Annotated in this window: 56 protein-coding genes, 1 tRNA gene and 1 pseudogene; 32 read left to right on the top strand and 26 right to left on the bottom strand. The window is 65.8% G+C overall.

Translation table 11 applies throughout. The features are described from left to right. The first annotated feature begins 502 nt into the window (after positions 1-502). The 3 genes from AC1DVR_RS16765 (at position 503) to AC1DVR_RS16755 (ending at position 1,814) form a co-directional block, all read left to right on the top strand. Positions 503-1,276, top strand: a complete 774-nt coding sequence (locus AC1DVR_RS16765; RefSeq protein ID WP_478001747.1) for a Crp/Fnr family transcriptional regulator — start codon at positions 503-505, stop codon at positions 1,274-1,276. A gap of 262 nt (positions 1,277-1,538) precedes the next feature. Next, on the top strand, positions 1,539-1,664 hold the full coding sequence (locus AC1DVR_RS16760; RefSeq protein WP_478001746.1) for an Hsp20/alpha crystallin family protein: 126 nt from the start codon (positions 1,539-1,541) through the stop codon (positions 1,662-1,664). 15 nt (positions 1,665-1,679) lie between these two features. Further along, positions 1,680-1,814 (top strand): hypothetical protein, encoded by a 135-nt coding sequence (locus AC1DVR_RS16755; protein WP_478001745.1) that lies wholly within the window; start codon positions 1,680-1,682, stop codon positions 1,812-1,814. A 375-nt stretch (positions 1,815-2,189) separates the two neighbouring features. Here AC1DVR_RS16755 and AC1DVR_RS16750 read toward each other — a convergent pair whose 3' ends face one another. Next, positions 2,190-2,546, bottom strand: a complete 357-nt coding sequence (locus tag AC1DVR_RS16750; RefSeq protein WP_478001744.1) for a phasin family protein — start codon at positions 2,544-2,546, stop codon at positions 2,190-2,192. A 459-nt stretch (positions 2,547-3,005) separates the two neighbouring features. Between AC1DVR_RS16750 and AC1DVR_RS16745 the strand changes: the two genes are divergently transcribed. From AC1DVR_RS16745 to AC1DVR_RS16725, 5 genes are all read left to right on the top strand, one after another. Then, a complete protein-coding gene (locus AC1DVR_RS16745; RefSeq protein WP_478001743.1) occupies positions 3,006-3,431 on the top strand; it encodes a DUF2267 domain-containing protein in 426 nt (141 codons plus the stop codon). A gap of 2 nt (positions 3,432-3,433) precedes the next feature. Next, positions 3,434-3,775, top strand: coding sequence for a hypothetical protein (locus tag AC1DVR_RS16740; RefSeq protein WP_478001742.1), 342 nt, complete (start codon positions 3,434-3,436; stop codon positions 3,773-3,775). 328 nt (positions 3,776-4,103) lie between these two features. Beyond that, positions 4,104-4,460: an SPW repeat domain-containing protein gene (locus tag AC1DVR_RS16735; RefSeq protein WP_478001741.1), complete on the top strand. Its 357-nt coding sequence runs from the start codon at positions 4,104-4,106 to the stop codon at positions 4,458-4,460. 353 nt (positions 4,461-4,813) lie between these two features. Further along, the gene (locus AC1DVR_RS16730) at positions 4,814-5,233 is read left to right on the top strand and encodes a CBS domain-containing protein (RefSeq protein WP_478001740.1); all 420 of its coding nucleotides are present in this window, start codon (positions 4,814-4,816) and stop codon (positions 5,231-5,233) included. Continuing rightward, a complete protein-coding gene (locus AC1DVR_RS16725) occupies positions 5,172-5,705 on the top strand; it encodes a host attachment protein (RefSeq protein WP_478001739.1) in 534 nt (177 codons plus the stop codon). The genes AC1DVR_RS16730 and AC1DVR_RS16725 overlap by 62 nt, the downstream gene beginning before the upstream one ends. Here the strand turns inward: AC1DVR_RS16725 and AC1DVR_RS16720 are convergent. The 8 genes from AC1DVR_RS16720 to AC1DVR_RS16685 form a co-directional block, all read right to left on the bottom strand. Continuing rightward, a complete protein-coding gene (locus AC1DVR_RS16720; protein WP_478001738.1) occupies positions 5,702-6,361 on the bottom strand; it encodes a nitroreductase family protein in 660 nt (219 codons plus the stop codon). The two genes, AC1DVR_RS16725 and AC1DVR_RS16720, sit on opposite strands and share 4 nt — an antisense overlap. Before the next feature lie 112 nt (positions 6,362-6,473). Further along, on the bottom strand, positions 6,474-7,436 hold the full coding sequence (locus tag AC1DVR_RS16715; protein WP_478001737.1) for an SGNH/GDSL hydrolase family protein: 963 nt from the start codon (positions 7,434-7,436) through the stop codon (positions 6,474-6,476). Beyond that, entirely contained in the window at positions 7,423-8,763 is a 1,341-nt protein-coding gene (locus AC1DVR_RS16710; RefSeq protein WP_478001736.1) for an MBOAT family O-acyltransferase, read from the bottom strand. The genes AC1DVR_RS16715 and AC1DVR_RS16710 overlap by 14 nt, the downstream gene beginning before the upstream one ends. Before the next feature lie 8 nt (positions 8,764-8,771). Then, positions 8,772-9,320, bottom strand: a complete 549-nt coding sequence (locus AC1DVR_RS16705) for a hypothetical protein (RefSeq protein ID WP_478001735.1) — start codon at positions 9,318-9,320, stop codon at positions 8,772-8,774. A gap of 30 nt (positions 9,321-9,350) precedes the next feature. After that, complete coding sequence (locus AC1DVR_RS16700; protein ID WP_478001734.1) at positions 9,351-9,920, bottom strand: hypothetical protein; 570 nt, start codon at positions 9,918-9,920, stop codon at positions 9,351-9,353. Then, the gene (locus AC1DVR_RS16695; protein WP_478001733.1) at positions 9,917-10,225 is read right to left on the bottom strand and encodes a type II toxin-antitoxin system MqsA family antitoxin; all 309 of its coding nucleotides are present in this window, start codon (positions 10,223-10,225) and stop codon (positions 9,917-9,919) included. The genes AC1DVR_RS16700 and AC1DVR_RS16695 overlap by 4 nt, the downstream gene beginning before the upstream one ends. Positions 10,226-10,228: 3 nt before the next feature. After that, entirely contained in the window at positions 10,229-11,197 is a 969-nt protein-coding gene (locus AC1DVR_RS16690; RefSeq protein ID WP_478001732.1) for an alpha-ketoacid dehydrogenase subunit beta, read from the bottom strand. 11 nt (positions 11,198-11,208) lie between these two features. Further along, the gene (locus tag AC1DVR_RS16685; RefSeq protein ID WP_478001731.1) at positions 11,209-12,405 is read right to left on the bottom strand and encodes a thiamine pyrophosphate-dependent dehydrogenase E1 component subunit alpha; all 1,197 of its coding nucleotides are present in this window, start codon (positions 12,403-12,405) and stop codon (positions 11,209-11,211) included. 233 nt (positions 12,406-12,638) lie between these two features. On the opposite strand from AC1DVR_RS16685, the gene AC1DVR_RS16680 reads away from it, so the two are divergent. The 3 genes from AC1DVR_RS16680 (at position 12,639) to AC1DVR_RS16670 (ending at position 14,338) form a co-directional block, all read left to right on the top strand. Further along, the gene (locus AC1DVR_RS16680; protein WP_478001730.1) at positions 12,639-12,854 is read left to right on the top strand and encodes a hypothetical protein; all 216 of its coding nucleotides are present in this window, start codon (positions 12,639-12,641) and stop codon (positions 12,852-12,854) included. Between the two features lie 7 nt (positions 12,855-12,861). After that, entirely contained in the window at positions 12,862-13,512 is a 651-nt protein-coding gene (locus AC1DVR_RS16675) for a phosphoribosyltransferase (protein WP_478001729.1), read from the top strand. 112 nt (positions 13,513-13,624) lie between these two features. After that, the gene (locus AC1DVR_RS16670; RefSeq protein WP_478001728.1) at positions 13,625-14,338 is read left to right on the top strand and encodes a response regulator transcription factor; all 714 of its coding nucleotides are present in this window, start codon (positions 13,625-13,627) and stop codon (positions 14,336-14,338) included. On the opposite strand, the gene AC1DVR_RS16665 is transcribed toward AC1DVR_RS16670, so the two are convergent. Beyond that, complete coding sequence (locus AC1DVR_RS16665; RefSeq protein ID WP_478001727.1) at positions 14,313-16,262, bottom strand: hybrid sensor histidine kinase/response regulator; 1,950 nt, start codon at positions 16,260-16,262, stop codon at positions 14,313-14,315. The two genes, AC1DVR_RS16670 and AC1DVR_RS16665, sit on opposite strands and share 26 nt — an antisense overlap. A 163-nt stretch (positions 16,263-16,425) precedes the next feature. Here AC1DVR_RS16665 and AC1DVR_RS16660 point away from each other — a divergent pair, with 163 nt between their 5' ends. Further along, entirely contained in the window at positions 16,426-17,274 is an 849-nt protein-coding gene (locus tag AC1DVR_RS16660) for a Crp/Fnr family transcriptional regulator (protein WP_478001726.1), read from the top strand. Between the two features lie 27 nt (positions 17,275-17,301). Here AC1DVR_RS16660 and AC1DVR_RS16655 read toward each other — a convergent pair whose 3' ends face one another. The 13 genes from AC1DVR_RS16655 to AC1DVR_RS16595 all read right to left on the bottom strand — a co-directional run bounded on the left by AC1DVR_RS16655 (position 17,302) and on the right by AC1DVR_RS16595 (position 30,783). Then, positions 17,302-18,720: a chloride channel protein gene (locus tag AC1DVR_RS16655; protein WP_478001725.1), complete on the bottom strand. Its 1,419-nt coding sequence runs from the start codon at positions 18,718-18,720 to the stop codon at positions 17,302-17,304. Then, on the bottom strand, positions 18,717-19,202 hold the full coding sequence (locus tag AC1DVR_RS16650; protein WP_478001724.1) for a MarR family winged helix-turn-helix transcriptional regulator: 486 nt from the start codon (positions 19,200-19,202) through the stop codon (positions 18,717-18,719). Before AC1DVR_RS16650 ends, AC1DVR_RS16655 begins: the two co-directional genes overlap by 4 nt. Before the next feature lie 135 nt (positions 19,203-19,337). Further along, the gene (locus tag AC1DVR_RS16645) at positions 19,338-19,997 is read right to left on the bottom strand and encodes a 5-formyltetrahydrofolate cyclo-ligase (RefSeq protein WP_478001723.1); all 660 of its coding nucleotides are present in this window, start codon (positions 19,995-19,997) and stop codon (positions 19,338-19,340) included. After that, the gene (locus AC1DVR_RS16640) at positions 19,994-21,010 is read right to left on the bottom strand and encodes an NAD(P)H-dependent flavin oxidoreductase (RefSeq protein ID WP_478001722.1); all 1,017 of its coding nucleotides are present in this window, start codon (positions 21,008-21,010) and stop codon (positions 19,994-19,996) included. The genes AC1DVR_RS16645 and AC1DVR_RS16640 overlap by 4 nt, the downstream gene beginning before the upstream one ends. A gap of 26 nt (positions 21,011-21,036) precedes the next feature. Next, complete coding sequence (locus tag AC1DVR_RS16635) at positions 21,037-21,486, bottom strand: group III truncated hemoglobin (protein WP_478001721.1); 450 nt, start codon at positions 21,484-21,486, stop codon at positions 21,037-21,039. Positions 21,487-21,636: 150 nt separating this feature from the next. Next, positions 21,637-22,044, bottom strand: coding sequence for a c-type cytochrome (locus AC1DVR_RS16630; RefSeq protein WP_478001720.1), 408 nt, complete (start codon positions 22,042-22,044; stop codon positions 21,637-21,639). Between the two features lie 88 nt (positions 22,045-22,132). Further along, the gene (locus AC1DVR_RS16625) at positions 22,133-23,074 is read right to left on the bottom strand and encodes an FAD:protein FMN transferase (protein WP_478001719.1); all 942 of its coding nucleotides are present in this window, start codon (positions 23,072-23,074) and stop codon (positions 22,133-22,135) included. 1 nt (position 23,075) lies between these two features. Next, on the bottom strand, positions 23,076-23,627 hold the full coding sequence (locus AC1DVR_RS16620; RefSeq protein ID WP_478001718.1) for a nitrous oxide reductase accessory protein NosL: 552 nt from the start codon (positions 23,625-23,627) through the stop codon (positions 23,076-23,078). Then, the gene (locus tag AC1DVR_RS16615; protein ID WP_478001717.1) at positions 23,624-24,445 is read right to left on the bottom strand and encodes an ABC transporter permease; all 822 of its coding nucleotides are present in this window, start codon (positions 24,443-24,445) and stop codon (positions 23,624-23,626) included. Before AC1DVR_RS16615 ends, AC1DVR_RS16620 begins: the two co-directional genes overlap by 4 nt. Further along, a complete protein-coding gene (locus tag AC1DVR_RS16610; protein ID WP_478001716.1) occupies positions 24,442-25,338 on the bottom strand; it encodes an ABC transporter ATP-binding protein in 897 nt (298 codons plus the stop codon). The genes AC1DVR_RS16615 and AC1DVR_RS16610 overlap by 4 nt, the downstream gene beginning before the upstream one ends. Then, complete coding sequence (locus AC1DVR_RS16605; protein WP_478001715.1) at positions 25,304-26,635, bottom strand: nitrous oxide reductase family maturation protein NosD; 1,332 nt, start codon at positions 26,633-26,635, stop codon at positions 25,304-25,306. The genes AC1DVR_RS16610 and AC1DVR_RS16605 overlap by 35 nt, the downstream gene beginning before the upstream one ends. A 1-nt stretch (position 26,636) precedes the next feature. After that, positions 26,637-28,574 (bottom strand): TAT-dependent nitrous-oxide reductase, encoded by a 1,938-nt coding sequence (nosZ, locus tag AC1DVR_RS16600; protein ID WP_478001714.1) that lies wholly within the window; start codon positions 28,572-28,574, stop codon positions 26,637-26,639. After that, positions 28,567-30,783: a 4Fe-4S binding protein gene (locus AC1DVR_RS16595; protein ID WP_478001713.1), complete on the bottom strand. Its 2,217-nt coding sequence runs from the start codon at positions 30,781-30,783 to the stop codon at positions 28,567-28,569. The genes nosZ and AC1DVR_RS16595 overlap by 8 nt, the downstream gene beginning before the upstream one ends. Before the next feature lie 179 nt (positions 30,784-30,962). On the opposite strand from AC1DVR_RS16595, the gene AC1DVR_RS16590 reads away from it, so the two are divergent. The 8 genes from AC1DVR_RS16590 (at position 30,963) to AC1DVR_RS16555 (ending at position 39,405) form a co-directional block, all read left to right on the top strand. After that, the gene (locus AC1DVR_RS16590; RefSeq protein WP_478001712.1) at positions 30,963-31,433 is read left to right on the top strand and encodes an RrF2 family transcriptional regulator; all 471 of its coding nucleotides are present in this window, start codon (positions 30,963-30,965) and stop codon (positions 31,431-31,433) included. A gap of 401 nt (positions 31,434-31,834) precedes the next feature. Beyond that, complete coding sequence (locus AC1DVR_RS16585) at positions 31,835-34,387, top strand: calcium-binding protein (protein ID WP_478001711.1); 2,553 nt, start codon at positions 31,835-31,837, stop codon at positions 34,385-34,387. A 180-nt stretch (positions 34,388-34,567) separates the two neighbouring features. Then, the gene (locus AC1DVR_RS16580; protein WP_478001710.1) at positions 34,568-35,395 is read left to right on the top strand and encodes a LysR family transcriptional regulator; all 828 of its coding nucleotides are present in this window, start codon (positions 34,568-34,570) and stop codon (positions 35,393-35,395) included. 440 nt (positions 35,396-35,835) lie between these two features. Continuing rightward, positions 35,836-36,873: an SH3 domain-containing protein gene (locus AC1DVR_RS16575; protein WP_478001709.1), complete on the top strand. Its 1,038-nt coding sequence runs from the start codon at positions 35,836-35,838 to the stop codon at positions 36,871-36,873. Between the two features lie 44 nt (positions 36,874-36,917). Further along, the gene (locus tag AC1DVR_RS16570) at positions 36,918-37,226 is read left to right on the top strand and encodes a hypothetical protein (protein ID WP_478001708.1); all 309 of its coding nucleotides are present in this window, start codon (positions 36,918-36,920) and stop codon (positions 37,224-37,226) included. Between the two features lie 164 nt (positions 37,227-37,390). Further along, a complete protein-coding gene (locus AC1DVR_RS16565; RefSeq protein WP_478001707.1) occupies positions 37,391-38,083 on the top strand; it encodes a hypothetical protein in 693 nt (230 codons plus the stop codon). A 142-nt stretch (positions 38,084-38,225) separates the two neighbouring features. Continuing rightward, a complete protein-coding gene (locus AC1DVR_RS16560) occupies positions 38,226-39,149 on the top strand; it encodes a ligand-gated ion channel (protein WP_478001706.1) in 924 nt (307 codons plus the stop codon). Positions 39,150-39,237: 88 nt separating this feature from the next. Then, positions 39,238-39,405 (top strand): hypothetical protein, encoded by a 168-nt coding sequence (locus AC1DVR_RS16555; protein WP_478001705.1) that lies wholly within the window; start codon positions 39,238-39,240, stop codon positions 39,403-39,405. Positions 39,406-39,639: 234 nt separating this feature from the next. On the opposite strand, the gene AC1DVR_RS16550 is transcribed toward AC1DVR_RS16555, so the two are convergent. Then, positions 39,640-40,533 (bottom strand): Crp/Fnr family transcriptional regulator, encoded by an 894-nt coding sequence (locus tag AC1DVR_RS16550; protein ID WP_478001704.1) that lies wholly within the window; start codon positions 40,531-40,533, stop codon positions 39,640-39,642. A gap of 678 nt (positions 40,534-41,211) precedes the next feature. On the opposite strand from AC1DVR_RS16550, the gene AC1DVR_RS16545 reads away from it, so the two are divergent. Together AC1DVR_RS16545 and AC1DVR_RS16540 are read left to right on the top strand one after the other, a co-directional pair. Then, entirely contained in the window at positions 41,212-45,507 is a 4,296-nt protein-coding gene (locus AC1DVR_RS16545; RefSeq protein WP_478001703.1) for a chemotaxis protein CheB, read from the top strand. A 305-nt stretch (positions 45,508-45,812) separates the two neighbouring features. Further along, complete coding sequence (locus tag AC1DVR_RS16540) at positions 45,813-46,265, top strand: HdeA/HdeB family chaperone (protein ID WP_478001702.1); 453 nt, start codon at positions 45,813-45,815, stop codon at positions 46,263-46,265. Positions 46,266-46,628: 363 nt separating this feature from the next. Here the strand turns inward: AC1DVR_RS16540 and AC1DVR_RS16535 are convergent. Next, positions 46,629-46,718, bottom strand: a tRNA-Ser gene (locus tag AC1DVR_RS16535). A gap of 305 nt (positions 46,719-47,023) precedes the next feature. Between AC1DVR_RS16535 and rplU the strand changes: the two genes are divergently transcribed. The 4 genes from rplU (at position 47,024) to AC1DVR_RS16515 (ending at position 49,429) form a co-directional block, all read left to right on the top strand. Continuing rightward, positions 47,024-47,479: a 50S ribosomal protein L21 gene (gene rplU, locus AC1DVR_RS16530; RefSeq protein ID WP_478001701.1), complete on the top strand. Its 456-nt coding sequence runs from the start codon at positions 47,024-47,026 to the stop codon at positions 47,477-47,479. Between the two features lie 6 nt (positions 47,480-47,485). Further along, positions 47,486-47,755, top strand: a complete 270-nt coding sequence (gene rpmA / locus AC1DVR_RS16525; protein ID WP_478001700.1) for a 50S ribosomal protein L27 — start codon at positions 47,486-47,488, stop codon at positions 47,753-47,755. A 122-nt stretch (positions 47,756-47,877) separates the two neighbouring features. Further along, a complete protein-coding gene (locus tag AC1DVR_RS16520; protein WP_478001699.1) occupies positions 47,878-48,438 on the top strand; it encodes a GNAT family N-acetyltransferase in 561 nt (186 codons plus the stop codon). A gap of 1 nt (position 48,439) precedes the next feature. Next, positions 48,440-49,429 (top strand): GNAT family N-acetyltransferase, encoded by a 990-nt coding sequence (locus tag AC1DVR_RS16515; protein ID WP_478001698.1) that lies wholly within the window; start codon positions 48,440-48,442, stop codon positions 49,427-49,429. Between the two features lie 195 nt (positions 49,430-49,624). On the opposite strand, the gene AC1DVR_RS16510 is transcribed toward AC1DVR_RS16515, so the two are convergent. Then, complete coding sequence (locus AC1DVR_RS16510; RefSeq protein ID WP_478001697.1) at positions 49,625-50,266, bottom strand: TetR/AcrR family transcriptional regulator; 642 nt, start codon at positions 50,264-50,266, stop codon at positions 49,625-49,627. 102 nt (positions 50,267-50,368) lie between these two features. Here AC1DVR_RS16510 and AC1DVR_RS16505 point away from each other — a divergent pair, with 102 nt between their 5' ends. The 6 genes and pseudogenes from AC1DVR_RS16505 to AC1DVR_RS16480 all read left to right on the top strand — a co-directional run. Beyond that, positions 50,369-51,415 (top strand): polyamine ABC transporter substrate-binding protein, encoded by a 1,047-nt coding sequence (locus AC1DVR_RS16505; RefSeq protein WP_478001696.1) that lies wholly within the window; start codon positions 50,369-50,371, stop codon positions 51,413-51,415. Further along, positions 51,412-52,266, top strand: a complete 855-nt coding sequence (locus AC1DVR_RS16500) for an ABC transporter permease (protein WP_478001695.1) — start codon at positions 51,412-51,414, stop codon at positions 52,264-52,266. The genes AC1DVR_RS16505 and AC1DVR_RS16500 overlap by 4 nt, the downstream gene beginning before the upstream one ends. Next, on the top strand, positions 52,263-53,030 hold the full coding sequence (locus tag AC1DVR_RS16495; protein WP_478001694.1) for an ABC transporter permease: 768 nt from the start codon (positions 52,263-52,265) through the stop codon (positions 53,028-53,030). Before AC1DVR_RS16500 ends, AC1DVR_RS16495 begins: the two co-directional genes overlap by 4 nt. Continuing rightward, the gene (locus tag AC1DVR_RS16490; RefSeq protein WP_478001693.1) at positions 53,027-54,022 is read left to right on the top strand and encodes an ABC transporter ATP-binding protein; all 996 of its coding nucleotides are present in this window, start codon (positions 53,027-53,029) and stop codon (positions 54,020-54,022) included. Before AC1DVR_RS16495 ends, AC1DVR_RS16490 begins: the two co-directional genes overlap by 4 nt. Beyond that, the gene (locus AC1DVR_RS16485) at positions 54,022-54,750 is read left to right on the top strand and encodes an MBL fold metallo-hydrolase (protein WP_478001692.1); all 729 of its coding nucleotides are present in this window, start codon (positions 54,022-54,024) and stop codon (positions 54,748-54,750) included. The genes AC1DVR_RS16490 and AC1DVR_RS16485 overlap by 1 nt, the downstream gene beginning before the upstream one ends. Before the next feature lie 74 nt (positions 54,751-54,824). Beyond that, positions 54,825-55,021 (top strand): annotated as a pseudogene (locus AC1DVR_RS16480) (IS1595-like element ISTne1 family transposase); the annotation flags it as partial.

Below are 55,021 nucleotides of genomic sequence, written 5' to 3'. Positions count from 1 at the left end.
AAGCGTTGGGCCAAGATTGCCGGCGCGGCGCCAATTCCGCTGCGCCCGGGAACTGTTGCGGAAGGCAGGTCGCCCCGCATTGACTGCTGTCAATGACGGCCAATCCGGTTTCCGCCAGACCCCGTGAAGGGTTATCGTCAGGCATCCCAGGGGGGAATTGAGGGTGGGGCAGGAGTGCCATGCAGGCGAATGCCAGCGGCACAGGGCACTGACACTCTTATTGCCACGGGGCTGCAAAGCCGACCCGCCATCCGCACGGCTCCCTCAATTCAATTGAACGGGATATCAACGCCAAACCGGACGGAAAGACAGATCCGGCCGCAGCCGCATGTTATTCAAAGCCTGCGCGAATTGCTTTTTGTTTTCTGACCATCGGGAAAGGAGCATTGCCATGACTGTCACCTCCCCCTCAAAGTGCAGCAATTGTATCATTGCCCGAGAGGGGATCTGTTCAAGGATCGCGCCCCGCACTCGGGCCATTCTGGCCAGTCAGACGGCGATTTTGCAGTACAAGGCGAACCAGATCATCTGGGACGGCGAGGATCCTCCGCGCTTTGTCGGCATCGTGATGTCCGGCTGTCTGCGCATGCAGCGCTATGGGATTCAGGGCAGGCGCCAGATCGTCGGCCTGTTCCGTCTGGGTGACGTGATCGGCGGATTGGCCCGCGCCCCGCGCGACCACAGCATCGCGGCCGCGACGGATGCCAGCTTTTGCCGGGTGGACCGCCATGTCTTTCAACGGCTGATCGAGCAGGACCGCGGCCTGCAGCGTGCCGTATATGACCAGCAGGCGGCCAAGCTTGAGGAGTTGCGCCGGCTCACCGGGTCGCTTGGCGGGTTGACCGCGGCAGAGCGGCTGACGGCGTTCCTCGCCTCGGCCACCACCTGCATGCCCTGCCAGCCGCAGGCCGACAGCAGCCTGATCCTGACGGTCGATCTGCCGCGCGCCGACATTGCGGATCTCTTGGGCACCTCGGTTGAGACCATCAGCCGGATCAGCCGGCGGCTGGAGGCGGAGGGTGTGATCGAGATCATCAGCCCGCGCCATTTCCGGATCGCCGACCTGATGTCGCTGGTCAGGCTCGGCTGTCTGGAGCGCAGCTTTGACCGGATGCCCGGCGCGCTGCCGCCGCAGATGACCAAGCCGCGGATGCCGGACCAGATAAGCCCGGCACACAGGCCCGGGCTTGCGCCAGAGCGGGCCGCGCCAGCCCGCCCGGCCCGGCTGCCGGCGGCCCGCTTTCCGGCGGCGGCGGGTGTTGCGATGCGGCAATGAAGGCCCGCGCGGCGCAAGAATGGCGATCCGCCGGGCGCGCGATGACCCGTGCTGCGCGTCACCAGTGACACAGCTCTCCCCGCCAGACCTGCGCCCCGGTCGGCACTACGCCGGGAAATCGCTCGGCTCTTCGATGTTGTCGCGCTGCCGGATCGGAACATTCCGCTGATCAGCCGCCTCGCGGCTCTGGACCGATGCTTGGGCGGCCCCTCCTGCGACGGATCTTCTGGTGCGGGGCAACGCATAAGAGGTGCAGGCCGAATTGTCTGGCCTTGACCCTGCGAACTTCGAGGTCGGGCTGAGCGACGGTCTGCTGGCAGTCAAGGGCGAGAAGGTCACGGAGCGCGCGGAAGAGGCGGACGATTTCCATCTGCGCGAGCGCGACTAAGGCGCGTTCCAGCCCATGTTCCGCCCGCTGCATGTCGTTGATGCGCCGGCGATCTCGGCTTGGTTCGGAAACGGCGTGCTTTTGGTGCACATGCCCAGGACGGCCGAGGTGAGGGAAACGGAACGCAAGGTCGAGGTCACCGCAACCTGACGTCGAAAGCGCCCGGCGCAGGCCGGGCACCGCGGGACTGCCTCAGATCCTCATTTGCCGCCGCGCGCCTTTCGGGCTGGCGCGGATCACTCTTGTCGGCAGATCAGCGCCGCAGCCCTGCGCGCGAAGCCCCCGGAAGGGAGAGCGTTGGTGAAGGCGCACTATGGGGGGACAGGGACAGAACCTTCACCAACGCAGCCCTCCAAGTTCTTGACCGCTGCCGTGTCTTCGCGCCGGGGAGGGATATCCCTCCGGGCGACAGCCACAGCCACACGGTCAATGCGTCGGCGGGATGCCTCATCCAAGCGCCCGGCCCGCCCTGCCGCATTGACACCGCGCAATGGCCGGGATCCTGGTCCCCAAGGCCATCGCCCGTCACAAGGGCACGTCGTCATAGCGCCGCGCCGCCGCCGAGGCGGACAGCACCTCCGCCGCCGCCTGACCCATCAGGCCCAGCACATTGTTGGTTTCGGCGGCATATTGGTCCCGCGCGGCGGTCAGGAAGGCGGCGTGGATCTTGCGCAACTCCTCCAGGCTGGTGCAGCCCAGCATCTCGTGCTGGGTCTTGATATCCTGTTGCAGCCGGTCGCGGGCGAAGCGGACCGCTTCGGCGCCCATCTCCGTCCAGGTCCGGGCGGCCACCGTGCCAACCGCAAGCGGATGGCTGATCCAGGACAATCCGGAGGGCCGGGGGCTGGTCGAGGGTGCGGGTTCGGGCTTTTTCGCGGTCATCGGGTCTTTCTCCTTTTGGTGTTGCGACCGGCAGGCTTGCCTGGTCCTTGGGGCTGCGCCGTGCCGGAGCCGGACGTCACGGCAGCAGAACTGGTCCCGAGCGGGGTGGCCCGGCGGCTCGGACGGGGGAATCACGGGGCGGACGGATCGCTTGCTCGACCGCGGGCTCGCGCGCGCACCCGGCGCGGCCCTTTCCGGACGGTTTTCGCCCTCGGTATGGCATGGGGGAGCCTTGTCGCGGGCGCCAAGTGCCTGCGACGCGAAGGATGCGGGGTAAGGTCGGATATCTGCATGATGGGCAAAATCACGGATTCGGGGCGGCGGATCATTGACGGCTGTTAATGATCCGCCAGCCGACGCGGGAAAGAATGCAAGAGGTGGTGCCGCTGCTCCTTTCAGGGCAGCCGGCGCGACCGATCCTGCGCCACTTGCCGGCGCGATAACCGAGAGGGCCGCGAGATGAAGACGACCGGGATCACGACAATCGATCACGCGCCACAGGTCGTGGCCGAATGGCTGAACCTGCTGCAGGAGGATCTTGGCTGGCCCGACCGTTCCAGAGCCTACTTTCTGCTGCGCGAGACCCTCCATGCCGTCCGCGATTTCCTGACCGTGGACGAGGCGGCGGACCTTGCCGCGCAGCTGCCGCTCCTGATCCGCGGCATCTTTTTCGACGGCTGGGTTCCGGCGAAGACACCCGCCAGACTGCGCACGGTCGATGACTTTCTGGCCCGTGTGATGAAGGGCTTCAAGGATGACCCGCCGGTGGCGCCTGATCGCGCGGTGGCGGCGGTGTTTTCGCTGCTGCGCCGGCAGATCAGCCAGGGAGAGTATCACCAGGTCGCCTGGGCCATGCGCAAACCCCTGCGTGATCTGTGGCTGTGACGATGGCTGTGACGATGGCTGCGACGGGTAGCCGGGAGACGGTTGCGCTGGGCGACGAGGTGGCTTTCCTGACTGAAATGCCGGGCGTCGTTCGGGTCGTCGAGACGCCTATGGCCTTTGTCTTCCTGACCGTTGATCTTGCCTTCAAGCTGAAGAGAACCGGTCAGTGTGGGGTATTTCGCCAGCCGCGCCCCGGCCTCTTCACCTCGACCTGCGCCTGCGCGCAGGATGTCACCCGGGCTCTGGTCGCCGTCTGGAGGGGGTCGGCAAGGACGGCGAGCGTCTGCGCGACGTCCGGCAGAACGCTTGCCGTGTTGCCAATGCCGAAAGTTACTACCGGGTGAAGCAGCACGGCTCGCACGCCTCGTGGAACCTGCGTGACGGGCATAGGCTCGCGAGGCCGCCGACCGTGATGATGCATCATGGTCCGACGGCCGTGGCCATGGTCTAGGGCCCACAACTCCGACATCGGCGACGCCAGCGCGACCGGGATGGCGCGGCGCGGGTCTTGCGTCTTGCGTCGCGTCGGCGAGAGCGCGGCAACGCCTGTAGCGCCGGTCCGAGGGTTAGGCGTGCGGCCCTTCATTGCTGGCCGACAATGCAAGGCGCGCCGGATCGCCATAAACTCTGCGTGGCGGTGACGTGCCGTCGGTTGGAAGGGAATGTTCAATCATGGAAATGACGCATTGGAAGGATGCCGTCGCCTTTCTCATCGGCCTGGGCTTGGTGACGGTGGTCTTTGTCACCAAGGCCACGCCGCCGGAGGGCGTCTCGGTTGCCGCGGCGAACTGGAACTTCGTGCTGGTCGGGCTTGCGGTCCTGGTGGTCGCGGGCTCGGCGATCTACGCCTATCAGCAATGGGAGGAATGGGTGCTCTTGCTGCTCGGGGTCTGGCTGGCGATTTCGCCCTGGGTGCTGGGCTACAGCGAGGTGACCACCTATCTGACCACGGCCCTGATTGCGGGGCTGATCGTCGCCTTGCTTGCCGGGGCCACGGTCTTGTGGACGGGCGGGTCGACGCGGGGCTGAGGCCACCGATGGGGCGAGGGGCGGCTGGGGCCGCCCCTTTCGCCTGCCGCCGCAATCCTGTGCCGACAGCACTCATCAAGGCGGATGGGCAACCCCTCAATGGCAGGTGACAATGGCAGGTGGCTCCGAAGGGCGACACGGGCGGGCAGCCGCTCACGACAAGACTTGTCTTGCGACGCGACCCCGGGCCCTTCCGGCTGCGGCTTCGCCTGTCGATCCTTTGATCGTCGGCGATTCCCCCTTGCCGGGCATTGACGCGCGTCAACGGCGGCCGGGGCGGAAAATGACAGTGGTCAATGCCGCCCGGCCGCCCCTGCGGCATCCTTGCCGCACATTCAGCCAAGGAGGGCGCCATGAAGGTGAACGAGGTAATGCATTCCCCTGCCGAATGGGTCGGGGCCGAGACGCTTGTCAGCGAGGTCGCAGCGCGGATGGCCAAGGCGGATATCGGGGCCATTCCGGTCGGACGCAATGACCGCCTGATCGGGATGATCACCGACCGCGATCTGGCGCTGCGCGTGATCGCCGAGAAGCGCGATCCGCAGACCACCCGCGCCGAAGAGGTGATGTCGCCGGGCATCATCTTCTGCAACACCGAGGAGACGGTCGAGGATGCGATCCACCTGATGGACCAGAAGAAGATCCGCCGCCTGCCGGTCCTGAACGACAAGAAGCGCCTGGTGGGCATGCTCAGCCTTGGCGACGTGGCGCATGGCACCGGGCTGCAGCTGGCAGGCGAACTCGCGCGCGCCGTCGCTGGCCATCATCGGTGATCCGAAGGGGAGCATCGCGATGCATGGCGAACGCATCTGGTATCTGGTGATGAATTCCAATCGGGCCCGCATCCTGCGCGGTCTGCCGGCCCCGCATGAGAATTCGGTGGCCGAATTGTCGTTGCACTCGGGCCACCACCGGCTGCGCGACCATCTGGAGGACCGGCCGACGCGGAGCTTTTCGCCCGCCTCCCCGGGGCGGCGGTCGGGGGTCGAGCCGGGCACGGACCCGGTGCGCGAGGACACGCTGCGCTTTCTGCAGGAGGTGCGGGCCTTTCTCCTCGCCGAATGCGAGGCGAAGGCGTTTGACGAACTGGTTGTCGTCTCGCCGCCCGAGACGCTGGGCCTGTGGCGCGACGTTCTGGCCGAGCCGCTGAAATCGGCGGTCCGCGCCGAAGTGCCCAAGAACCTCGTGCGCCTGCCGACGCACGAGCTGATCGACAGCCTGCGCCAGATCGGCAACGGCGATTAGGCCGGCCAGCCGATCGGCTGCACGAAGGTGGGGTAAAGCCGGGGGGCGAGGCCAAGCGTGTGGCCGATCGCCGCGCGGTCGAGCCCGCCTATCAGACAGGTGCCAAGCCCATGCGCCGCCGCAAAGAGGTAGACGTTCTCGGCGGCCATCGCCGCGTCGACCGTGGCCCAGAACCGCTTGTCTTCCTCGGTCTTCGCGGCTTCAAGCTTGTCGAGGTCCGAGACGAAGATCAGGCAGGCCGGGGCGGTGGCGACGAAGGGTTCGGGCGACAGGACTTTGCGGATATCCTCGGCCTTGGCAGAGCTCGCGCTGTTAGAGGCCGGATCATAGGACATGACCCCCTCGGCGGTTGCCACATGAACGCTGACATCGGCGGAGCCGTGCCAGGAGGGCGCGGTGTGCAGCCCGCTGTCCGGCCGGTTGACGCCAAAGGCCGCCCAGAGGACCTGCGCCATCAGGGCGGGGTCGATGGCGCGGGTGGCAAAGGCGCGGGTCGATCGGCGGCTGCGCAGCGCCTCGGTGACGACAAGTTCGGCCGGCGTGTCGGCCCGGGCGGGAATGGCCGGACCTAGAAGGGCGGGACCCAGAAGCGCGGGGGCCGAACTTGCAGCGGCCAGAAACTTGCGGCGCGAGAAGCGATGCGGGGAAGCGGGCATGGCGGAACTCCAGTTTGAAGGCCCGGCTGTCAGGGCGGGCGAAAGGCCAGCGAAGGTCCGGTGAAAGACCAATTAAATCCTGGTGAAAGGCTGGGCGCGCGCCGGCTTTGCGTCATTGACCGCCGTCATCCCGGCCCGTCAAAAGGCCGGCAAGCCCCAGGTCAAGCCAGGCCAGCACGCCGGTCCGGTTCAGGTGATCGCTGTCAAAGTAGTTGCGGGCCGACGGCAAGGCCGCGGCAAAGTCCGCCACGGGAAGGCCAAGCCGCTGCGAGAGGTCGGCAAGGCGCTCTTCGAACCCCGGAAGCTCGGGCAGCGCCGTGCGGAAGGCATCGGGCAGGGGCGGGCGGACGATGACCACGCGGGCGCCATGGGACCGGGCCAGCACGATCAGGGCCTCCAGATCGGCGAAGCCGCGATCAATGGCCTGCGGATCGGGTGCGGCGGGATACAGAAAGGCGATGCGGGCCTTGGTGGCGGCGGCATTGGGGCGCGGGGCGGTGTCGAACTTGGCCTCGGCCTCCCAGAGGTCGGGGGCAAAGCGGGTGCGGTCGTTGATCCGGGCAAAGCCCGTAACCTGGGCGAGGCAGGTCTGCCAATTCAGTCCGCGCCCGACGGCGCGGGCCAGGATGGTTGCCGTCAGGCGGTCGGCCGGAATCTTCGGCAGGATGTCGCTATCGGCCAGCCGGGCCTCGTTCCAGCGGCGGTCGGCAAAGCCGAAGGCGTCGAGGACGATCAGCACGCCGGTCGCACGGTGGTCGGCGAACCAGCGCTCGCCGATCAGCCGCATCAGGACGGGCCCGCCGCCGGTGACGGCCAGCGTCAGACTGCTCTGCCCTGTCCTCTCGCGCAGCACTGCGGGCATGTCGCCAAACCCCAGGGGCAGCGCGTGCGAGGCGCCGAGGATGATCCAGTCCACCTGTTCGGGCGCGCCGGCGATGCGCAGGAAAGGATTCTGCTGGCCGTGCCGGCGCAGGATCGCGTCGGACCACAGGAAAAGCCCGGCATAAAGCACAAGGCCAAGGGCCAGGAAGGCCGCGATGCGGCGCGGGCGCCAGATCTCCTCAGAACCCGGCATAGATGAACCCCGTGTCTTGCCAGCGGCCCATCAGCAGCAAAAGCGCCAGCGCCGCGTAGAACCCCGACCAGCGCAGCGCGAGTGGGGCCGCCGCCAGACGCTCGGCCGCGGGACGGGTGCCGCTGACAATCTCGATCAGAAGAAGCGCCGCGATGAGAAGAACGCCGGTCTTGTGGTCGGCTGAGAAGGGGTAGCCCGCGACCAGCCCGGGAAGGGAGGTCAGGTTTGCGGCGAGGCGCGACAGGATGGTCAGCGCGTCAGGAAGGGTCGCGGCGCGGAAGAAGACCCAGGTGATCAGGATCAGATGGAAGGTCAAAAGCCCCCGCAGCAGCCGGGGAAGCGGGCGCTCGGGCCGGGGCAGGAAGGTCTCGCCCGCGACCATCACCCCGTTCAACAGGCCCCAGACCACGAAGCCCCAGCCCAGGCCATAGCCCAGCCCGGCATGCCAAAGCCCCGACAACAGGAACACGGCCATCAGGTTCAGAACCTGCCGCGCCCGCCCCCTGCGACTGCCGCCCAGCGGGATATAGACGAAATCGCGGAACCACTGGCCCAGGGTGATGTGCCAGCGGGCAGACCAGAACTCGGTCCCGGTGGACGCCAGATAGGGTCGGTCGAAGTTCCGCGACAGGCGCAGGCCGACGAGGGCGGACAGGCCGATGGCCAGATCGGCATAGCCCGAGAAGTCGCAATAGATCTGGAAGGCAAAGAAATAGGCCCCGATCAGCAGATCCACCGGGGCAGCATGGGCGGGGATGGCGAAGGCCGCCTGCACGGTGGGGGCGAGGCTGTCGGCGATGACGAATTTCTTGACGAGGCCGGACAGCAGGAAGGCGAAGCCCCGGGTAGCCAGCGTGGGGGCAAACGTCAGGGTCGGGATCTGCGGGATCAGGGTCTGCGGCCGCTCGATCGGGCCGGCGAGGAGTTTGGGGAACCAGACGAGATGGAGGACGGCGTCGCGCAGGGCCCAGCTCTCGTTCCGGCGCAGGCTTTCGGCCAAAAGGGCGATGGCGGTGAAGCTGTAGAAGGAAAGCCCCGGCGGGGCGCGGGGGTCCGGCAGGCCCAGGGCGTCGGGGAACTTGGCCCAGGCCAGCAGCGCGATCAGCGCAGCGATGGTGGCCTTGCGCAAAAGGATGGGGCCGGCGAGGGCGGCAAGCGACACCACCACCACGCCGCCCAGCCACAAAAGCCGCGACGGATCGGCGGCGGCATAGAACCACAGGCTGGCGGCGATCAGCCACAAAGGCCGCGCCCTCTGCGGCAGCACGCCAAGGCCCAGAAGGACAAGGCCGAGGAAAAGCCAGAAGGTGAGGTCCGCGTAAGTCATGGGCGCCCCTAGTAGGAGGCGCCTCCGGCCCGCAGCTCGGGCGGGATGGCGTCGATGGGGATGCCGGCGTTCACCGCCAGATAATCGGCCAGTTGGCCGCGCTCGGCCGGGGTCAGGGGCACGCCGACATGGCTGGGCTTGGCCATGGTGCCAAGCCAGGCCTCCCGGGCGCGGGCTTGGGTCACGACCACCGTGATGATGTGGCAGGATTGGCAACGCGCCAGCGCCATGTCGCGCCCATCGAGCGGCAGGGCGGCGGGGTCGGCCGGGGCGGCATAGGCCAGATAATCGGCCAGCGTCTGCGCCTGCCATTCGTCCAGCATCTGCACCCCCGGCAGATCGCCCTTGGTGATGGCGGCCAGCCAGTCGGGCGCCGCGTGCTTTTCGGCGAGTTTTGCCGCCAGCGCGGGGTCGGCTGCGAGAAGGCCCTGCAGGATCGTCCGCCCGCCCTCGGGAATGAAGGCGAAATAGTCCGTCCCGGCTGCCATTGCCCCGGTCATGCCGGCGGTCAGGACCGCCAGAGCCGCCAGGCCTCGCACCTTCGCCACCGCTATCATCGCCGCCTCCTTTCAGAACGCCATCACGGGTCAGAACCGCATCTCGGGCGGTACGTCCTCGATCCGCATCGGCATGTTGAGCGCCGAGTAATCGGCGAAGATCTCGCGTTCGGCCTGGGTCATCGGGATGACCTTGTGGAAGGGCGAGGCGAAGACGACGAGCCAGCCGCTCCGGTCGCGCCGCTGCATGAGGTAGCCCGAGAAAAGCGAATGGCAGGATTGGCACTGGGCAAGCGCCAGATCGTGGCCATCGGGGGGCAGGCTTGCGGCAGGGCTTTCGCCGGAGCCTTCCCCCGCCGGGCGCGGCGCGATGTGGGAGAGGTAGGCCGCAAGGGTCGCAACCTCGCGCGGGGTCAGGCCGGAGGAGGCCAGCGCGGCCTGCCAGTCCTGCGGGCTGCGGGTCCGGGTCAGGGCGTCACGCTGCGCAGCGGGGTCGGGAAAGGCGCGCAGGAACAGACCGCGCCCGCCATCCGGCATGAAGGCGAAACTGCCCCCCGGCGCCGCCGTGCCGCCCGCCAAGGCCGTGCCGACCACGACTGTGCCCAGCACGGCCAGAAGGGCCATCAGGCCGGCGGCGGTCTGGGTGCATCCCCCCTTCATCCCGTCCCGCCGAAATCGAGGATCGGGACGATGACCTCATCAATCGCGGGCAGCCCCGCGAAATCCCGGCCGCGCAGATGGTCGAGGCGGACCACCGTCCGGTCGTCGATATATTGCTCGCCGCAGTCGGGGCAGACCAGCGCGGGGATGTTGCGCACGACGACCAGACCGTCGTCCTGCCAGAAGGCGGTGCTGATCAGATCCGGGTGCAGGATGCCCGTGTTGCAACGCTCGCAACTCACGCGCAAAGCGCCGGGCATCAGGTCGACCGGGCCGGTTTCGGGGGTGTTTGTCTGTCCGTGCATGGCTTACCCCATTGCCTTGGCGGCGTTCACGATGCGGTCGGCGGTGACTTTCATCCAGCCGAACATCTCGGGCGAGGCGGGGGGCGGCGCGTCGGGGAAGGCCAGCCGGCGGAAGCGGGCGCCCTCCACGTTCTCGGCGCAGCGCGCCACCACTTCGGCGGCGGGGCCAAGGGTGTAGTAGCTCTGGTCCACCGCCAAAAGCCGCTTGGTCTTGGCCACCGAAGTGACCAGCGTCTCGGTGTCCATCTGCTTGAGCACGCGCAGGTCGATCACCTCGACCGACATGCCGGCCTCGCCCAGGCGCTTGGCGGCCTCCAGCACGTCGGGCATCCCGCCGCCGGAGCCGACCAACGTCAGATCGGTGCCCTTCTGGCGCACCGCGGCCTTGTCGAGTGGGATGACATAGGGCTCGTCCGGTACCTCTTCGGACAGCATGCGCAGGCCCGCGGGGTAGAGATACACCACCGGATCGGGGCTGCGCAGGGCCGCGTGCATCAGGCCCTTGGCGTCATAGGGGGTGGAGGGGATCACGGTGCGCACGCCGGGGATATGCATGTAGACCGAGTCGATCTCGTAATCCGAATGCTGGCCGGCGAAACCCGGGGTCTGGCCGGTCATCTCCAGCACGAAAACCACCGGCATCGAAGCCTTGCCCCCGGTCATGTGGCGCAGCTTGCCCGCGTGGTTCTGGATCAGCTGAAACGGCATGCCCGCGCCCTGATAGGGAATGTAGGTCGCCGCACGAGACCCGGCGAGGCCGGCGCCCAGCACGGCCGAACACATCCAGTTTTCATCGATCCCGGTGTTGACCACGCGCTTGCGGCCAAATTCGGTCTCCAGGTTGATCACCGGCATCCCGGCGTTCGAGGCGACAGGCGGGGTCAATTCGAAAATCCAGATCATCTTCGGATCGGCCCGCATCTCGGCCGCGACGGCCTCCAGCACGGCATACATCCAGGTCTTGACGGTCATGGCGATCCTCCTCAGGCGATCTGGCGAGGGAGAACCTCGCCTTCTGCGAAGACATGTTTCAGCCCGTCCTCGGGCTTGCACAGCGGCTGTGCGGCGGCCCATGTGAAGGCTTCGGCGACCTCGGCCTTGACCTCTTCCTCCAGCTGGTCTGCGGCCTCGGCGGTCAGGACGCCCCAGTCGATCAGCGTCTTGCGGGCGATGTCGACCGGGTCGCGCTGCATCCAGTCGCGGACCTCGCGTTCGGGGCGAAAGGAGGTGATGGCCAGGGGGTCATAGCCAAAGGCGCCGAGCTTGCCGACCTCGGCCCCCGGGGCGCCCCAGTGGTTGTAGTAGCGGTAGGTCTTGGCCTCGATGAAACTGGGGCCGCCGCCGGCGCGGGCGCGGTCCACCGCCTCTTTCGCGGCGTTGAAGACCTGGAAGACGTCCTGCCCATCCACCACCCGGGCGGGAATGCCATAGGCGCGGGCGGCGTCGGCGATATCGGTATGCGGGCTGGAATAGGAATAATGGGCGTATTGGTGATAGAGGTTGTTTTCCAGCACATAGATGAAGGGCAGGTCCAGAAGGCGCGCGTTGTTCAGGGCCGAATGGAAATGCGGCGTCGCATAGGTGCCGTCGCCGCCGAAGACCACGGCGACCTGATCCGATCCGCGCGCCCGGAAGGCAAAGGCCGATCCGGTGGCGATCACATGGCCGGGGCCGATCATCCCGTCCGCCCCCATGAAGCCGACCGAGGGGTCGGAGATATGCATCTCGGCCGCATAACCGCCATTGAGGCCGGTGGCGCGAAAGTCCATCTCGGCCTGCATCAGTTTCATGTCGACGCCCTTGGCCAGCGCATGGCCCGAGGGGCGGTGCGTGGAGTAGACGAGGTCGAGCTGGTCAAACGGCCCCTCGTTGCGCAGGGCGGCGCAGACGCCGGTGGCGACCGCCTCCTGCCCGACGTAGAAGTGGTTGTAGGCGCGGTAGGTCGGGTCGCTGAGCATCTTGTCGGCCATGGTGCGTTCATGCCAGCGGATGCGCAGGATCGTGCGCAGCATGCCCTTCAGCTTGTCGTCCGGCAGGTCCATCGCATAATAGCCGATCTGGCCATCCGCCCGCGCCACCGTGGCGGAAAGGCTGGCCACGGCACCCGCGATGCCGGCCACCTGCATGAACCCGCGCCGGGTCAGTCCGCCCGCCGCAGGGTTGGAGTTCTCGGCAGACATCCTTCATCCTCCTCCTCGTGACGAGTCGAAGGTCATTCTGCCCGAGCGGCCCAACACAGCATTGTCCGCCGTCAACGCGGCCCGCACGCTGCTCCGCTAGCCTGCATCTGTTCAGTTTGCGGCCATCCGGCCCGGGCCTTGGTCCGGGCCGGATGGCAAAGCTTCCTCCCGGTGGCAGAGGGTCAGCGGGGGCATCAATCTGTTGCGAAGCATCCGCGCCCGTGAGGACGATCATGCCCAACCCAAACTCCGTTCCCGTCCGGCAGGACACCCGCCCGGGACCGCTCTTCTGGCCCGATCCTCCTTTTGCCATGCGCGGCGCCTCCACCGCACTTTTGCCGGCGATGGACCTGACCGAAAGCGCCGCCGGCTGCCGGATCAGCATCGCCCTGCCCGGGATGGGCCCGGCCAGGGCGGCGGAACGCACGATCCAGATCAGCGCGGCATAGGGGCATCATGGCATTGTTCCGCGACAGGGATGAGGCGGCGGAGGTCTTGATCCGCCATTTGCCGGCTAAAATCGGGAAGGACTGGCTGATCCTTGCCCTGCCGCGCGGCGGCGTGCCCATCGCCGCGGCCCTGGCCCGGCATCTGGGGGCGACGCTGGATCTGTTGATCGTGCGCAAGGTCGGCGTGCCGGGCGACCCCGAACTGGCGCTGGCGGCAGTCACCGGACCGGGGCCGCAGGAGATGACGGTCAACGAGGATCTGCGCGCCATCTTGGGCCTGTCGCGGGACGAGGTCGAAGATCTGGCCCGGCCTGAGGTCGAAGAGATCGCCCGCCGGCGCAAGCTTTGGGCGGCGCCGGGGCTGAGCTTGGCGGGGCGGCGGGTGCTGATCGTCGATGACGGCGCGGCCACCGGCACCACGCTGCGCGCCGCCCTCGCGGCCGCCACCCGGCAGGGCGCATGGCAGGTGGGCGTGGCCTTGCCCCTGGCGCTGGGCCATGCGCTGCGCGGTCTGCCGGGGTCCGTGACGCCCGTGATCTGCCCCCATCCCGCGGCGGCTTTCCCGAGCGTGGGTGCGGGATACCAGCATTTCCCCCAGGTCGGCGATGACGAAGTGGCCGAACTTCTGTCCACCCTGTCACCCAGCACCCGGCCTTGACCTCCCCTCCCTCCCGGGGCTGGCCTGGCCCGGATGCCCCGCGCTGTTATGTCCCGGATGCGACGGGACGTGCTTTGTGCTATGAACAGCAGGCTCATCGGTCGGGGTCGGCATGAAGGATATTTCCATTCTCGTGGTGGACGATGAGGAGGCGGTGCGCGCCGTCCTCCGCGCCGGGCTGGAGAACGAGGATTGGTCGGTCACCGAAGCCGCCGACAAGGCGCAGATGTTCGCGGCGCTGGAACGCGAAAGCTTCGATCTGGTGACGCTGGACCTCGGGCTGGGCGACGACGACGGCCTGGCGCTGGCGCGCGAGTTGCGCGGGCGCTGGAACATCCCGGTCCTGATGATCACCGGCCGGGGGCAGCCGATCGACCGTGTGAGCGGGCTGGAACACGGCGCGGACGACTATATCGTCAAGCCGTTTCACATCCGCGAGGTGATCCTGCGCATCCGCAACACGCTGGAGCGCTACCGGACGCAGCTGGAAAAGGACGGGCCGCTGGTCTACGACCACAGCGCCTTCGACTGCCGCAAGGGCACGGTCACCCACCCCGATGGCTCTGTCATCGAACTGACCGGCATCGAGCAGCGGCTGTTCGAGTTTCTGGCCCGCCACCCCGGCCGCGTTGTCAGCCGGGACGAGATCGCCCAGGCGCTGCACGGGCGCGACTGGTCGCCCTTCGACCGCTCGATCGACGGCCATGTCGCCCGTTTGCGCCGCAAGGTGGAACCGCGGGGCGAGGCGCCGGTGCTGATCCGCTCGGTGCGGGGCGTCGGCTATGTCTTTGCGGCCGAGGTCAAGCCGGCGCCCGACCCTTCCTGAGCGCCTCGGCCACCGCCTCGGCCAGCGCCTTCAGCGGATAGGGCTTGGACAGGAGGGGCACCGGGGCGTCGCCGCCGTCCTCGTCATGCAGGGTGGCCGAAACATGGCCCGAGGTCAGCAGGAGTGCGATCCCCGGGTGGCGCGCGCGCAGCTCGCGGATAAGATCGTAGCCCGACCGCGAGCCGGGCATCACCACGTCGGAAAATACCAGGTCCACCGGCTCCCCGGCGTCGATCAGCGCCAGGGCGGCGTCGGCATTGCCGGCCTCGATCACGGAATAGCCGATCGCCTCCAGCCGAAGGATCGTCGCATCGCGCACCATGGGGTCGTCCTCGACCACCAGCACCAGTTCGCCATTGCCGAAGGGGTATCCCTCGTCCGCCTGCGCCGCGTGCGGCATGGGCACATCCGCGATGGGCAGGTGGATCGACACATCGGTCCCGTCGCCGGGGATCGAGGAGACTTTCAGGAAGCCGCCCGCCCGTTCCGTCGTCATGGTGACGCTGGTCAGGCCCAGCCCGCTGCCCCGTTCGGCCGGCTTGGTGGTGAAGAAGGGCTCGCCCACCCGGGCGGCCACCTCTTTCGGCATGCCCGGCCCGTAATCGCGGACCGAGATCCGCAGATAGCGCCCGGGCCGTTTGGCGCCGCTGGCCCGGGCCGCGGCCTCGTCCAGCGTCAGGACCTCGGTCCGGATGTCGATCTGCCCGCCGCCAGGTTGCGCGTCGCGCGCGTTCATCACCAGGTTCAGGATCGCGCCATCGACCTCGGGCGGGTCGGCGATCACCACCGCTCCGCTGGCCCCGGGGTGGAAATGAAACACGATCTCGTCGCTGAGCACGCGCTGGAACACATCCCAGACCTTGGTGATATGGTCGTCGATCAAAAGGGGCTGGCCCTTGGCCTGATGACCGCCCGCCAGCGCCAGAAGCCGCTTGTTGAACCCCGCGCCCATCTCGGCCGCGTCGGCCGCGTTGCGCAAAAGGTGCTGCAGATCGTCGTCGACCGTGCGCAGGTTGGCCAGCTCCAGATTGGCGAGGATGACGGTCAGGATGTTGTTGAAGTCGTGCGCCACCATGCCGGCGAGCCGTCCCACCGTCTCCAGCCGCTGCGCGCGTGACAAGGCTTCCTGCAGGCGGCGGCTTTCGGTCTGGTCCACGATCAGCCCGACCATCCGGGCGGGTTTGCGCTCCGCCCCCTCGCCGCTGAACAGAACGCGGGCCTGCACCTCCATCACCCGTTCGACGCCCTCCACCAGGGGGCGGACCTCACAGGCGAAGCGTCCGTCGCCCCGGGGGTCGAGCGCGCGCCGCTGCGCTTCCATATAGCCTGCAAGGTCGGTCGGGCGCAAAAGCGTAGTCCAGCCGTCGGTCGTCGCGGGGATCTGGCTGCGGTCGATGTGCAAGAGATCGACATAACTGTCGGAAATCGTGGATTTTGCAGTTGCCAGGTCATGTTCGAACAGGCCGATCCCCAGCGATGTCGTGATCTGCTGCAAGCGTTCGGCGGCGCGGCGCAGTTCGGAGTCGACCAACTTGCGGGCGGTGATGTCCTCGCTGAACATCGCTATGGCCACGACCCTGCCGCCATGGTCGGTGACCGGGCGTATGCGCCAGCGCAGACAGACATCGCGGCCGTCGTCCAGCCGGCAGGGGTCCTCCTCGCAGTCGACCGCCTCGCCTGCCAGCGCCAGACGGTGGGCCTCGCGCCAGCGTTCGGGCGCGCCGGGAAAGACCTCGTAGGGGGAGCGGCCGGACAGATCCTGCGACCCCAGCGCATAGCTGCGGGCCCATTCCTGCGACCAGGCAAGGTAGCGCATGTCGCGGTCGAACATCGCCATGGCCACCGGCGCATTCGACACGAACAGCGAAAACGTCCCATCCAGCGGGGCGGTGCTTCTTTTCGGTCGCGACCTGCCCCTGCCCATCCGGCGTCCCTCCCACTCACTACAAGCGCACGCAGTAGCGCACAATTCTACACAATTTCCGGTCTGCCGTCTTGGGGAGAGTTCTGGCATCGTTAGACCACGAATTGCCCGGTTGGGGTGTCAGGCCGGGCCTTCGTGCGTCTCTGTTCAAGGGGGGAAGCCTATGTCGATCACCCAGATTCACCGAACCTCGGCGGGCGACCGCTGCCAGACCTGCCAGGTGCGTCACCTCGGCTTTTGCAGCTGGTTCGATGCCGAGGGTTCCGCGCAGATCGTCAGCAGGTCCCGACAAAGCCGCTTTGCCGCGGGGGATCCGATCCTGCGGCAGGGCGAGGCGGTCGACCGGACCGGAATCATCCTGAACGGGCTGATCAAGATCGTGCGCAATGACGAGGATGGCGAGGAGCATGTGATCCAGCTTCTGCACCCCGGAGAGATGGTGGGCGACCCCCAGGCCACGGAATCTGCGTTTTCCTGGCAGGCGGCCACCGATGCCGAGCTTTGCTGGCTGCCGCCCGCGACGCTCTCCGCTGCCATTCGCGCCTATCCGGCGGCCTATCGCTGCCATCTGGAAGCGACGATGCGGCTGGTGCGGGAGCAGCGCTTTGCCGAAGTCGCCCTGCGCGGCCGCAATTCCCTGCAGCGGGTGGCCCATTGGCTGTTTCTGCAGATCCCGCCCGAGGCCACGGCCGGGCCGATCCGGCTGCGCATCGTGCTGAGCCGGCGCGACCTCGCCTCGCTGCTGCAGATGACGGTCGAGACCCTGTGCCGCGCGCTGCACCAGATGGAGGAACGCGGGGCGATCCGGTTGGCGGAGTCTGACCTTGTGGAGCTTTGCGACCGGTCGCGGCTGAAGATGCTGGGGCGCGGGCAGGACGAACGCCTGCAGGAGACGCTGTTGCAGGACGGCTGGGAATGGGGCGCGCGGCCTGTCGGGCCACGCCCCCTGCCGCCGGCAAAGCCCACCCCGCCGCGCCTGACCGCAGTGGCCGAGGGGCGCCGGGTCGTCTGAGCGCGTTGCCGGCGGGAAGGGCCGCTTTCAGGTCCGGTGGCTGACCGCGACATATTCCGAGGGTACATGATGGCCGCGGCGCACCAGCTTTTCGGTCATGATCGTGTTGCGCATGGTCAGGGCCGAGACGACGAAGGCCGCCGTGCAGCCGACCATCAGGGGCAGGAGGCAATCGAACTGCCCGGTGATCTCCATCGCGAAAACCACAGAGGTGAACAGCGCCCGCGACGCCCCGGCGAAACTCGCGGCCATGCCGATCAGCCCCGCCATCCGCAGATCGACGCCGGCATGGGGAAACACCGCCTGCATCGCCTGACCCGTCAGCACGCCGATGCCGCCGCCGATCGTGAAGATCGGCGCCAGCGTGCCGCCCGAGGTGCCGCTGCCCAAGGCGACCGACCACGAGACGAACTTCAGTACGCAGAACACCGCAAGCGTCGTGCCGACGAACTGGCCGTTCAGCAGCATGTCGATGTTCTCGTAGCCGACGCCCATGGTCTGCGGCGCCACGAAGCCGACCAGTCCGACCACCAGCCCGCCGATGGCAGGCCACCACATCCAGTGCAGGGGCAGCTTCTCGAACGCGTCTTCGATCAGGTAGATCGAGCGCGACATGGCCACCGCCACCAGACCCATCACGGCCCCTTCGACCAGATAGGCAATCAGCGCCGTCTGCGTTGCCGGGGCCATCGTGCCGACATGGAACAGCGGGTCCGCCCCGAAGAGGAAGGGCCGCAGGACGATGGCCGTCAGCACGGCGGCGGTCACCGGGATGAAGGAGCGGGGCCGGAACTCGAACATCAGCAGCTCGATGGCCAGAAGGATGGCCGCGAAAGGCGTGCCGAAGATCGCGGTCATCCCCGCGGCGGCGCCCGCTGCCAGCAAGGTCTTGCGCTCCAGCGCCGAGACATGGACGACCTGACCCAGCCATGACCCCAGCGCCCCGCCGGTCGCAATGATCGGCCCCTCGGCCCCGAACGGCCCGCCGGTGCCGATGGCGATGGCGGCGGACAGGGGTTTGAGGAAGGTCATCCGCCGCGGGATGCGGCTTTCGTTGGTCAGGACCTGCTCCATCGCCTCGGGGATGCCGTGGCCCCGGATCGCCTTCGACCCATAGCGCGCCATCAGCCCCACGATCAGCGATCCGACCACCGGCACGACGATGACCCAAAGCCCCAGCCGGTTGGCCCAGGGCGTCGTCATCTCGGCCGAGATCCTGCCATAGAAGGCGAGGTTGGTGATCAGGCCGATCAGAAGGACCAGCATCCGGGCGACACAGGCGACCACCACCGCGATCCCGGCGCTGAGGAGGACGATCTTCATCGCCCGGCGGTCCAGGGTCATGGCATGCCGCACCACCCCCGCCTCTTCAAGCGTGGCGGCCAGACCCACGGAAATCGGCAGGCCGGGCGTGGTGGAGGCCTCTTCGACGGGATGGCGGCTCATTTCGGATCGACCTTCTGGCTGGTGTCTGGTTCGAAGAACATGACCGGCGTCTCCTCGGACAGACCGGCGGCGAGGATGAGGGCGTCAAGCCCCTGCGCCAGCTGAGCCACCAAGGGTGGCGGCAGGTCCCGCAGTGCCTGCATCAACTTCTCCTGGGCGGTCAGGACCGTGTTGCGCGCGACGGCGCTGCCCGCCTCGGTCAGATACAGCGCGCAGCGCCGGCCATCCTCCGGCGTGCGCACCCGGCGCAGCAACCCCCGGCCCTCCAGGCGGCTGACCACCTCGGACACGGTGCTTTGATGGGTGAAGGTCAGCCCGGCCAGATCGTTGACCGAAACACCGTCGCGCGCGGCGACATGTTTCAGGACAAGCGCCTGCGCCCCGGTGATCCTGGCGCTTTGCTGGTTCTGCACCGAGGACTGGCGCAGGGCCTGCACGATGCGCCTGAGCGCATCCATGATTGTTTGGGCATCGGACGTCATGCGGGCCTCTTTGGCGCTGCGAATCAATATGGGAACCCATATAAATTGCCCCTTAGCCGCCCCACCGTGCCTTGTCGAGCCTTCGTGGCGGTCTGGCGGGGATCGGGCGCGCATTGCCCCGCTGCGCGGCGCCTGTCAGGGCAGCGGCCTCGGAAGGCGAGGGCCGGTTTCGGTGATGATGAGCTGCATCGCAATGTCATGGGGCTGCGGGAAGATCGTGCGCAGCTGCGCCGCGTCGAGGCCCAGGCCCATCGCAAAGGGCCGCGGCTGCAGTGCCGCCAGCGTGCGGTCAAAATAGCCGCCGCCATAGCCCAGCCTGTAGCCCGCGGCATCCCAGCCGACCACCGGGGCCAGGGTGATGTCGGGTGTGACCTGCGGCCCCTCGGCGGGGACGGGGATGTTCCAGAAGCCGCGCTCCATCCGGGTTTCGGGCGTCCAGCGGCGGAAGATCAGCGGCGCGCCGGGGGTGATCACCAGCGGCAGGGCCGCCTGCGCCCCGCGCGCCGCAAGGCCCGCCAGCCAGTGCCGCAGGTTCAGCTCGGACCTGATCGGCCACCAGGCAGAGATCGTCAGGCCCTGCAGCGTGCCGAACCGGTCTTCCAGCACGCGGTCCAGATGGTCCGCGATGGCCTGTGCGGCGGCCTGCCGCGTCACGACCGGCAGTGCGGCGCGGCAGGCCAGCAGCCGCTGCCGTTCCGCCCTGCGCCAGACCGCAACGTCGCGGGCCTGTTCGGGGTCGACATGGGCCGGGTCGAACGCATCGGCCATGCAGGGCGGCGAGGCGGGCGGTTTCATGCGGTCATCCCCTGCAGCCTGGCGAGGGCGGTGCGCGCCTCTGACAGGATCGCCGCGATGCGGTCGGCGGCTGTCGGCAGATCGTCGATCAGTGCGGCACTTTGCCCGGCAAAGGCCGCCATCGCCTCCAGGTTGCCTGTCGTGCAGCGCAGCGGCGAGTCGGTGGCGTAGCGGTAAAGCGGGCGCCCCTCCTCCCAGGCGATCACCTCACGCGGCAGGCGGTCGGGGTGGTGGCCCATCAGGTCATGGCCCAGGGCATCGGTCACCGAATTGCGGATGACGCGCACCGGCGAGTTCGCAGGCCAGTTGATCGCGAAAGCGTCGGTGTAGACGGTATCTTCCGCCCGGGCGGCGATCACGCGCGCCTTGTGGTCGTCATGGGCATAGGATTCCCGGGTGGCCAGAAAGGCCGTGCCGCAGTGGATGCCCTGCGCGCCGAGGGCGAGGGCCGCGATCAGGCTCGCGCCGGTGGCGAAGCCGCCGGAGGCGATCAGCGGCAGGGACGTTGCGCGCGCCACCTGCTCCAGCAGAACCAGGGCCGCCACCGTGCCATGCACATGGCCGCCCGCCTCCACCCCCTGCACGATCAGCACATCGGCCCCGGCCGCCTCTGCCGCCCGCGCCGCGGCGAGCGAGCCCACCTGATGCAGCACCAGACAGCCCGCCGCCTTGGCCCTGGCCACGACCTCCGGCACCACATCCCAGAAAAAGCACATCGCGGGCACGGCGCGCTCAAGGCAGACCTGCATCTCTGCCGCAAGCAAGGCGGGATCAGTGGCCGCCGGGATCAGGTTCACCGCGAAGGGGCGCGCGGTTCGGGCCCGCACCGCGTCGATCTCTGCCGCGATCCGGGCCGGGCTTTCGCGCACCATGCCCAGCATGCCGAAGCCACCGGCTTTGGCCACCGCGGAAACCAGTTCGGAGCGCGCCACCCCGCCCATTCCGGCCAGCAGGATCGGCACCTCGCATCCCAGTAGCGCGCAGACCGGGGTCTGCAAACGGCGATCGGACATGGCGTCTCTCCTCCTTGAAAGCTGCGCTAGAAGCGTGGCGGCAGACCGGCCCGGCCATAGGCGGTACGGGCGTCCTCAATGTTCATAAGGATCGACCCGGCGATCCGCTCGGCCCGTTCGATGACCCAGGCGGCGCCGGCGGGCGAGCAGACCTCGTGTGCGGTCTGGCGGAACAGGGTGAGCCAGCGGTCGAAATGCGCGGCCTCCACCGGCAGGGGCAGATGCTTGGGGATCGGCTGGCCATGATAGCGCCCCGTCATCAGCGCCACCGACGACCAGAACGCCACCATCTGCGCCAGATGGGGGCCCCAGTCGGTGATGCGCGCGGCAAAGACCGGGCCGAGCAGCGGGTCCGACCGCACACGGTCGTAAAAGCCATGCACGAGCCGCTCCAGGACCCTGTCGTCCAGTCCGGTGCGCACCATCAGATCGGCGGTCACCGCCGGGCGCAGGCTGAAGGCTTGTGAAGTTGTCATCGGTTGCGTCTCCATCGCGCCGTCCCCGGGTCGGGACTCATCGGGTATCCTGCGCTTTAACAGGTACATCATATATCCTTTAAAGCCGGTGAGAAGGGCCCGCATGCGCCGGGCATACGGACCCTTCGACCGTGCCGGCCTGAATGCCGGTTACTTGATCGAGGCGAGGTAGGCCGCGATGTCCTCGCCCCCGGTGGCCATCTTGAAGGTCATCTTGGCCACGACCTTGTCATTGCCGGTCTGGGCCTTCAGCCAGGCGGTGGGGTCGGTGACATAGGCCGCCACCATCGCCTCGTCCCAGATCGTGCCCTTGGCGCCGACCGCCGCGATCGAGTCGCCATATTTGAAATCGGCAAGGCTCGCGACCTTGCGGCCGATCACGCCGTAAAGGTTCGGGCCGGTCTTGCCGCCCTTCTGGATCGCGGTGCCATCGGGCGCCACGATGGAATGGCACGCCTTGCAGCGCTTGAAGTCATCGGCCCCCTTGGTGGCGTCGCCGGCGGCAAGGGCCGGGGCGGCGGCGAGGGTGAGGGCGGCAATCAGGGTCAGGGTTTTCATCGTAATCTCCATGAAGGGCAGGGGGGGTGAGGGGTCGGGATGGCAGGGGGTGGTGCGGGGCCGGGGGCGCGTCTGGGGCAGGGCCAGGTCAGACCAGCGCTTCGATCCGGGTTTGCGGAAACTGGGACAGGGCCGCCAGGATCGACGCGCGATCGGGCATCAGGCAGGCGGCGGTGGACAGCGCATCCGCCAGCGCCGCCGTGGGCGCGCTGATCGAAACCRAGGTCCATGTCGGGGTYGCWGGCAGGCCGGTCACSGGGTGCAGGATATGTCCGACCTTGCCTTGCGCGTCAAAAACGGTCCCCAGCGGCGCCGAGGTCGCCAGGGCGCGCGAGGCAAGTCCCGTCTCGCCCCCGCTGGCCAGCTTGACCGGCCAGTCCCGACCGCCGGGCATTTGGCCGAGGGCGCGGAACTCTCCGGTGTTGATCAGGATATCGGTCAGCCCCGCCGCGGCGAGCATCTCGGCCACCTTGTCGGCGATGAAGCCTTGCGCCACGCCGTTGAGCGTCAGCGCCATGCCGGCGGGCATCTCTACCGCCGCACTGTCCCAGCTGATGCGGTGCAGCCCGACCTTGGGCAAGAGCGCCGCGATCTGCTCCGGGCGCGGCGCGTCCCCCGCCGCAAAGGCTGCGGCGTAAAGCTGCCAGAGGGGTTGAACCGTCGGGTCGAACCTTCCGCCCGTCGCGGCACCGACGCGCGCGCAAAGCGTCAGACACTCCAGCAATTCAAAGGGCGGCGCATCCAGCCGGCCCGCCGCGTTCAACTGCGACAGGGCGGAGTCGGCGCGGTACAGGCTGAAGATGGCCTCCAGCCGCGCGATCTCGGCCACGGCGCGGGCGATGATGGCGGGGGCGTCGGGGTGATCCAGATAGATCGCGGCCCCGGCGCCAAGGGCGGTGCCATGCCACTGGGTGATCTGCGCCGCGCGTGCCGGGAAGGACAAGGGCAGGGCGGCCACAGCCGAAAGGGTCAGAAAGCGGCGCCGGGAAAGTGGGCGAGGGGTCAGGAGGCGGGGGGGCAGGATGGGCATGTCAGCCTCCGGTCGGGGAAAGGGCGCGCAGGCGCGCGGCGATGTCGGCGTCGGTCTCGGTATCGCCGGGGGCGGTGCCGGGCGTCAGGGCGGTCTGCGGGATCTGGGCCAGCGTCATCACCTGGCCGCCATGGCTGGCGGCGAAAGCCCGGGCCTTGGCGGGGTCGCTGAAGGGCACGAACTCCGGCGCGTCCATGCCGCCCCTGGCGTCGGAGCCCACGACATAGACCGCCTTCTCCGCGGCCAGCCAGTTGGTGGCGCCGGGGGACTGCCAGCTGGGCGCCGCGCCCATGTCGCTGACATAGGTGGCGGTCACGGTGTCGATCTGCTCKGGCATCCKSAGRTAGGCCACGGCATCCTTGACCTGRCTGAAGAACAGGGGCYTGCCGGGATAGGTSGCSAGGTGGATCTGCGCCTTGGGGCCGGGATGGCCCAGCAGGTCCATCTGGCARAAATAGCCGGTCGTATCGGCGGTCATCGCCACCGGCAGCGGGACCGGCGCCTCGTCCTTGCAGGCSGCCAGCAGCAGGAGGATCAGGGCRAGGCGCTTCATGGGGTCACCCTGCGGAAGGCTGCGGTGGCAAGACCCAGCGCCGCGACCGGCCACAGGGCGATGGAGGTGAGCGAGGCCCAGACCGGGATCGTGCTCGCCGCCCCTGCCACGCCGGCCGCCGCCGCCGTCGCCTGCGAGGCGGCCAGATTGAACAGCCGGAACGCGTCGGCCGGATTGGCCAGCAGGGCGACCGGAAAGACCCTGGTGCTGAAAAGGCCGCCATTGTCGGCCACGATGGCCGCGAGCAACCCCAGATCGTAGAGTACGATCATCCCCAGCCACAGCCCGATCGCCAGCCCCGCCGCCCCGGAGGGCCTGCGGGCAAGGGCCGAGGCCGCGTAACCCATGCCAAGGAAGGTGGCCCCCAACAGAACCGATGACCACATCAGCCGCCACAGCACGGCCAGCCCGGCCACCGCCGAAGCGTCCACCGCCAGCGCGGCCAGGGCTGCGATGCCATAGCCCACGGCCACGGCAAGGGTCAGGATCGCCAGATGGGCCAGAAGCTTGCCCAGAAGGATTTCCGGGCGCGAGACGGGATAGGTCAGCAGCAGGGGCAGGGTGCCTCGCTCCACCTCGCCGGCGATCGCGTCAAAGGACATGAGGAGCGCGACGAGCGGCACCAGATAGACCGCAAGGCTGGTCAGGCTGGCCACGACGACCGACAGGCGGTCCGCCCCGATGCTGCCGGTGGCAGAGGACCCGGCGGCCGAAAGCACCAGCGAGAACAGCGCCATCATCGCGATGGACATCGCAACCCAGCGATTGCGCAGGGCGATGCGGAACTCGGTCCGGGCGGTGGCAAGGATGCGGTTCATTGCCCGGCCCTCTTGCTGAAATGGCTGTAGATGTCCTCCAGCGAAGGCGGCTGCACGTCGATATCCGCGACACTGTCTCCCAGGGCGGAGATCCGGGCCAGAAGCCCCAGCTTTTCCTCCTGCCTCCCGGTCAGGGTCAGCACCCCTGCGGCACGCGTCGCCTCCGGCAGGGCGAGGGCAACCTCGGCCTCGGCGCCCGGGCGCGGGGTGACGTGGAAGGCCACCGGCAGCGCCGCGCGCCGGCGCAGGTCGGAGAGGCTGCCCTCGGCCACCAGAACCCCGCCCGACAGGATCAGGATGCGGTCGGTGCGCGCCTCCACCTCGGTCAGSGCRTGCGAGGACAACAGGATCGAGGCGCCCTCGGCSGCCAGCCCGTCCAGCAGTTCGTAGAAATCGCGGCGCGACACCGGGTCRAGGCCRGAGGTCGGYTCGTCCAGCACCAGCAACMTGGGCTTGCCGATCAGSGTTTGCGCCAGRCCSACGCGCTGSCGCATGCCTTTGGAATAGGTGCCGATGCGGCGCCGGGCGGCAGGGCCGAGGCCGACACGTTCCAGCAAGCCAAGGGCAAGGCTCGATTTCTGTCCGCGCAGGGCAAGGTAGTGCTGCATCTGCTCCAGCCCGGTCAGGGCGGGATGGAAGGCGGCATTCTCGGGCAGATAAGCCACGCGCGCGCGGGCCAGCGCCGAGCCGGGGGCGGCGCCGGTGACCTGCAACGTGCCGGAATCGTAGGGGATCAGGCCAAGGATGATCTTCATCATGGTGGATTTGCCGGCGCCGTTATGGCCAAGCAGAGCCACCCGCTCGCCGGGGGCGATGGTCAGGGAAACCTCGGACAGGGCGCGCTGGCCACCGTAGGTCTTAGTCAGACATTGCAGCGTCAGATGAGGCGTCATGGCTTGGKTCTTTCAGCCAGCGGTCGGCCACAAGGGCCTCCATCGCGGCAATCTTGGCAGGRATTTCGAKGGCGGGGGCGGTCACCAGCGGATGGCTGTCGACSACGCCACCGGGCAGGATGGCAGGGAAGGAGGACTGGCTCCACCGGATCAGCTGCACGGCGGGCGAGCCCATCAGCAGTGCGGCGGCGGGTTGCGACCACAGGATGGAATCCATCAGGTCATTGGGGCGGAAGGGACTGTCGGCATAGCCGTCGCCGTTCAGGTCGAACACCGGATGGTCGGACCAGAAATTGCCGCGGCCCTGAAAGCTCCATTCGATCATGCGGGTGCCGACGTATTTGACCTGCGTCCGGTTGCCGATGAAGGCGTTGCCGGTCATGGCATTGCCTTCGGAGCCCGCGGTGAAGTGGATGCCGATGTCGCAACCCTCGAAGCGGTTGCCGACGAACAGGTTCTTGTTGGCGTCATAGATGAAAGTGCATTTGGCCGCCCCTTTCACCAGATTGCCCGAGAAGTCGGAATAGTTCGAAGCGTTGATCATCAGCCCGTGGTCGCGGTCGCCCAGCGACATGTTGCCGGTGACCTTCACATGGTTGGAGAACATGATGGCAAAGCCAAGATGGTTGCCGATCGAGATGTTGTCGGACACCTCGCTGTCGCGCGTGTACATGTAATGGATGGCAAAACGCAGATCGCGGAACAGGTTGCCCCGGTAGATGTCGTGGCTCGAGGTGTTCGAGAAGATCCCGTCGCGGCCCCAGCGGATGTCGTTGCCCTCCACGATCAGGCCCGGCGCGTGCCAGACATAGACCCCGTTGCCGCGCTGGTTGAGGCGATCGGTGCGGCGCCCCTCGATGACATTGTTGCGCACCACGCAGTCGATGCCGCCATGCACGTCGACGCCGTGCATGTTGTCGGTCAGAAAGTTGCCCTCGACCACGTTGCGGTCGGCCCCTTTGAGGATCCTGACGCCGGAATCGATGTCCTCGTTGCGGTCGCCAGAGCGGGTGATCGCAAGCCCTTTYAGCGTGATRTCGTCGCCGGTCAGGGTGACGACACTGCCAACCCCCTGGCCGTCGAGGATGGCGCCCGGCTGGCCCTGCACCGTCAGCGAATGGTCGATCACGAAGGGCCCGGGATAGATGCCCGCCGCCAGYAGCAGCACATCGCCGGGCTGCGAGCYGGCGATGGCGCGTTGCAGGCTGCCTGTCCCCGGCGCCACGCGCACCTCCTCGGCCGGCGCGGGCAGCGCCAGCAGAACAAGGGCAAGGCTCAGGGACAGGCGCAGGCGCATCTCAGGTCGCCTTCGGTTCGACAAGCATCCGGCCGCGCATTTCCATGTGCAGCGCATGGCAGAACCACTGGCAATAGTACCAGTGCACCCCGGGCTGGGTTGCGATGAAGGTCACCGAAGAAGTGGCTTGCGGCCCGATCTCCATCGCGATGCCGTGGTTGCCCAGGGTGAAGCCATGGGTCAGATCGTCGATGTCATCGAGGTTGGTGACACAGATCGTCACCTCGTCGCCCTGCTTCACGGTGAAGCTCTCCAGGCTGAAGTTCGGCGCCTGGGACGACATGTAGACCCGCACCTTGTTGCCGTCGCGGATCACCGAGTCCTGGTAATCGTCCAGATTGACGCCATCCGCCTCGGCCTGCTTGCGGGTTTCGGCCCACATGCGGTCCTGCCTGTCCCAGACCGACAGCGGGTTCAGCTTCGAGGCATGGACGGCGATCGCGTCATGCGGCTCGGCAAAGTTCGGGCCGTCGTGGATGACCTTCATCCTGTCGCCGGAGATATCGATCAGCTGATCGTTTTCCGGCTTGAGCGGCCCCACGTTGATGAAGCGGTCCTTGGAGAATTTGCACAGGCAGACCAGCCACTTGCCATCCGCCTCCAGCGTCTCGCCCATCGAGGTTTTCAGGTGGCCGGGCTGGTATTGCACATCCACCTTGTCCAGGATCGGATCGACCTTCTCCCCGGCATAGGCCCTGATCGCCGTGGCGATGTTCCATTTCACCACCTGGCTGTCGAGGAACAGCGAGGTGAAGGCGTTGCCCTTGCCGTCAAAGGCGGTGTGCAGCGGGCCAAGACCCAGCTCAGGCTCGGCCACGACGACCGAGCGCGGGTCGGCGTCCGAGGTGAAGAGCGTGTCCAGCCTGGTGACATCAATCACCGTGACGGTGGGCGACAGCTTGCCCGCGATGCACAGGTGAACCTTGTCGGGCGCCATGTTGCAGCCATGCGGGTTGTTGGCGACCGGGATGTAGCGGGTGTAGTTCTTGTTCGACCCCTTGCGACCGTCCAGAACCTTGCAACCGTTGTATTCGGTGAAGTCCCCCGCCGCGATGCCCTTTTCGATCTCGGCAATGTTGAAGATCACGACATGGTCCATCTCGGCCGCGGTCATGTCGGCCTGCGTCATCCCCATTTCCGAGTTGTAGGAGGTGGAGAAGGCCCATTTGCCCTCGTAATCCGCATCGGTGTTGTCGAGGTTGCCCGASACCTGGACCTGCCAGGCCACGCGGAAGCTTTCGGTGTCCACGGCGGTGAAGATGTTGGTGTAGGTCGACGCATCGTTCATCGTCGAGCCGTCGTTCTTCAGCGGCGTCTCGTCCTCGCCGTTGCAGAAGAGATAGGTCGATTTCGGCCATTTCTGAGGCCGCATGCCGTGGATGCCGCGGGCGTTCGGGATCTCCAGCACCTTGTCGGTCTTCATCACGTCGCAGCGGATGCGGGCGACGCGGGTGTTGGCCTTGTCGTTGCCGAACAGGTACTTGCCGTCATATTTGCCCTCGGTGAAGGACATGTGGACGTGGTGCAGGTCGCCGTTATCATGCACGACCTGATTGTTGGCGGCGAGGTAGGCCCTGGTCTCCTCGGTCATCGTCTCGTTCAGGATGCGGCGGCTTTCGTTGGTGCGGCCCCAGCCGGTGGCCGAGCAGCGGTTGAACACCGGCACCCGCATCAGTTCGCGCATCGAGGGGATGCCAAGGATGCGCATCTCGCCCGACTGGCCCGAGGACCAGAAGCCGTAGTATTCGTCCAGCTGGCCGGGTGCGACCTGGAAGGAAGCCTCCTCGGCCCGGGCCGCGGTTGCGGCTGCGGTCATGCCCGTGGCTCCGGCCAGCAGGGCCAGACGCGAGGCGCCAAGCCCGCCCAGCAGCGCAGCACCGCCCGCGGTGGCCCCGAATAGTCCCCGCCGGCTCAGTCCGGGTTTTTCGCTCTCAGACATTTTTCGGTCCTTTCAGATTGGGATGGTTGATAAGGTCGCCAGGCCTCCGCGCGGACATCTCGACCGCGCCCACCGCGCCGCGCCGCTTGACCTGGCGGATGACGACCGGGCATTTGGTCTTGCTTTGGTAAAGCACCTGGCAATTCAGGCAGTTSACGCATTCGTTGGGATTGATCTCTCCGGTCGGATGGATGGCCTGCACCGGGCATTCGTTGGCGCAGGTCTGACAGGGCGCGCCGCATTCGTGGTAGCGCTTGAGCCAGTCGAACATCCGCATCCGCGCCGGGATCGCCAGCGCCGCCCCCAAGGGGCAGAGGTAGCGGCAGTAGAAGCGTTCGACGAAAAGACCAGCCGCCAGAAGGGCCGCGACATAGGCCACGAAGGGCCAGGCGCGGACGAATTTCAGAACGATGGCGGTCTTGAACGGCTCGATCTCGGCATATTGCTCGGCCTGGTCGATCGACATCAGCGACACGCCGAACAGCCCGAGGAAGATCATGTATTTCAGCGGCCAGAGGCGCTCATGCAGGCCCCAGGGCAGGGTCCATTGCGGGATGTGGCAGGCACGGGCGATCTTGTTGGTGATCTCCTGCAGCGCGCCAAAGGGGCAGAGCCAGCCGCAATAGGCGCCCCGTCCCCAGAAGATCAGGGCGGCGGCCAGCGAGAACCACAGGATGAAGGTCAGCGGGTCCAGAAGGAAGGCCTGCCAGCTGAAGCCGGTCACCAGGGCGCCAAACAGCGCCATCAGGTTGACCACCGACAGCTGCGCATTGGCATACCAGCCCAGAAACACCAGGGTGACGGTCAGGAACCCCATGCGGAACCAGAAGAAGGCGCGCGCCTTGCGGGTGGCGAGGCCCTGAAAGAAGAAGACCAGCGTCAGCACGGCCAGCATCACGGCAAGGCCCGCGATCTCCCCCTTCTTGTCCAGCCAGATCTTCCGCCACAGCGCGCTTTGCGCGGCGCTTTCGTCCTGGGTCGCTGCCGCACCCTCCGCCGTTGCCGCCTGGGTCGAGGTGGCCGCCGGGGCGGCAATCGTGCGCAAATAGTGGGGCGGCAGCTGGTAGGCGAGGTCGAAGGTGATGAAATCCTTCTCGATCGCGGCGACCTGGCGCTGCACCAGAAGCTGGATGCGGAAGGGCTTGGTGGGATCGAACCCCGACGCGGCCGGAATGCGGAACAGGTCGGTTTCGCTGAATTCCGGCGCTCCACTGGCCGCAATCGCGGCCAGCCGCTTGTGGTCGCGGTCATGGAAGCGGACCGAGACGTCATCCTGCACCAGCACGATGCGGTCAAAGATGCCGCCGCGCACATAGCCCGACCCCTTGAAGGAGAAGATCCCCTTGCCCACGATCATCACGGCCTGATCGCCGGGTTGCAGCCAGGCCGTCAGGTTGGCCTGATCCTGCGCGCTTAGCAGCGCCTGGCCGATGGCAGGCACCGAAACCAGGGCCACCTGCAGTTCGATGAAGACGCTGTCGGGCGGCGCGGTCTCTGGCCTGGCGGTGGCGCGCGGGTCGTTCAGGGCGGCGAAGGCGGCGTTGACCTGGCCCACGTCCAGCGACAGGCGGCGCAGGGTGCCGTCACCCTCCAGCGCCAGCCAATCCGCCGGGGCGGTGGCGGCGGGGTCGATCTCGACCGTGGGGCCGGCCACGACCTCTGGCGTCAACCCGCCAAGCCCGAGGGCTCGCGCGACCTTCAGGCCCGATCGCAGGATGCTGTCATCCAGCACCATCACCGTGACCGTGGCGCCCGAGATGATGTTCATCTCGTGCTTGCCGCCGGTCTTGGCCATCGCAACCAGGTCCATGCCGACATAGCTCGCCGCCAGCGCCTTGACCTTGGCCTCGGGGATGCCGATCAGCACGATGGGTTCCGCGTGCTTGACCAGCTTGACGCCGGTGATCTTGCCGGTCGGGTCGACCGCGACCAGCGTGTGGATCGGCTTGCCCGAATAGCCCGTCGTCCCCACGAAATCCGAGGTCAGGAAGACCCAGCCGATCTGCTGGCCCCCCTTCAGCACCGGCGCCACCGCCAGATCGCCACGGATCGGCCCGAAGCCATCGGCGCCGGCCACCAGCTCGGCCGCGGCGACCGTCGGCAGGTATTTGGCCAGAACGCTCTCGGCCAAAACCGGCAGGGCCAGGAAGACCATGGCCACAAGGCCAAGCCAAAAGCGGGTCAGAAGCGGGTGCAGAACGTGTTTCATGCCTCTTCTATGCCTGAGAGGCTGGCAGTCGCCCTTGATTTAGGTCAACTAAAATATCCTTTTTATGTGCAACAGCTGCCCCCCACCGATTGCACAGGCTGCCATGTGATTCCGGCCATTCCCAAGCGATCCGTTTGGACAGAGAATGTGGCCCGAGACAGCAAGAGAAGGGTCTGCCCATGCACCTGACGAAATTCAGCGACTATGCGCTGCGCGTCCTGATGATCGCCGCAGCCCGCGGCGAGGCGCGTCTGACGATCGAGGACACCGCCGAGATTTTCGGGATATCGCATGGGCATCTGAAGAAAGTCGTGCTGAAGCTGACTCGGGCTGGCTTTCTGCAGGGCATCAAGGGCAGGACCGGCGGCTACCAGCTGGCGCGCAAGCCCGAGGACATCAACCTCGGCGCCGTGCTGCGGGTCACCGAAACCGACTTTGGCGTGTTCGAATGCTTTCAGGACCACAAGGCCTGCCCGATCGCCGGGCCCTGCCGCCTGCCCGCCGTGGGGCGCAAGGCAATCGCGGGGTTTCTGGCGGCCTTCGATCAGGTGACGCTGGCCGATGTGACACTGCCGATGTCATCGTTCCGCCCCGCCCCGCCCCCCGCCCCGCCTCCCGCCCCGCCTCCCGCTCAGCCCGCCGTCGTCTGACCCGGGGACAAAACCCTCCCGCAGGCCCGTCCCCGACCCGTTTGCAAGACGTCCGGGGCGTCAGTCCGGCCCTTCCGGGCAGCCCAGCAAGGGCGTCTGACAGCTCGCACCCAGATCAATGGCAAACCGCGGCGCGGCGAAAGACCCAGGACGCCGAACCGCCGGCACTCTTCGCAGGAGTTGGGGGGAAGGGGAGGTGGGATGTCCCGCCTCAGGCCTCGACCTCGCGGCGACGCTGGTCGGAGGCAGCCAGACGGTGGATCGGGCCGGATGCCATCACCACCTGCGGGCGAAAACCGTTTGCCTTTCAGGTATTTACTTCCTAACCTCACAGCATTCCCCACCATCCGGCGCAAGCGATTTCACCGAGGATTTTCGCAGAGAGCTTTTTCGGAGTTTGCATGTCTGTCCTTTACACCTACGGCGCCACGATCACCGCGAGCATCGCAGAGTTCCAAAGCTATTCCGCCATCCGCTATTCGCCCACTGACAGCACAACGCCCGTCTCCCTGGTGGTAACCGGCGCCGGCTGGATTGATCTCTCCAAAATTCTTGGCCCTCAGGCCGCCCAAATTCAGTCTGGCGAGGGCGTCTACCTGATCACTGCGGGCAGCGGCAATGACGTGATGGTGGGGTCATCAGATTATGACTACCTGCGCGGAGTTGATGGCGACGACAGGCTTTATGGCGGTGACTTTGGGGACATCTTGTCGGGCGACCTGGGCAACGACCTGCTTTACGGCGGCGCAGGCAATGACACGCTGGACGACAGGGATGGGTCCAACCGGCTGTTCGGTGGCGCGGGCAATGATGTGATAGGCGCCGGTTACGAGATCGGCCCCCTGCGCGGCACCTCGACGATCTACGGTGGAGAGGGCAATGACCGCATCCTCCTTTCGCAAAGCTATACTTCCTTGGACCACATTTTCGGCGGGATGGGTCAGGACACCCTGTCCTTCACCTCCACGCCGTTCTCGGCCCACGGTTTTGTCGTAGGGCCAGGCCACGACATCGAGGTCTTTGCGGGGGTTCTCTACGGGGCATCCGACACGGCGGCGGATGTCTATGATTTCAGCAGCGCCGTGGTCGACCATATCTACATTTCCGCCGGGGGTGGCGACGATCTGATCCGCTTTGGCCGCGGTTATGGCTCGGCCGCCGGCGGCGATGGTGACGATACGATCTATGGCGCGCGCGGCGGGGGTCAGATCGCCGGTGGAGCCGGCCGGGATCTGATCTACGGCGGCGCGGGCAACGAGACCTTCCTCATGAGCTCCGGCGATATCCTCGCAGATACGATTTACGGCGGTGGCGGCCATGACACCCTTGAAATCGCCGGCAGCGAGACCATCCTGACCGGCTTCGACTTCAGCCGGCTTGGCCCCTGGTCCGAGATCTGGATGAACGGGCGCTACCTGGGCGATGAGAACGGCAACCTGATGGATGCCTCGGCCGCGCACAGCGTAGGCGACGAGCTTTGGATTCTGGGGAATGGCGGCAATGACACCCTCACAGGCTCGCGCTATGACCATAACGCGCTGAACGGCGGTGACGGCGACGACGTGCTGACGGGGGGACGCAGCGACGATTTCTTCTGGGGCGGTTCCGGCGCCGACCGGATGGAGGGGCGCCGCGGCGAGGACATCTATTACGTGGACAATTCCCGCGACGTGATCATCGAAACGGCGACGGGCGGCTATGACTTCGTCAAGATCTCGACGCGGTTCTATCGCCTGTCGGCCAATGTCGAGGATTGGAGCGTGATCGGCGACCAGGACAGCACGCTCATCGGCAATGATGGCCGGGAATATGTCACCCTGCTGTCCGGCACCGGGTCTGACCTGATCTATCTGGACGGCGGCAACGACACCCTGATGAGCGATGCAAGGCTGGGAGACGGGTTGGTGGCCTATGGCGGGCTCGGGGATGACCGGATGCTCGCGAACCTGTCGGCGGCCACCCTTTATGGCGGTGGAGGCAACGATTCCCTGCAGGGCGGCCTGCACGACAGCCTGCTGTTCGGCGGCGATGGCGATGACACGATCAGTGGCGGCGGTGGCAACGATGTGCTGCGCGGCGGGGCCGGCAACGACTATTTCGTACCAAGCAGAGGGGATGATTTCTACTTTCTCGATGCCGGCGACATTCTCGACTTTGGCAGCTCTGGCGACCGCGGAATCGACACCGTCCAGGCCAATTTCCGCAGCTGGACGATGGTCAATGGGATCGACAAGTTCATATCGACCGCCACCGGCGCCGTCAGCATCACCGGCAACGACGAGGCCAACCGGATCGAGACCACGAAATATGCCGATACGATCATCGGCGGTTCGCATGACACGATGGTGGGCGGGGCTGGCAACGATTTCTACTTCGTCAACGGCGGCGGCATCAGGGTCATCGAAAAGGCGCATGGCGGCTACGACCATGTCGTGGTGTTCGGCCCGGGCTACAAGATGGACCCGAATGTCGAGTGGCTGACCTTCGACGACTGGGCGCGGCCCGGCCCGCGCGTCGATGTCCTGGCCGGCAATGCGCTGAGCAACCTGATCGAGATCGGGAGCAGCGGGTTCCTCATCAAGCTCGATGCCGGCGCCGGCAACGACACCATACAGAGCGGCGCGGGCGAGATCGAGATCACCGGCGGCGCGGGGGCGGATGTTTTCAGGTTTGTCGATCTCTATGCCGATCAGTTTCACGTCACCTTCCACGATTTCACCACGGGAAGCGACAAGATCGTCCTGCAGGGCAAGTACTTCGGGTTGGGCGACCGGGGCCAGCTCGAGTCCCGCCTGTTTCACCTCGGCGCCAGCACGGCGAATGGCTTCGTCTATGACAAGGAGACGGGTCTGCTGTCCTTCAACTTCCCCGGAAATGACCCGGCCTACAGTTTTTCCATCGCCTGGTTGAGCGATCACGCCACGCTGTCGGCCTCCGACTTTCTGATCGTCTGACCGGGAGGCCGCCCGGACGAAGATCGCCCGCACCCTGAAGCCGCGCGTGCCGGTTGGTGCGCATGAACTGCACCGCCTCCTTGCAAAATCCATCGGTTCTGCCGGTGGCCACGGTTCCTCTCCTGCGTTGCTGATCACGCGATCGCAGGAGCGGCGCCAAACCTTCGCAGGTCCGGCCGGATGCTGCGCCCGGTTCGCGCCGATGGGGTGCCTGCGGCGCAGCGCCCGCGATCTGGCCGGGATAAAGACTTGACAGCGGGGCCGTCGCTGCGCTCATCAATTGGCATGAACTCCGGGCGGCGCAATCCCAGGCTACTGCGAAACCTCCAGTGCTTTGAGGCGATGGCCCGGCATGGCGCGATGCTGGGCGCTTCGCGCGAACGTGGCGTCACCGCCAGCGCGGTCAGCCACCCGTTGCGCGACCTGACGCGGTCGGTGGGCGAGGATCTCTTCGGGCGCACGGGACGCAGCATCACGCTGACCGAGGCCGGGGTGGCGCTGGCGGCGAAACTCGACGGCGTCTTCGATGTGCTGAAGCTTGTGGGCAATGTGCAGGCGCGGTTGCGGATCGCGGCCTGCTCGGCCTTCGGGCCGGGCTGGATGGCGCCGCGACTGCGTGCCTTTCGGGCAGCGCATCCCCAGATCGACGTCGAGCTGCGCCTTTACGCCCAGAACCCCGAGCAGACCCAGGACTGGCAGATCTACGCGGGGCTGGATCTGGAGGCGGCGGCCCGTGGCGGCTGGGTCCGCTGCAACGATTATGTTCTGGCGCTGAGCCACGCGCGCGCCGGACTTGGCGTCGCGCTGGTCCCTGACTTTCTGGCCAAAGAGCACTTGGCCAAAGAGCATCGGGCCGAAGGCAAGCTGCGCCGCCGGCACCCCTTGGCCCCGCCGTCCTGGCGCATCTACCGGCTCTGCATCAAAAAGGCGAGGTCCGCGGAGGACCCGATCCGCCGGTTGACCGGCTGGCTGCGGCACGAGACGGTTGGCCTGCGCACCCCCGGCTGACTCAGGCCGCAACCATGAGATGAGTTTAGCTCAACTCGCGTCCCAAATATTCAGTTGCCGCCGGGGAATAGACCACTAACCTTGAATCATCCGGCCTTGAACCATCCGGGCACAAGAACCGGAACCCGAAGTCACCCTGCACGGCCGGCATGGTGGCTCCGGTAGCGGCCGGACGGTTCTGGTTCCGACCCATTGAGCCCCCGCGAAATGAGCCTTTCTTGCCGGGCAAAGGAGATTTTTTTATGGCCGACTACTGCCCTTCCAGATCCGATGACCTGATACCCCCATTTGGAGAGCCCCACTTCGGCCTGCGCGAGCATCGTTTCCTGCGCCATGTGACCCTTGAGCGTGCTGCCCCTTCGGGGTCGTGGCCGGGCGGCGGAGGCCGGGTCGCCCCTCGTCCCGGTCTCCGTCGGTTTCTTGAGGTTGCGCTGCTTGGAATGCTGTTCGCTGCAGCCTGGCTCTGCACCCTGACCCAAGCCCATGCGCAGGACGAAACCCGCGTCTTGGCCGTGCATTTCCCGCCCGGTGCCACAGGCACGACGATCAGCGCCAGCATCAAGGGACGGCAGTCCATCTCCTACACGATCGGCGCGCAGGCGGGGCAGGAGATGACCGTCCGCCTGACCTCGCCCAACGATGCCGCCTATTTCAACCTCTACGCCCCCGGGCGCGGCCCCGGCGACGAAGCCCTGGCCAACAGCGAGATGTCGGGCACCGAGATGGTCCCCGAGATCAACCGCTTTTCCGGCGTCTTGTCGGCGTCGGGCACCTATACGGTGAATGTCTACCTCAACCGCGCCGCCGCACGGCGCGGCGAGGGGGCTGCCTTCGCGCTGGAGATTTCGGTTTCGGCGCTGGGCACCCCCTCTGCCCCCGTTCAGGGCGACTTCGCCGACGGGTTGGAAGGCGGGCCCGATTATTTCGAGGTGGTGACCTCGGGCGCAGGAATGCTCAACCTGCGCAAAAGCCCCAGCGCGGCTGCGGCCACCGTGACCCGGCTGGCCGGTGGCACCCAGGTCAGGAACCTTGGCTGCCGGATGAACGAGGGGCGGCGCTGGTGCCATGTGGCGACCCTGGCCGACCCGGGAGACGAAGGCTGGGCCGCCGGGGACTTCCTGCGCGAGGGGTCCGGCGCCGCACAGCCGCCGCCCGCCGAAAACGTCGATGCCAAGGTCGCGGGCACCGATTTCAACGCCACCGGCTTCCTGCAATGCGCCCGCACCGCGGCCGCCGCCATGGGCTCCTGCGCCTTCGGCGTGAACCGCAATGGCGATGGCAGCGGCACGATCACCGTGACCTGGCCCGATGGCGCCACGCGCATCATCGGTTTTGAAAACAACCGCCCCAGCTGGTTCGACAAGAGCCAGGCCGATGCTGGCCGCGAACTCGCGGTCACGCAGGACAATGACATGTTCCTCGTCACCATTGGAGAGGAGCGTTTCCAGTTTCCCTCGGTCGTCATGGAGGGCGACTGACCCCCGAAGCCACCCCGAAACGCAACATAAGGATCGTACCCGAAATGAACCGTAAACTTCTCCCGGTCGTGATGCTTTCCGCGCTTGCCCTCGCGGGCTGCGAGATGGAGGACGACGGCGGAACCTCCGCCAGCACGGCGATGCGGACCGGCAGTGCCGCCGACGAACAGGCCTGCCTCAGCGCCGTGGCCAGAGAGACCGGCAATTCGGTCAGCGTGATGAGCTCGGAATTCTCGCAGGCCAATACCATCGTCATGGTCGGCGTCGGGGCGCAGCGGGCGCCTTGGAAGTGCCTAGTCAGCGGCGGCAAGGTCGCCGAGGTCACCTCGATGACCAACGAAGGCAGCATGTAGGACGACCCCGCCGGCGGCGCGGTGCCACCGGGGCATCCCGCCGCAGGGCGGGGTGGTGATGCCGATGCGCGTCGGTCGCTCCCTGACCGCGGTCCTCGCCTCGCCCCTGGCCCGCCGGGCCGTCGCCGCATCTGCCTCCTCCCAAGCCTGAAGAAGGAAATACCATGCTGAAATCACTCCACAGGACCGCGCTCCGCCTGGTGTCCGGCGCCGGTCTGGCCCTGGCTGTCGCTTTCGCCGCAGCCCCGATCGATGTGGCGCGGGCCGATACTGTCAAGGTCAGCTTCCCCAAGGGCAGCTCCGGCGTCACCCTCTCCGGCTCGATCAAGGGGGATGCGTCGCGCGACTTTACGCTCTCGGTCAAGGCGGGGCAGGTGATGAAGGTCTCGCTGTCCGGCTCGTCGATCGTCTACTTCAATGTCCTGCCGCCGGGCAGCAGCGGCGAGGCCATTTTCACCGGGTCGGTCGAGGGCAATGCCTTTTCCGGCACGCTGGGCGCGTCGGGCACCTACGTCATCCAGGTCTACCAGATGCGCGCCACGGCCCGGCGCGGCGAAACCGGCAGCTACAAGCTGAAGATCTCTGTGACCGGCGCCTCCGGCAGCGGCAGCAGCGGCAGCAGCGGCAGCAGTGGCGGTTCGAAGCCAAGCCTTGCCGGGATCAGGGGCATGAACTCCATCGCGGCCATCGACGAGATGTCGGCCCGCGGCTTTGCCAATGTCGACAGCTTCAGCTCGGGCAACACCCAATACGGCATCTACTATCACCGGCCAAGCCGCCTGTGCGTGCAGTTGACCATGGCGGACGGCCAGGTGCTGGATGCCCGCGATATCGTCACAAGCCCGAAATGCCGTTAGGCTGAGCCAGAACCGCGGGCCTTGGGCAGAGGCCCGCATTCTGGCGCTTGCCAAACCGGGTCGCTTTCCCGGATGATGCCGCAACCTGCCATCGACGGCTCATGCGGGAGGCTTCCCTCTGCCCAGAATCCTGCGGAATGCGATGCGCGCGCTGGCGTCCCTGATCTTCCTTCTGGCCTTCGCGGCGCGGGCCGAGGCGGCAGAGGTCAAGATCGGCATCTTCATCACTTCGCTCTCGAAAATCGATCCGGCCGACGGCAGCTTTCAGATCGCCAGTTATGTCTGGGCGCGCGGCCCGCTCGGCGACCTCGATCTGACACGAGACCTTGAAATCCTTGGCCGTTCGGCCGTGATCAAGCCCGTCGCCAGCACGACGCTGCGCAATGGCGACGGCTATCAGGCCGTTCTGGTCGAGGCGGTGATCAATCAGAGCTTTGACCTGCGGTCCTTCCCCTTCGATCGGCAGACCCTGCTGATGCAGATGGAATCGCAGCGCGGCACGTCGAAAGTGGTGTTTGTCCCCGATGCCGAGGCGTCGCGGATCGCCGATTTCGTGAACCTGCCGGGATGGCGGATCGGCGGGCTCGCGCTGTCGGGGGCCGGTTTCACCTATGACACCAATTTCGGCTACCAGACCGAAAGGCCCACCTTTTCCCGGCTGGATGTCAGGATCGAGGTCACGCGCCACCGCTCGGTCCTGATGCTGGAGAAGTTCACCGGCTTTCTCGTCGCACTGTTCCTGACGGCGCTGGTCTTCCTCGTCCCGCCGGCCGACCTCGGGATCCGGGTCGGTATCTCCACCGGTTCGATCTTCGCCGCGGTCTTCAACCGCTACCGGCTTGAGGACCAGACCGGTTTCGACGCGAGTTTCGGGCTGGTGGACCAGATCACGCTCCTGACGTTCAGCGCGATCATCCTGGTCCTGCTGATCGCCCTCTCGTCCTTTGACCGGATCGAACGGAGCGGCCCCGCCGGCGTCCTGCGCGCCGACCGTCTCCTCGGCGTCGGCGTCATGGGGCTGCATGTCGCGCTCATGGCGGTCGCGATGATGGTGGCCTTGGTCTGAGGCAATGGGCTGTGGCCGCCGGGGCGCGTGATTTTGCCGGGAACGGATCGCCGGGCACCGGGTTGAGTCTGGTGAGAAGGAGAACCAGATGACGGACGAGAGTATCGCGAGGAAACCCTTGCCGCACCAACCCGCGCAACCCACCGACGCGGGCGCGCAGCCCATCGATCCTGGCAGCGCCGGCCCGAAACGGGTGCAGAAACAGGTGGGCCAAGACCTGCATGATCCTCAGGACAAGAAGCTTGACGACACATGAGCCCGAGGTGCCGACGAAAAGCCGACAGCCTTGGCGCAGCGCCCCACAAACAAGGGTGAGGACGAGACACAGGTCCTCGCGCCCCACGTATTCAACGACATGATCCCGGCCAGTCCCGCGCTGCCGAACCAGCGGCCCGATCAGGATATCGGCCCTGCAAGATCTGACACCGTAACCTTTCGCCGCTTCATCCTGATGATTTCAGGCATGCCCAAAGGCCAGCAACGGCGCGTGTCATAAAACGGAAATCTCTTGGTCCAAATACGTCTGGTCGAAATCTGCAAAGGCCACCAGTTTTTGGAAGTCCTGAAATACGACCTGACCTTGCTGGAACGTCACCAGTCTTTCTTCACGCAGCTCGCGCAGACTGCGATTGACTTGAACGGCGCTCAGCCCCAGCGCATCGGCAAGGATATATTGCGTCAAGGGACAAGCGTAACCTGCGCTGTCGCCAAGCCCGATGAGCCGCAGGCGCGCCGCCAGTTCCAGCAAGAAATGCGCCAGACGCTCTCCGGCACTGCGCCTGCCCACGCTCACCATATTCTCGGCCACGATCGCCTCGTCGCGCGAGGCGGCCCAAAGGATCCCATTTCTGAAACGCGGTGCCTCGGCAAAGGTCTGCGTCAAGAAAGACTGCGAGACTTCCGAGGCCCGGACGGCTGTAATCGTCTCGACACTGTGGTCTGCGGCGCGAAACAACAGGGATCGCAGTCCGAGGAAGTCGCCCGCGATATGGATGCCCACGACGTGCCGGCTGCCGTTGGCGAGAATCTTGTAGGAACCGGCCCAGCCCTCTTCCAGAATGAAAGCGGTCTGGGCGGTCTGCCCCTGACGAATGATGTCGCGCCCGGCGGGGAATTTCCGGCGGCGGCGGTACAAATCAGTGATGGCGTCCAAATCTTCCGGTGAAAGGCTGGCGAAGGTCGAAATCTTCCGGGCAAACCGGCTCTCGAGCAAATTCGGGGGCGCCTTTTGCGGGCGCGGATTTAATTCTTTCGCCAGATGATCCATCGGTTTCTCGAGCAATTCGTTTTGCAGGTGCGGCTTGGCATCCTCACGAAGGAACTTCCGAACCACGTTTTTGGCGACAATAGCCCGCGCGGGACGTGCCAATTCGTCCAGGTTCATTCCGTTCTGCAGGGCGAGGGGTTTCAAAATCTGACACTCCGGTATGATACGAGGCCCGATCCCATGGATTTGCCGTCCAGACTGCCAAATCCGGCAGGCGGAAGGCTTTTGCATGGCCACGCCGTCCCCTTCCGAACGGGCTTGCGCCCTTGTTTTTCAGGCGACGACACATTTGAAAGTGTCTTTCGACACCGTGATCTTTTGAACATGAAATTCAGCGCCATTTTCAAAAGACGCATCTCCGATAACGAATGTAGAGCGTAACAAGTTCCTTGCGCATGAATCGGCGCGTGCCGAAGTCCGGCCTTGACCGCGCCTGCGACTTTTCACGCTTTATGGACGATCCACCGCAGACAGCCGGGAATGGGTCAACAGACAAGGGCCACCCCATGACTATCCGCGGTTTCAGATCAGACTGATTACTCAGGTCAAGTCGTTCATGATCTATACTTTGGGTTGTCGGCCCCGTGCAGGACCGGAATCTACCCATGATCAGAAAGCCACTTCTAAAGTCCCTTGCGCAACACGCAATATATAGCGTGGCAGAATGAAGGGTACCGCGATATCCGGTTCAGATCATCGAGACTCCCGCCACCAATTCTCTGGTCCGATCCGAGACGCAAAAAGCTTTTGCTTTGCGCATTTCATATGGCTGCTGAACGTGTCATACGAAGAACTATGTCGAAAAATGCGCAGCACGGTGTGATACCGATCATCGCCATCGGGGCTTCTGCCGGTGGACTCGAAGCCTGTCGTGCGGTGCTGAAGGACATGCCCGGTGATTGCCGGGCCGCGATCATCCTGATCATGCATCTCGATCCGACGCATGACAGCATGATTGCCAGTCTGCTGGCACTGCGCACGCGGTTGAAGGTTGTCGAAGCCACCGACAGGATGATCCTGGAGCCCGGTACGGTCCATGTCATTCCCCCGGGTGCCTTCCTGCTGGTCGAGGGGCGCGTCATTCACCTTTCCGAGCCGGATGGCGGCAAAGGCGTGCGGATGCCGTTTGACACGCTGCTGCGCTCGCTTGCCAAGGAAGCTTTGCCCGTGGTCTGCGTGGTGTTGTCGGGCACCGGCACGGATGGCAGCATCGGTCTTTCCGATGTCCACGCGGCGGGGGGGCTGGTGATCGCGCAAGACCCGAAAGAGGCTGGATATTCAGGCATGCCCGAAGCTGCGATCGCAACCGGGCTTGTGAGCCAGGTTCTGTCGAGCGGCCAGATGGTGGCGGCATTGCAGGACTATGTGTCCAACGCCCCGCAGCCTTCCGCTCAGCCGAGCGAGCCGTCACCCCGCGTGCCGGAGGCCCCCCCTGCCGATGATCTGACCATTCCGCAGTATGACGAATTGCTCGACTATGTGGCCGGCCACGCGACGCAGGATATCTCCTTGTACAAGCGTGGCACCCTCGAGCGGCGCATCGCGCGCCGGATGGCCTTGTTGGCTGTGGGTGCGGGCAACGTGGGGCGGTATCTCGACATCCTGCGGTCCGACCCCGACGAGATGGCATTGCTGACCAGCGACCTTCTGATCCATGTCACCAGCTTCTTCCGCGACACAGAGGTGTTTCAGACCCTGTACGAGAAGGCCATCCCCGACATTTTGAAGACGATCCCGGCTGACCGGCCCCTGCGGATCTGGGTCGCAGGGTGCAGCACCGGTGAAGAAGCCTACAGTCTGGCGATAATCTGTACCGAAGCAATCGAGGCGGCTGGTCTGCCCAACCGGCTGCAGATCCTCGCCTCGGATGTCGATCCCGACGCAATCGCCTCGGCGCGCGCGGGTTTCTATGCAAAGGACATCGCGGACAATGTCTCGCCCGAACGGCTTGAGCGGTTCTTTGTGGCCGATGATGGTGGCTACCGCGTGTCGTCGACGCTGCGCGACCAGATCGTGTTTACGGTCGCGGATCTGCTGTCGGACCCGCCATTTTCCAAGATCGACCTGGTGTCCTGCCGCAACGTGCTGATCTATCTGGGGCCCGATGCACAAAAGAGGGTCATCGCCGGGTGCTGTTTCGCCCTGCGCCCCGGTGGACTTCTGCTGCTGGGCGCGGCAGAGATGCCGGGCCAGAGCGACGCCTGCTTTGGCCCCTATGACAAGGCCGCGCGGCTATGGCGCCGCATCGGGCAAAGCCACGCAAACGATCTGCAATTTGCCATCGGCAAGCGCGAAATGGCGATGCCGGTGGATCAGTCGCCCGGACGCCGCACCGCGCTTGCCGATCTGTGCCGCCGTATCGTTCTGGAAACCTATGCGCCCGCAGCGGTCCTGCTGAACAGTCGGCTGGAATGCCTGTATTTTCTGGGACGGACCGAACGGTATCTGAAGGTCACGCAAGGCCATCCCGACCCCAGCATCGTCGGCATGCTGCCCAAGGCGCTGCGCGTCAGGTTCCGGACGGCGGCTGCGGCTTGCGGGCCGGCAAACCCCCTGGTGGTATTCTCGGGCGGGCGGTTGGAGGGGGCAAAAGGCTTCAACGTCGCGGTGCATGCGGTCTCCGCCGGGACCGAGCCTCTGTTGCTGGTCTGTTTCATCGACACGCCCCACCCCTCGGCCCGGGCCACGCATCCAACCGGGCAAGATCGGCCGGACCACGAAATGGAGGCCGATCTGGAGGCCGCGCGCAGCGATCTGACCGATGCCTTGCGCGATCTGGAACAAGAGGTCGAGGCGCACAGCGCCGACGCCGCAGAGGCCTTGTCGGTGAACGAGGAATTCCAGTCCACCAACGAAGAACTGCTGGCCTCGAAAGAGGAACTGCAATCGCTGAACGAAGAGTTGACCGCGCTGAACAGCCAGCTGCAGGAGACCCTGGAGCGCCACCGCACGACGGCGAATGACCTGCAGAACGTGCTTTACAGCACCGATCTTGCGACGCTGTTTCTGGATATCGACCTGAACATCCGCTTTTTCACGCCCGCGGCGCGCGCCATCTTTCGCGTCATCCCGACCGATGTCGGCCGTCCCCTTGCAGACCTTGCCGCCGTGGCGCGGGACGATGATCTGACCTCCGATGCCCGCAACGTGCTGAAGAACTTTGACCCGATCGAGCGGGAAACAGCGGGACTGGCCGGTCAGTGGTTTACCCGGCGGGTTCAGCCCTATCGCGCCGAAGGCGGCCGGGTCGAAGGCGTCGTGATCACTTACATCGACATCAGCGAACGCAAACGCGCAAACGCCGCACTTCTGGAAGCCATGGCTGAAGCCGATCGTGCCACCAATGCCAAATCGCGGTTTCTCGCCGCAGCCAGCCACGATCTGCGGCAGCCCCTGCAGTCGATGGCGATTCTGCAACGCTTGCTGAACGAGCAGGGACGGTCCGCCGAAGGGATGCGTTTGGCCCATCTGATGGATCAGACGTTGAACTCGATGACGGCGATGCTGGATTCGATCCTCGACGTCAACCGCATCAACTCCGGCACGGTGCAGCCCGACATGCGCCCGGTTTCCATCGGACCGCTGATGCATCGCCTGGCCGACGAGTTTGCGCCGCAGTGCTCTGCAAGAAACCTGAAAATGCGGTTCGTGCCCTGCGGGACCCGCATCTACACCGATCCGCAACTTCTGGAGCAGGTCCTGCGGAACTTGCTGTCGAACGCGCTGAAATACACGCCCAAGGGTGGCATTCTGGTCGGCTGCCGTCGCAGCGGCGACGCCTTGAAGATTGTGGTCTGCGACAGCGGCATCGGGATCTCGGCGGCCGAGTGCAAGTCCATCTTTGACCCCTACCGCCAGGGGGAAAAGGCGGTTGCGTTTGCCGGCCATGGTCTGGGCCTCGGCCTGTCCATCGTGCAGCGCCTCGTGCAATTGATGGACCACAAGATTTCCGTAAAGTCCACGCCCGGAAAAGGCTCCGCGTTCACGATTTCCGTGCCCATCGTCAACTCCCCACCCGAGATGGAGACCGCCGTCCAGGGGCAAGCCAACAGCGCCGTGGCAACTCTCCAGACAGGAAGGATCCTGCTGGTCGAGGACGAAGAGCCGCTGCGTCAGTTGCTGGCCGAAGTTCTCGAGAAGCAGGGCCACACCGTCATTTCCAAATTCGACGCACAGCAGGCCCTCGATTGGATCCTGAGCGACGTCAAGCCGCCCGATCTGCTTCTGACGGACATGTCCCTGCGCGGCAGTCGCAGCGGTCTGAACCTGGCCCAGGAGTTGCTGGATCTTCTCGGTGACACGGTGCCGACGGTCATTCTGACCGGCGACAGCACGACGGAGACGCACCGCGAAATCGTCGCCTGCGGCTTCAAGCAGTTGGTCAAGCCGGTCGCGCCCGAGGTGCTGCTGTCGGTGATCTCCGATCTGATGCTGAAGGCGCGGCAGGCCAAATCCGCGGCGGTGCGCAGGCCCAGGGGGTCGCAGACCACGGTGCATGTCATCGACGATGATCCGATGATCCGCGAAACCATGCGTCGTCTGCTGCAGGCCGAAGGCTGGGGCGTCGTGACCTATCCATCGGCCGAGGACTTTCTGTCCAGCCCGCGGCCGACAGGGGTGGCCTGCCTATTGGTGGACCACGCTCTGCCGGGAATGGATGGCGTCACCCTGATCTCGCACCTTCGCGGTGAAAGATCCGCTATTCCCTCCGTCATCCTGACCGGGCATGGCGATGCGGCGATGGCCCTTGCGGCCCTGCGCGCCGGGGCGTCCGACCTGATCGAAAAACCCTCCAGTGCGGCCGAACTGTTGGCGAGCATCCGCCAAGCCATCAGAAGCGTCGATGACATCCGTCCGCAATCGGACTCGCAAAGGGCGGCGCAGGTCCGGCTTGAACGCCTGACCGGCCGCGAACGACAGGTGCTGACGCTTGTTCTCGCAGGCGTTCCCAACAAGAATATTGCCGCAGATCTCGGGATCAACCAGCGAACGGTCGAACATCATCGCGCCTCCGTCATGCGCAAGACCGAAGCAACCTCTGTGCCCGCGCTTGTAAGACTTGCCGTCGCCGGAGGTTTCACCACCGAGTGAATGCGGCCGCGCGCAAATTGTCCTGCGACCGAAATCCATCCGCATGCGCAGACCCGATCAGGTTCCCCCGACCTCTCCGCATCCCGGGAGGGGCCAGACCCTCGGCATCCTCGCAAGCGTTTTCACGGCATGCCCTGCGAAGCAATCGCTTGCTTTTGTCTGATCGGCAACTTCTTGCGAGCCGGCGGGCGGGCTGGATCAATTCGGGTTGATGCCTGCCGCAGGTTAACTTCGCGGGTCCGGCGGCCCCCTAGGCTCCCCTGAGCGCAACCGTATCGGGCGCGCTTCAATCAAAGGACCACAGCATGAAACTCATTCTCCTTGCCGCATTCTCCCTGCTCGCCGCTCCGGCATTTGCGGCAGATCCGGCCACCATGACGTGCAAAGACATGATGGCGATGGACGCCACGGGCATGACGACCGCTGGTGTCGCCATGAAATCCGCAATGAAGGATGACGCGAAGGTCGCGGCCATGTCTGACACCGACGTGACCAAAATGGCCGGCGTCGCCTGTACCGCCAATCCCGCGGGCACCGTCATGGACGCCGTGAAGACGTCGATGACGACAGCCATGACCTGCAAGGAGATGATGGCCATGGATGCAAAGGGCATGGCAGCCGCCGGCATCGCCATGAAGTCCGCAATGAAGGATGACACGAAGGTCGCCGCCATGGCCGATGCGGATGTGACCACGGCCGCCGGCGCCGCCTGCACCGCCCATCCCGATGGCACGGTCATGGACGCCATGAAAATGTGACGCCAAACGGGGCGCCTGATCCCTGGGCGCCCCAGTTCAATGCGAATAAACAATTGATTTTATTTATATTTTAAGGCCGGAACCAAGCCACCGCCCTGACGGGGGCGATGAGGGGCAATCTTCCCGCGCTGACGACGATCGGAACGAGCGGCTGAAGCCCTTTTCCCCGAAGATCCCTGGCAAGCCGCGCGGTGAGGATCGACCTGCTCTGAGCGGCATATTCGCTCTGCCCCGTCGAAAACCGGACAGTAACGCAAGCTTAGATCTGAAGTCTGCTGATCTCCGAGACAGCCTCACCCGCATAACCCCCGAAAACAACGGGCAAATCCGAACGCTGCCGAATCAGGATAATGCTATGGCCATTGGCGGAGAGGGTGGGATTCGAACCCACGGTGGGCTTGCACCCACTCCGGTTTTCGAGACCGGCGCGATCGACCACTCCGCCACCTCTCCGTGCCTTGGGTCGTAAGTAGGGCGGGATTTAGCCGCAGGGCGGAGCGAGGGCAAGACCGAAAATGCGCGAAAACGCGGGATTCCGGTCCGCGGATTTCTTGAGAGATTTTCGTCTCACCAAAGACTTGACTCTGTCCGGCCTGTCAGGGCATATGCGCCATCCCGAACTGTCTTTTGGCAGGGCGGGGTTTTTGTCATGTCGCCCACAAGGGGCGCGCAGTTCGAAGGCGGGGCAACCCGGCAACACCCGAAACCCGGAAAGGGCCAAGGGGGCCGAAGGACGCGGAGTAAGAAAAGGAAGACACATGTTCGCGGTCCTCAAGACCGGTGGCAAGCAGTACAAAGTGCAGGCGGGTGACGTTCTGCGCGTTGAAAAGCTGGCCGCCATTGCTGGTGACAAGATCCAGTTCAATGAAATTCTGATGGTTGGCGGCGAGACCGTGACCGTGGGCGCGCCCCTGGTGGCCGGCGCTGCGGTTCAGGCCGACGTGATCGACCAGATCAAGGGCGAAAAGACGATCCACTTCGTCAAGCGTCGCCGCAAGCACTCGTCGCAGCGCACCAAGGGCCACCGTCAACAGTGGACGCTCGTCCGTGTGACCGAGGTTCTGGCCTCGGGCGCCGATGCGACCGGTGTGGCCGCTGCAACCGGCACCGCCGATGCACGCCGCGCCGCCCATAACGCCGCTGCGGCTCCGGCTGCGGTGGAAGCCCCTGCAAAACCGAAGCGCGCTGCCAAAGCCGCTGCTGCACAGGAGTAATCTTCCATGGCACACAAGAAAGCAGGCGGTTCGTCCCGCAACGGTCGTGACTCCGCCGGTCGGCGTCTCGGCGTGAAACTGTTCGGCGGCCAGGCGGCCATCCCCGGCAACATCATCTGCCGGCAGCGCGGCACCACCTGGTTCCCGGGTGAAGGCGTTGGCATGGGCACCGACCACACGATTTTTGCCAAGGTCGAAGGCCGCGTCACCTTTAAAAAGGGTCTCAAAGGCCGCACCTTTATCTCGGTCCTCCCGGTCGCGGAGGCTGCTGAGTAAGCCGAACCTTTACAAATGGCTTGTAAACGGGGGATCGGCTGCAAGGCCGGTCCCCCGGCTCATTTGGGGGGCAGACGTTCCCGTGGGTGTGCAAACACCCCATGCGCTTCGAGGAGGAAGCCATGACGCTTGATATGGCACAAGTGCCGAAACTGGGCGAAATCACTGCTGGACGGTTCCTGCTGCGGCCGGTGCGCCGCTCGGATGCCGGGCTGTTCTCGCTTTACGCCGGGGATCGCCGGGTGGCCGAGGCCACGCAGTCGATCCCGCATCCCTTGCCGCCCGGCGCGTCGGAGGCCTTTGTCGCCCGCGCCATGAAGCGCGGCGGGGCCGAGGATATCTGGGTGATCGACGGCACCGCCGCCGGTCTGGCCGAGGTTCTGGGCGTGATCAGCCTCAAGCGGATGGACGAAAGCAAATGGGACCGCGGTCAATCCGAGATCGGCTATTGGGTCGCCCCGGCCTTCTGGAACACCGGCATCGCCTCCGAAGCGGTGCGCGCGCTGGTGGCCGCCAACCCGCAATGCAACCGCACGATCTTTGCCGAGGTGTTTCAGGACAATCCTGGCTCGGCCCGGGTCCTGACCAACGCCGGCTTTGAATATCTGGGCGATGCGGAAAGCTTCTCGGTCGCGCGCAATGCCCGGGTGCCGACCTGGACCTATATCAAGAAACTGGCCTGAGATGAGCCGCGCCGCCTTCACCACGGCGCGGCTCACCCTCCGCCCCGTCGCCCCGCAAGACCGGGACGCGGTTCTGGCGGGGCTGAACGACATTGCCGTCAGCGGCTGGCTCTCGGTGGTGCCCTATCCCTATACCGCCGCCGATTTCTTCCTGTTCCAGACCGAACTCGCCAAGCCCGGTGTCACCTTCGCGCTGGAGGATGCCACGGGCTTTGCCGGCATCCTTGGCCTTGAAAAGGGTCGCCTCGGCTATTGGCTTTCCCCTCATGCCCAGGGCAAGGGCTACGCGACCGAGGCGGCAAGGGGCGCCTTGGGCTGGCATTTCGCCAGCGGGGCAGGGGCCGTCGAGGCCGGCTATTTCGACGGCAACCAGGCTTCGGCCCATGTCCTGCACAAGCTCGGCTTTGCCGAGATCGGGCGCGGCCAGGTGCCGTGCCGCGCGCTCAACAGCATCCGCCCGCATGTCAACCTGACCCTGACCGCCGAGGCCTATGAAGCCGCCCTGCCGTGCGAGGCCGAAAGCCCCCGCCTGACCTTCCGCGCCTTGCAGGCCACCGATGCCGCAGCACTGCACGCCATCGTTGCCCATCACGCGGTGACCCGCCAGCTTGGCCCGAAATGGCTCTGGCCGGCGGACCTCGCCTTCACTCAGACCCGCGCCCAGCCCTTCCACGGGGCGGGCTTCGTCTGGGGCATCTTTCTTAAGGGCGCGCTCATCGGCACGGTCGGTGTGGCGGCGGGCGAGCTTGGCTATATGCTGGCGCCCGCGGCCTGGGGCCAGGGCTTTGCCAGCGAGGCCTGCCAGACGGCCATCGCCCATGCCTTCGCCGCGGGCCTCGACCAGATCGGCGCCGGGGTCTGGGCCGACAACAGCGCCTCGCAGCGCGTCCTGTCCAAACTGGGTTTCACCGTCACGGGCACAGATACCGGCACCTCCGCCGCCCGTCCCGAACCGAGCCCCGGTCTCACCCTGACCCTCCGCCGCCCCTGACTTTGCGCCGCCCGCACCAGGCCCTGATTTTTCGCAGAAAAATCGTCCCCCGCCCGCAATTTTTCGACGAAAAATTGCACCCCGCGCGATTCGCGGAACATGGTTAACACGACCTTCCCGCGCCGCGCGTAGAGACGGAAGCAAGACGGAGGCAAGACGCGGGCAAGTCCGCCGGAACTCCGCCTCCGGCCCCGGTTAATCCTGCGGGCGCAAGGGCTTGCGCGGCACGGCCAGAAGATGCGCCAGAACCGCGACCTGATCCGCCATCGCGACCTTCAGCACCTCGATCGACATGGCCTCGAGCTTCACGAATTCGATGAACATCTGGTTCAGCGTGTTGAAGATCACCTGACCCAGCGCCCCCGCGTCCACATCGCCCCGCGCCAGCCCGCGGCGCTGCAATTCGGCCACCAAAGCGCAGACCTGATCCGCCAAAGCCCGGTCCAAAGCGGTAAAGCGCTGCGAAAACGGCGTCTCGGCGGCCTGAATGGTCAGCGCCAGCGCCTGCCGCCACAGCGCCTTGGTCAGGTAGGTGTTGGAATGGTCGTAATAGCCGAAAATCAGCGCCTCCAGCGCCCGGGCGATGTCTGGCGGCGGGTTCGCCACCACGGCGGCGCCCTGTTCCAGCACCTCCTCCACCTCCAGCGTCACCAGGGCCAGCAACAAATCGCCTTTGTTTTCAAAGTAGTTATAAAGCGTGCCAACCGAAACCTCGGCCTTAGCCGCGATATCCTCGGTGCGCACCGCGTCATAGCCCGCCTCGCGAAACAGCAGCATCGCCGCCTCGAGGATGCGCTCATGGCGTAGGCGTTTCTGGCGGGCGCGCAGTCCGGTCATGCTCTGGTCTCTGGTTTCGCTCAGTTTGACATTGACTTTAAAATTGAGCGAACTCAATATTTTTCCAAGGCCCGTCAGAGGCCCATTCCTCAGGAGAGTTTCATGGTTCCGAAAACCCTTACCGCCCTTGCCCTGCTGGCCTTTGCGACCCCGTCCTTCGCCGAGGATACGCTGAATGCGCTGGTCTGGTGCGACCACACCGACCCGGCCCTGCTGGAGCCCTTCGAGAAGGCGCATAACGTCAAGGTCAACGTCAAGGAATACGAAGGCACCGCCGCCGGCATGGCAATCCTCGACCAAAGCCAGCCGGGCGACTGGGATGTGCTGGTCATCGACGCGGTGGATGTGCATCGCGCGGTCGAGGCCGGCAAACTCGCCGAACTCCCCGCCGACAAGCTGCCCACCGCGGATTTCTTCCCCGAGCTGGTGATGGCCGCCAACAACACCGTGGATGGCAAGACCTATGCCGTGACCGAAAAATTCGGTTACAACACAATCTCTTACGACAAGACCAAGGTCGACCCGGCGGATATGGAGGATATGGCCAAGCTCACCTCGGGCAAATACGACGGCAAGATCGGCATCTATGATTACTACCTGCCGGTGCTGGGTCTGGTGGCCCTGGGGCAGGGGATCAACACCGCCGATATCAATGCCGAGACCTTGCCCAAGCTGAAAGACCCGCTTCTGGCGCTGCGCAAGGCCTCCAAGCAGGTGTCCGACGTGGTCTCATCGCAGACCGCTCTGGCAACCGGCGATGTCGATATCATCGTCGGCGGCGGTGAGTGGCTGACCGCCGTTCTGGCCAAGGACAACCCCAACCTCGACTGGACCATCCCCAAGCAGGGCGGCCTGCGCTGGGCGCAATCGATCGGCGTGGTGGCCGGCAGCAAGCAGCCCGATCTGGCGCTGGAATTCGTCCAGTACATCACCTCGCCCGAGGGTCAGGCCGCGCTGGCGCAAGCCTCGTGCTACTGGGGCATGCCCGCCAACCAGAAGGCCGGCGACCTTCTTTCGCCCGAAGCGAAGGCCACGCTCCGCTGGGACAAACAGCCCGACTACCTCAAGCGCGCCCAGCTTTACCCCATTCCTGACGCGGCCACCGATACGGCGATGCAGGACATGTGGACGGCGATGCTGAACCAGTGAGCATCCAATCCGCCGAACGCAAACTCGGCTGGGGCCTTCTGGCCCCGGCACTGCTCTGGACGCTGGCCTTTTTTGTCCTGCCCTTCCTTGCCATGCTGGCCCTGTCTTTCGCCCGTATGGAGGGGCGGGCCGTGGTGCAGGGTTTCGATCCCGGCAACTACATTCGCGCCTTCACCGACTGGAGCCAGTTCAAGGCGCTGATCAACTCGGTCGAGATCACGGTGACGGTGACTGTAATTTCTGTTCTCCTCGCCTGGCCTCTGGCCGCCATCATCGCCTGGCGGGTTCCCAAGCGGTTTCAAAGGCTTGCGCTGCTTATGGCGGTGCTGCCCTTCTGGACCTCTTATGTCGTGCGCTCCTATTCCTGGCTTCTGGTCCTGGGCAAGAACGGGGTCATCAACAAGGCGCTGATGGGCCTTGGCCTGATTGCCGAGCCTCTGACGCTCGCCTCGACCCGCACCGCCACCGTGATCGGCTTCGTGCATTTCTTCGTCATGCTGCTGACGCTGACCATCTACGCCAACCTGATCCAGCTTTCGCCCAACTACGCCCGCGCGGCGCAGGACCTCGGCGCCTCGCGGCTGCGCACGCTCTGGCATGTCATCCTGCCACTGACCGCACCTGGGATCGTGACCGGAGCCTTCGTGACCTTCGTCCTCTGCATCGGCGACTACATCACGCCGCAGATCCTTGGCGGCAATGCCGAGCTGACCCTGCCGCAGCTGATCATGCTGCAAATGGGGCGGAGCGGGAATTTCCCGATGGCTTCGGCCCTGTCGGTGGTGTTGATGGGCGTGGTGACGCTGGCCTATGCGGGCTGCAGCCGGTGGTTGAGGTTGGACCGGCTATGAAGCTTCTCTCCTGGGTCTATCTGGCCGCCGCCTATGCCTTCATCTTCCTGCCGGTCGTGGTGCTGGTCGTCTTCTCCTTTCAGGATGGCCGCCTGCCGGTGCCGCCCTTCCAGGGCTTCTCGCTGCAATGGTATGACAAGGTGCTGGGCGATGCCGGGCTGATGACGGCGCTGTGGCATTCGGCCTTGGTGGCCTTCATTTCCTCAGCCCTGGCGCTGGTCATGGGGTTTCTGGCCGCCCATGCCCTGGCGCGGGTGCGGCTGCCGGGTTCGGTCTTGATGCGGGGCCTCTTGATCGCACCCATGACGGTCAGCTATCTGATCATCGCCTTGGGATTGCTCACGGTTTTCAACCAAACTGGCGTCCGGCTCTCGCTTTGGACGGCAGGCGTGGGCCATGTCGTCATCAACATGCCCCTGTGCTTTTCGATCGCCTATGCGGCGATGGGCGACCATCAGAAGAACGCCGAACGCGCCGCCCGCGACCTGGGTGCATCGGAAGCGCAGGTCCTGTGGCTTATCTCGGCCCCCATGCTCGCGCCGGCCTTGGCGGCGGCGTTTTTTCTGTCGGTCACCTTCTCCTGGGACGAGTTCATCATCGCCTTTCTGTTGACCCGCTTTGACGTCACCCTGCCGGTGGAGATCTGGTCGATGCTGCGCTCTGGCCTCTCGCCCGCCACCAATGCGGTGGGGTCGCTGGTGTTCCTCGTTTCCATATCCGCCGTGTTCCTGATGGAATTCGTCCTGTTCCGGAGGGTCAAATGACCGCCAATGTCTCGATCAAGTCGGTCACGCAAAGCTATGGCGCAGCGCTGGCGCTGGATGATGTGAGCCTGGAGATTGCGGCGGGCGAATATGTCGTGCTGCTGGGCCCCTCGGGCTGTGGGAAGACCACGCTGTTGAACCTGATCGGTGGTTTTGCCGAGCCGGTTTCGGGGCAGGTGCTGATCGGGGGCAAGGATATGGCGGGCGTAGGGCCCTCGCAGCGCCCGACCACGACGGTGTTTCAGGATTACGCCCTGTTTCCCCACATGAGCTTGGCCGAAAACGTGGGCTTCGGCCTCTGGATGCGGGGCGTTGCGCGCGCCGAGCGGCGTGCCAAGGCCGAAGAGATGCTGGCCCTGGTCGGCCTGCCGGGGCGCGCGGACCGCCGCCCGCATGAACTGTCCGGCGGCCAACGCCAGCGCGTGGCGCTCGCCCGGGCCTTGGCGGTGTCACCGGATGTGCTTCTGCTCGATGAGCCCTTGGGGGCCCTGGACCTGAAGCTCCGCCGCGCGATGCAGGACGAATTGAAGGCGATCCAGCGCCGGGTGGGGACGACCTTCGTCCATGTCACGCATGACCAGGAAGAGGCCATGGCCATCGCCGACCGCATCGTGGTGATGAGCGCCGGCAAGATCGCCGACATCGGCCCGCCACGTGAGGTTTACCTGCGGCCCAAAAGCCTGTTCTCCGCCGCATTCATGGGCGAAATCAATCAGATCGCGGTGAAGGACGGGCAGTCCGCGCTTGGCCCGATGCCCGGCTCCGGCATGCTCTTGATCCGGCCGGAATGTATCGGCCTCACCGGCGATCTCGCCCTCGGCGCCTGCCGCGTCACCGCGACCACCTTTTTCGGCACCCATGTCCGCGCCCATGTAGCGCCTCTGGCCGCGCCGGAAACCAGCCTGACCCTGCATCTGCCGCAAACCTCGGCCCTTGTGCCGGGTGAGGTCTTGCACTTGTTTGCCACCGACCATGTGATCCTGGAGGCCTGATGGAGCGCGCACAACCGCAAGACTGGTGGCGGATCCGGTCCCTGTCGGATGGTGTCACCTGGATCGACGAGCCGCATATCCACGAATTCTACCGCTGCAATGTCTGGCACATCCGGGGGCGGGATGGCGACATGCTGGTGGACAGCGGCATGGGTGTGGTGAGTTTGCGCGCCTGGGTGCCGCTGGTCACCGAGCGCCCCTTGCAGGCCGTGGCGAGCCACACCCATTTCGACCATATCGGCTGCCACCACGAGTTTCCCTGCCGGCTGTGCCATGCGGCGGAGGCGGAGATATTGGCACATCCGACGCCGGCCAACACCGTCTCCGACCCCTATGTGACGGACGAGATTTTCACCACGCTACCACCTCAGCCCTATCTCTCCACCGCCTATGCGGTGAAATCCGCCCCCGCCACCCGCATCCTGCAGGATGGCGACGTGGTCGATCTGGGCGACCGGCATTTCGAGGTGATCCACACCCCCGGCCATTCCCCGGGCGGAATCGCCCTCTGGGAGGCGGCGAGCGGGATCCTGTTTTCCGGCGACATCGTCTATGATGGGCCCCTGATCGAGGAAACCTACCATTCCAACGCGGCGGATTACCACGCCTCGATGGTGCGGCTTTACGATCTGCCGGTGCGTGTGGTGCATGGCGGTCATTTCCCGAGCTATGATGGCGCAAGGCATCGCCGGATCATCGGCGACTGGCTGAAGGCGAAGGAGGCCTGACGGGCCTGCCGCAGGCCACGAATTTTCTGCGAAGGGTCTTGACTAGCATAGAGCCAGAAAACTGGCGCAATGCTATGAAAAGGCTTATGAATCGCTACGCAAAAAGTTCGAAACTTTCTGAAGCCCAATTTCGGGCCTTCATCAGGCTCGTCGCGGCCGATCTCACGGCCAGTCAGATCGCGCAGGTCAGCGGCCTCAACCGCAACACGGTGAACCGTTTTCTGAGCCTTCTGCGCCTGCGCATGTCCGATTGGTGCGAGGCGCAGAAGCC

The organism is Rhodobacter sp. P2_H5 (assembly GCF_056403335.1).
Note: the sequence above shows the minus strand (reverse complement) of the source record. Positions and strands in the feature narration are given on the sequence as shown.

Coding starts and splice junctions, on each gene's coding strand:
- AC1DVR_RS16755 (WP_478001745.1), top strand. CDS start 1,680: ATGTTCCGCCCGCTGCATGTCGTTGATGCGCCGGCGATCTCGGCTTGG.
- AC1DVR_RS16750 (WP_478001744.1), bottom strand. CDS start 2,546: ATGACCGCGAAAAAGCCCGAACCCGCACCCTCGACCAGCCCCCGGCCC.
- AC1DVR_RS16745 (WP_478001743.1), top strand. CDS start 3,006: ATGAAGACGACCGGGATCACGACAATCGATCACGCGCCACAGGTCGTG.
- AC1DVR_RS16740 (WP_478001742.1), top strand. CDS start 3,434: ATGGCTGTGACGATGGCTGCGACGGGTAGCCGGGAGACGGTTGCGCTG.
- AC1DVR_RS16735 (WP_478001741.1), top strand. CDS start 4,104: ATGGAAATGACGCATTGGAAGGATGCCGTCGCCTTTCTCATCGGCCTG.
- AC1DVR_RS16730 (WP_478001740.1), top strand. CDS start 4,814: ATGAAGGTGAACGAGGTAATGCATTCCCCTGCCGAATGGGTCGGGGCC.
- AC1DVR_RS16725 (WP_478001739.1), top strand. CDS start 5,172: ATGGCACCGGGCTGCAGCTGGCAGGCGAACTCGCGCGCGCCGTCGCTG.
- AC1DVR_RS16720 (WP_478001738.1), bottom strand. CDS start 6,361: ATGCCCGCTTCCCCGCATCGCTTCTCGCGCCGCAAGTTTCTGGCCGCT.
- AC1DVR_RS16715 (WP_478001737.1), bottom strand. CDS start 7,436: ATGCCGGGTTCTGAGGAGATCTGGCGCCCGCGCCGCATCGCGGCCTTC.
- AC1DVR_RS16710 (WP_478001736.1), bottom strand. CDS start 8,763: ATGACTTACGCGGACCTCACCTTCTGGCTTTTCCTCGGCCTTGTCCTT.
- AC1DVR_RS16705 (WP_478001735.1), bottom strand. CDS start 9,320: ATGATAGCGGTGGCGAAGGTGCGAGGCCTGGCGGCTCTGGCGGTCCTG.
- AC1DVR_RS16700 (WP_478001734.1), bottom strand. CDS start 9,920: ATGAAGGGGGGATGCACCCAGACCGCCGCCGGCCTGATGGCCCTTCTG.
- AC1DVR_RS16695 (WP_478001733.1), bottom strand. CDS start 10,225: ATGCACGGACAGACAAACACCCCCGAAACCGGCCCGGTCGACCTGATG.
- AC1DVR_RS16690 (WP_478001732.1), bottom strand. CDS start 11,197: ATGACCGTCAAGACCTGGATGTATGCCGTGCTGGAGGCCGTCGCGGCC.
- AC1DVR_RS16685 (WP_478001731.1), bottom strand. CDS start 12,405: ATGTCTGCCGAGAACTCCAACCCTGCGGCGGGCGGACTGACCCGGCGC.
- AC1DVR_RS16680 (WP_478001730.1), top strand. CDS start 12,639: ATGCCCAACCCAAACTCCGTTCCCGTCCGGCAGGACACCCGCCCGGGA.
- AC1DVR_RS16675 (WP_478001729.1), top strand. CDS start 12,862: ATGGCATTGTTCCGCGACAGGGATGAGGCGGCGGAGGTCTTGATCCGC.
- AC1DVR_RS16670 (WP_478001728.1), top strand. CDS start 13,625: ATGAAGGATATTTCCATTCTCGTGGTGGACGATGAGGAGGCGGTGCGC.
- AC1DVR_RS16665 (WP_478001727.1), bottom strand. CDS start 16,262: ATGGGCAGGGGCAGGTCGCGACCGAAAAGAAGCACCGCCCCGCTGGAT.
- AC1DVR_RS16660 (WP_478001726.1), top strand. CDS start 16,426: ATGTCGATCACCCAGATTCACCGAACCTCGGCGGGCGACCGCTGCCAG.
- AC1DVR_RS16655 (WP_478001725.1), bottom strand. CDS start 18,720: ATGAGCCGCCATCCCGTCGAAGAGGCCTCCACCACGCCCGGCCTGCCG.
- AC1DVR_RS16650 (WP_478001724.1), bottom strand. CDS start 19,202: ATGACGTCCGATGCCCAAACAATCATGGATGCGCTCAGGCGCATCGTG.
- AC1DVR_RS16645 (WP_478001723.1), bottom strand. CDS start 19,997: ATGAAACCGCCCGCCTCGCCGCCCTGCATGGCCGATGCGTTCGACCCG.
- AC1DVR_RS16640 (WP_478001722.1), bottom strand. CDS start 21,010: ATGTCCGATCGCCGTTTGCAGACCCCGGTCTGCGCGCTACTGGGATGC.
- AC1DVR_RS16635 (WP_478001721.1), bottom strand. CDS start 21,486: ATGACAACTTCACAAGCCTTCAGCCTGCGCCCGGCGGTGACCGCCGAT.
- AC1DVR_RS16630 (WP_478001720.1), bottom strand. CDS start 22,044: ATGAAAACCCTGACCCTGATTGCCGCCCTCACCCTCGCCGCCGCCCCG.
- AC1DVR_RS16615 (WP_478001717.1), bottom strand. CDS start 24,445: ATGAACCGCATCCTTGCCACCGCCCGGACCGAGTTCCGCATCGCCCTG.
- AC1DVR_RS16590 (WP_478001712.1), top strand. CDS start 30,963: ATGCACCTGACGAAATTCAGCGACTATGCGCTGCGCGTCCTGATGATC.
- AC1DVR_RS16585 (WP_478001711.1), top strand. CDS start 31,835: ATGTCTGTCCTTTACACCTACGGCGCCACGATCACCGCGAGCATCGCA.
- AC1DVR_RS16580 (WP_478001710.1), top strand. CDS start 34,568: ATGCTGCGCCCGGTTCGCGCCGATGGGGTGCCTGCGGCGCAGCGCCCG.
- AC1DVR_RS16575 (WP_478001709.1), top strand. CDS start 35,836: ATGCTGTTCGCTGCAGCCTGGCTCTGCACCCTGACCCAAGCCCATGCG.
- AC1DVR_RS16570 (WP_478001708.1), top strand. CDS start 36,918: ATGAACCGTAAACTTCTCCCGGTCGTGATGCTTTCCGCGCTTGCCCTC.
- AC1DVR_RS16565 (WP_478001707.1), top strand. CDS start 37,391: ATGCTGAAATCACTCCACAGGACCGCGCTCCGCCTGGTGTCCGGCGCC.
- AC1DVR_RS16560 (WP_478001706.1), top strand. CDS start 38,226: ATGCGCGCGCTGGCGTCCCTGATCTTCCTTCTGGCCTTCGCGGCGCGG.
- AC1DVR_RS16555 (WP_478001705.1), top strand. CDS start 39,238: ATGACGGACGAGAGTATCGCGAGGAAACCCTTGCCGCACCAACCCGCG.
- AC1DVR_RS16550 (WP_478001704.1), bottom strand. CDS start 40,533: ATGAACCTGGACGAATTGGCACGTCCCGCGCGGGCTATTGTCGCCAAA.
- AC1DVR_RS16545 (WP_478001703.1), top strand. CDS start 41,212: ATGTCGAAAAATGCGCAGCACGGTGTGATACCGATCATCGCCATCGGG.
- AC1DVR_RS16540 (WP_478001702.1), top strand. CDS start 45,813: ATGAAACTCATTCTCCTTGCCGCATTCTCCCTGCTCGCCGCTCCGGCA.
- rplU (WP_478001701.1), top strand. CDS start 47,024: ATGTTCGCGGTCCTCAAGACCGGTGGCAAGCAGTACAAAGTGCAGGCG.
- rpmA (WP_478001700.1), top strand. CDS start 47,486: ATGGCACACAAGAAAGCAGGCGGTTCGTCCCGCAACGGTCGTGACTCC.
- AC1DVR_RS16520 (WP_478001699.1), top strand. CDS start 47,878: ATGACGCTTGATATGGCACAAGTGCCGAAACTGGGCGAAATCACTGCT.
- AC1DVR_RS16515 (WP_478001698.1), top strand. CDS start 48,440: ATGAGCCGCGCCGCCTTCACCACGGCGCGGCTCACCCTCCGCCCCGTC.
- AC1DVR_RS16510 (WP_478001697.1), bottom strand. CDS start 50,266: ATGACCGGACTGCGCGCCCGCCAGAAACGCCTACGCCATGAGCGCATC.
- AC1DVR_RS16505 (WP_478001696.1), top strand. CDS start 50,369: ATGGTTCCGAAAACCCTTACCGCCCTTGCCCTGCTGGCCTTTGCGACC.
- AC1DVR_RS16495 (WP_478001694.1), top strand. CDS start 52,263: ATGAAGCTTCTCTCCTGGGTCTATCTGGCCGCCGCCTATGCCTTCATC.
- AC1DVR_RS16490 (WP_478001693.1), top strand. CDS start 53,027: ATGACCGCCAATGTCTCGATCAAGTCGGTCACGCAAAGCTATGGCGCA.
- AC1DVR_RS16485 (WP_478001692.1), top strand. CDS start 54,022: ATGGAGCGCGCACAACCGCAAGACTGGTGGCGGATCCGGTCCCTGTCG.